Origin of the sequence: Pedobacter sp. AJM (assembly GCF_002197755.1) — a bacterium.
Lineage (GTDB): Bacteria > Bacteroidota > Bacteroidia > Sphingobacteriales > Sphingobacteriaceae > Pedobacter.
Genome location: NZ_NHOT01000006.1, coordinates 1 through 57,671, shown reverse-complemented (window position 1 = coordinate 57,671; position 57,671 = coordinate 1). Strand labels below are relative to the sequence as shown.

Below are 57,671 nucleotides of genomic sequence, written 5' to 3'. Positions count from 1 at the left end.
GACGTGCAGCGGCACTTTCTCATCAATAAAAAAATCACTGACCTTTTTAAACATCTTCATGCCTAGTGGAATAAATTTATCACCATTTTGCCAATTTCTAATCACCAAAGGGAAAATAAGTTGATCAGCATTTACGAATGCTTTCTCCGCATTGACCTCAAACTTTATTTCGGTGGAATAGTGTACAAAAATAGTAGCATCCCCAAAATCAATTTTAGCTGTAGCAGGATGAACAAACTGATTAAGAAGGTTACCGGCATGCTTTTCTACAATCACCAAATCGTTCCTGTTGATAATCGCCTGATGCGTGGAACTGAAAAAATGCGTTCCGCTCACTGCGTTTAAACTATCTAAAATCTCTTCAGCTACAGTGGCTGTAAAATGATAGGGTTTTAGCAACTCATACAACAGGAGCTTTTGCGGATTCAATCTGGCAATTTCATCTAAGGCAATATACAAGCCATCAACCTTTTTGTGGATTAATTTAGTTCGGAGTTTAGCCACCTCCAGTTCCAGAAAGTTTTCAAGTTCTGTAAAGCGGGCAATATTTTCGGCAAAAGTTTTTTCAAGGTTGGGATTAATATCCTGTAAATGCGGAATCACCTGTAGCCGCAGTTTATTCCGGGTATAGTGCGTACTTACGTTAGAGCTGTCTTCTACAAAAGAAATATTTTCTGCTGTTACAATTTCATCAATCTCTTCCCTGCTTAAAAACAAAAGCGGACGGATCAGATGTTGTTTTTTTGGTAGAATGCCATGCAAACCACTGATTCCGGTTCCGCGAATCAGATTAATCAATACCGTCTCAATGGCATCGTTCTGGTGCTGTGCTAAAGCAATATAATCATACTGATGTGCCAGCCTGATCTCTTCAAACCAGGAATAACGTAAATAACGGGCAGCCATCTGCGTAGAAATTTTATTTTCGGCTGCATATTTTTTAGTATCAAAATGCGTTATATGCAACGGAAGATCAAGGGTTTCAGCAAGTATTTTAACGAAATTTTCGTCGCGCTGCGCTTCATCACCCCTTAAATTAAAATTACAATGTGCCACACCAATATTAACGCCTATCGCCTTAAACAAATGCAACATCAATACAGAATCTTTTCCTCCGCTAACGGCTAAGAGAATCTTGTTACCACTGCTAAACAACTTGTGTTTTGTGATAAAATCCTGAAATGGAGATAAGGGTAACATCCACCAAAAATATTTAATTTTAACTGGTATTCCGAACGTTCGGAACAAAAAACTAACTTTGTAGGGTGCAAAAAATATTTGTTTTTATATTTCTTTTAATCAGTCCTATTTTACTATTCGGCCAAAAGCAGATTAAAATTGTTTCATACTCCAAAATTAACGGAGATATGAAAAACAGCATTACATATCTTAGAAATCCGGTTTTTCAGCAGGATAATGCCACGCTTACCTGTGATAGTGCGGTTTTTTACAACAAGCGGAATTATTTCGAGGCTTACAGAAATGTGCACATCAATCAGCTTACCACCGATATTTATTCTGAACAACTGCAATATGATGGAAACAAAAAGCAGGCCCATTTAACCGGAAATGTTCGGATGACTGATCCTACATCGGTTTTAACGACTGATATTTTAGATTACAATACTGTCAGCAAAATAGGAACTTATACCAGCGGCGGTAAAATTGTGAATCAACAAGTTACATTGACCAGTAAAAACGGCTACTATTTTAGCGGAAGTAATGATGCCTATTTCAGGTACAATGTGGTGGCGGTTACCCCTCAGGTAACCATTAAATCAGATACGCTTCGGTACAACACGCAAACCAAATGGACCTATTTTTATGGCCCGACAAATATCAAAGGGAAAGACGATAATCTTTACACCGAAAATGGCGCCTACAACACCACTACAGAAGATGCTTATTTCGGAAAAAAAAATCTTTACACACAGGGCACCAGATCACTTAAGGGGGATAGTTTATATTACTATGGTAAAATCGGCTATGGCAAGGCGGTAAAAAATATTGTGTTTTCTGATACCAAAGATAAAATGAAAATGTTTGGAGATCTTGGCTTTTACTACAAAGCGGATCAACGGACATTGGTTACCCGCAATGCTTACATGGGGATTGGCACAGAAGATTCTATCATGGTGAATGACAAAAAGCGCCCGGATAGTTTATGGATGGGTGCAGATACGCTTGAAACACAAATGGTTTTACAGAAAACCCTGAAACTGATTCCCAAAATTTCGATAAAATCTGACAATGAAGTGGGGGAAGATGATGAAGACGAAGGGAAAAAAGATGGTGCGGAGTCGCCTGAAGAAATGCCTGCAAAAAACACGGAAAGTAAGCTTGGCGACAGGAAAAATCAACTTTCCAAAAATGATAAGCGTGCTAAAAACAAACCTAAAGATGACACAAAAAACACCGCGCCAATCAGTGTACCAACAACTGTTCCTGTAGATTCACTGTCTAAAAAATTACCGCAGTTAAACACAGATAGTTTAAAGAAGGGAAATATATTAAAAGACAAGGCAGATAGTATTGTGAAGAGCTTACCCAAGATTAAGGCCGACACTACAGTAACTAAAGCCATTAAAACAGATAATATTAAAAAAGCTGCTGGTAAAGCAGATAGCCTGGCTCAAACAATTGATAAAAGCAATATTAAAACAGTCGGTAAAAATGTACTATCGGCCTTGAAGCCCGGCCAGGCTAAAAATGATACCACAAAATTTAATCCGGCAGATACTGTACAGGCGAGGATTATAAAGGCTTATCATGGTGTTAAAATCTTTAAAACAAATATCCAGGCCAAGACAGACAGCGTATTTTACACCAGTGCCGATTCTACCCTGCGCTGTTTTGTCAACCCCATTATCTGGTCAGAAGGTTCGCAGCAAATTGCAGATACCATTTATGTGCAGTTTAAGAATAAAAAACTGAATAACCTCCAGGCCATCAGAAATGCATTTTTAGTGAATACACCTAAAGATTCATTAAGATTTAATCAGATTAAGGGGCGTTTAATGACTGGCTTTTTTAGTAAGGGAAAACTAAAAACCATGTATGTGGATGGTAATGCAGAAAGTATTTATTATACGCAGGATGACAGCACAAAAGTATATAAAGAAATGAACCAGACACTCAGTAGCCGGATTAAGTTTATTTTTCAGGATAATGAGAACGACATTCAGGATATTGTATACATCAAGGGGGTTGAAGGTGCTTTAAATCCGGAGAGTAAGGTTTCTAAAGATAAGGTTCTGAAAGGTTTCTCATGGAAACCCAAGGAACGTCCAAAGACCAAAAAAGACGCTATAGGATCATCAGGGAAGGCAAAACCTAAAACCAAAGCAAAAGCAACCGCACCTGTAAAACCGAATGCTGCAGGTAAAACTATCGCACCTGGTAAAGCCGTTTCCTCGCCGGCTAAAACTGGTAAAGAAGTAAATTTAAACCTGAATAAAAACTTGCCTGCTGGAAAATTAGCTGATACGGCTAATTTTGGGATCAAACCTATTTTACCGAAAGCAGATTCTTTAAAGAAAGTAATTCAAAAATTATAAGTTTAAGATGTACCTGAGAAAAAGTACTACTAAACAAAATTTTCCATCTATCAGTTGGTGCCTCCAACTTAGGCAGATTGGTGAGACAATAACTTCTACGTTAGATTAAATGATCCATTATCCTTTCAAAAACTCCATCATCTTTTTCAGTGCAATGGCCCTATGGCTGATTTTGTTTTTCTCCTCCATCTCCATTTCAGCAAAGGTAATATCATAACCATTCGGCTGAAAAATAGGGTCATAGCCAAATCCTTTAATGCCGGATAAGCTTTCTCTGATGGTTCCTTCAATTACCCCTTCAAAAATATGGTTTTGCCCAGCGATCATGAGTGAGATCACCGTTTTAAATTTTGCCCTACGATTGGTCTGCCCTTTTAATTTCTGTAAAACCAGCTGCATGTTTTCTACCGTATCCCTGCTCCCACTGTAACGGGCAGAAAAAATACCAGGTTCATTGTTTAAGGCTTCGATTTCCAAACCACTGTCGTCGGCAAAACAGTCAAGTTTAAAATTTTCTACCACATAACTGCTTTTTAGTGTGGCATTGCCTTCAAAAGTATCGGCCGTTTCCGGAATGTCTTCAGTACAACCAATATCATTCAGGTTTAAAATTTCATACTGGCCAGCAAGTGCCAGGCGGATTTCATCTGTTTTATGTTGATTGTTGGTGGCGAAAACGAGTTTATGCATTAGGATTAAGTGCTTAGGTAGTTAGGTTTTTGAGAAAGTTGTGCAACTGATGTTATAAAATAACCTGATTAATTGACTTACACAATATTTTGATAATTGATACGAACAACTTGATACTATTTAATTTTCTGAAGATTTGCCCAAAGCAACTTCTTGGCACCTAAATCACCATCAAGATAGTGCAGATTCGGTGCAAAGATTATCCGAGTAGTTTCATGTTTAATAATTTCATTTTGCCATTCGTATTCCAATTGTAAATCAGCAATTTCAACACCGAAAGAAAGCATAATTACAGGTTTGAAAAACTGGTGAAAAGATGCAAAGGTAGTGCCTGGATAATTAGCATAATTTACCAAGGCAAAATCAGCAGTTCCTAAATCTATAGCTTTTACAATTTTCCGAAGTAATTCTTTACCCTGTTCAGTGCTCACATCATTCGTTCCATCATTCACTAAAATCAAAACTGATTTTTTATTTCCGCCCAAAAACTTAAATGATTTTTCAGTCACTGAGTCTGCTATATTAGGCAGAATTTCCCCGTTTTCAGTTTTGTTTTTGGGTATTTCGATATCCTCTGGCAAAGAAATTTCCGCATGAACCAAGGGTGCAGCAACATTAGTATCTACTTTACTTACAACAGAAGCCTCCTCTAAAACAGGCTCTGCAGCAACATGATGAGATATTTCCACACTTTCATCTTTCACTAAAAATACTTCTTCAGTAAAAAATAAACGTAAAGCGTTCGCATTGTTGGTAAGCTGGTTTTCCATTCGTATTTTTGCAGGATAATAATTTCTGTTAAAATTAGTTAAATATCTTATAATAGCGCCGCTTATTGTTACTTTTATCCTTTAAAATTTACAGAGTGCTCCATGTAAAAAAGGCTTATGGCTTATTCGTTTTCGGCTTTATTTGCAGTTATTCGTTTGCCCAAAACGTTGCTGTAATTGATGCTAAACCCATAAGTTCAAAGGAATTTCTCTGGGCTTATAAAAAAAGCCACAAGGGTAGCGTAAGTTCAGATTATGCTGAGTTAGCATCCTATCTGAACTTGTATATAAATTTTAAACTGAAGGTTTTGGATGCCCGCGAAATGGGGCTGGATAAAAATCAGGTATACCTGGAAGAAATTAAGGCTTATGAAACTGCGTTGGAAACCCATAAAAAAAATAACGGGGTCAATAAAAACTACGACTTTTTGCTCAACGAATACCGTGAAGGCGTTTTAATGTTTAATGTTTCTGAGCAGAAAATCTGGAGTAAGGCACAGGAGGATGAACAGGAGATCAGGGATTTTTACCAGGATCACAAAAAGAACTATCATGCACCTTTAAGTGAAATCAAAGGCGAAGTGATCGCAGATTACCAGCAAGACCTGGAAGAAAAATGGCTTAAAGGCCTGAAACAAAAATATCAGATTAAGGTGAATGAAAGCGAATTGAAAAAACTCACCAAACCTTAAAAACTGATACTGAATACGTATAATAATTGCAAAATATAAATAATAGAATGAAAAAAGTTTTTTTAGTAGCAACCGCATTAATTTGCTTATTTTTAAACAGTTATGCTCAAACAGGAAAACATAACATTGATAAAGTTGCTGCTGTTGTAGGAAATAATATTGTACTCCTTTCTGATTTAAATCAACAATACACACAATATCTTTACCAGGGCAATCCTGCAAATGAGGATGTTAAATGTAAGATTTTACAAAACACACTTACCCAGAAACTTTTAAAGCAACAGGCAGAAATCGATTCGGTTATGGTTGAGGATGGACAGGTTGATGATGAAGTGAATAAACGGATGCGTTACAGTATGCAGCGTGCAGGCGGTCAAGAGCGTTTAGAACAGTTCTTAAACAAATCTGTATTGCAGTATAAAGATGAGATCAGACCGTCAGTAAAAGATGAATTGATTGCTCAGAAAATGCAGGCAAAAATTACCGAAAACATTAATGTCACACCAATGGAGGTTGAAAAATACTTCAAAAGCCTTGGCGATAGTATTCCTGAATTTAACACTGAAGTGGAAGTTGGAGAAATTATCTTAGACCCGAAACTAACCAAAGCAGAGAAACAAAGATTTCATGATAAGATTGAAGCCCTTCGTTTAAGAATAAAAGGTGGTGATGATTTTGGTGTTCTGGCTAAAACCTATTCTGAAGATCCAGGCTCATCAGCTGATGGTGGTGATTTAGGCTTCTTTGACCGGAGTACCATGGCGAAAGAATTTACAGCCTGGGCTTTTAAACTTAAAGCCGGCGAAATGTCTCCTGTTTTTGAAACAGAATTTGGTTTTCACATTTTACAGGTGATTGAACGCCGTGGTGAACAGGTACATGCGCGTCATATATTGGTAAGACCAGCAACAACGCCTGAAAGTTTAACCCGTTTAAAACTTCATGCCGATAGTATTTACAATAATATTGCTTCAAAAAAGGTAAGTTTTGCCGCCGCAGCAAGTTTATATTCTGATAACAAGGAAACGAAATTTAATGGCGGAATGATGCTGAACGCAGAAAATGTACAGGCCAGAAGTACTTTCATTCCGATTGACAAGTTAGATCCATCTGTATTTTTAGTGATTGATACGATGAAAATCGGAGCCGTTTCAAAGCCCAATCTTTATACCGCTGCCGATGGCAAACAAGCCTATCGCATATTGTATTTAAAGTCGAAAATTCCACCTCATAAAGCTAATCTTGCTCAGGATTTTCCAAAAATCAGGGATGCTGCCCAAAGTGATAAAATTAATCGTACTTTAAGCGAATGGTTTGAAAAACGTCGTGAAAGCACTTATATTAAAATTGACGATGAATTCAACACTTGTAATGAGTTAAAAATCTGGACTAAAACCTCCACAGCCGCAAAATAAAACGAATGCAGTACAAAAATGAAGTAGAAGCTGTCAACGCACTTCACCTGGCTTTCAATAACATTAAAGCTGAAATTGGTAAAGTGGTTGTTGGGCAAGATGAAATCATCAAATCTGTTTTAATCGCCATCTTCAGTAACGGACACTGTCTGCTGGTTGGCGTTCCCGGATTGGCTAAAACCCTACTCGTTCAAACTGTAGCTGCAGTACTGGATCTGGACTTTAACCGGATTCAATTTACACCGGATTTAATGCCAAGTGATATTATTGGCGCAGAAATTTTAGGAGAAGACAGGCACTTTAAATTTATCAAAGGGCCTGTTTTCTCTAATATTATCCTGGCGGATGAGATTAACCGGACGCCTCCAAAAACACAGGCAGCCTTGCTGGAAGCCATGCAGGAAAAATCAGTTACCGCCGCCGGACAAACCCACGTTTTACCCAAACCCTTTTTTGTTTTAGCGACTCAAAATCCGATCGAACAGGAAGGTACCTATCCCCTGCCTGAGGCACAGCTGGATCGGTTTATGTTTAATATCCAGTTAAACTACCCGTCATTTGCAGATGAGTTGAATATTGTCCGGAACACCACCAGTAACAAAACCATTCAGTTACAAAAAATTATTCATGCAGATGATATTCAATACTTCCAACAACTGATCAGGGAAATTCCGGTAACCGATAATGTTTTGGAATACGCGGTAAAGCTGGCTTCTAAAACTCGTCCACATAGTGAATTTGCAACAGAGGCGGTAAATAAATACATCAGTTGGGGTGCTGGCCCAAGGGCTTCACAGTTTCTTGTTTTGGGTGCGAAATGCCATGCTGCCGTAACTGGCAAATACGCCCCAGATATCGAAGATGTTCAGGCGGTTGCAGAACCGATTCTTCGCCACCGAATTGTTCGCAATTACCGTGCGGAAGCAGAAGGCTTATCTATTGAGAAGATTATCAAAGATCTTTTCTAGCATCTTTGATTTAACATAATACCTTCTTAATTTTCATTTTCCAGGTAGTACTTTTTATCATTTGTTTATTTTGATATCTTTAAACATAAATTGTTTAATCCTAAAAACATTCAGATGAAAACCAAAGCATTCACCCTTTTTATCCTGTTTCAATTGTTATTAGCAACTGCTTTTGCTCAAAAAAATGCTGGCTTAAACACTTTACTAGATAAAAATGCTGAATTTATTCTCCCACAAACCACTGATAAAATTTCTGCAGCTTTACATGCAAAAACCATTATTACAGATGATGAGAATGATGGAGAGCGATATGCAGAATGGATTACCTCATCAGGTTTAGGCGTCTACACCAATATCGGAGATAAGAAGACAGTCAATGATATCTGGTTCAGTATTCCCGACGATCGGTATATCATCCTTTCAGGCTTGCCTTTTAATCTGGTACTGAATAAAACGACAATCGATGAGGCCATGGCTAAATTTAAGAAGTATAATGTAAAAAAGTCAAAACTTAGTGATGGCAGCTTCTATTCAAATGGTACAAAGCTGCTTTTTAAAAAAGGTCGTCATTATATAACCCTATCCTACAATGATCAAAACCTGTTAAAATCGCTATCTATTATGCGCTTCATTCCTGATCCGGCAGCCGGATAATTAATTTACATTTAAAACGAACAAGCATTAATTATCTGCACGACAAATCACATTGTAAATCTTTATTTTATATTTTTTGTTATTATCTTTACCACACTTATCACAGCATTCATTTAAAAATCAAAAATATTAAATATGTCAGCTCACGATTCACACGCTCCGGTTCAGGAAACAAAAGGGATTTGGACACTACCTTTAGCCGCATGGATTATTGTTTTAATTCTTCTTGTAGCATTCACCAGACCAATTTTTCATCATGCAGAAGAATCAACTTCTCATGAGAAAACGGAGAAGCCACATTCAAAAGCTGAAGAGGGCGAGGCATCTCACCACTAGAAAATTACAGGAATAAAAAAAGCGATGACATCATCGCTTTTTTTATGGATTTTATTTCACCTGATGCATCAGATTGGGAAAATCAGTAATGACACCGTCTACCCCCAGGCTCATAAAATACTTCAGATCCTTAACCGTATTCACCGTCCATGGAATGATTTTAATACCCATTTCATGGCAACGATCCACCAGGCCTTTGCCAACCAGAACCGAATATGGGCTATAGATGGTAGGTTTAAAACCTAATTTTTCAATATAATCCTCAAAAGGTTCTTTCTCATCAATGAGTAAGGAAGTTTTCACTTTAGGATATTTTTCATGTAGATATTGTAAGGTTCGCATATCAAAAGATTCGATGATTACCCTTTTAGCGATTTTTTTAGCATTCACTACATCCATAATCAATTCTATAAATTCTGCAGGTTCCGGATGGAATTCATTATCGCCATTTTTGATGGTTTTGGTTTCAATACTGTAAACCGGTTTGGCTAAGCGGTGTTCCTTTATATAGGCTTCTACAGCATCTATCGTTTCGGAGAGCAAAGGTTTATAAGCCTTGAATTTCATTTGCCCTGGAAAACGGGCATGAATCTTACTTCCTACATCAAATTTTTTCACCTGCTCATAATCCATCTGATAAATATTGTAGTTTTTCTGATCCTTAAAAGAAATGGGCTTGCCATTGGGCAATAATGAAATTTCATTGTTAAAATAAGGTTCCTGAGATAAAACAACCTGTTTATCCTTTGAAATTACCGCATCCATCTCTAATGTGGTTACGCCTAAATCCAGGGCTTTCAACATGCCTTCAATTGTATTTTCGGGCATAATGCCTCTCGCTCCTGCTTTGCCCTGAACATCAAACTTCCTTTTTTGTGCCGACGCCTGAAAGAACAACAGCATGATAGCAGATAGGATAAATAGTTTTTTATGCATAAATTTTGTTTTTAGGGTAAACGTAAAACCCGGATTTAAGTTGTAAAATAATTGGATAACAGGTTTGCATTCTTCGCCCGTTAGAAATAAAAAAAGCTTTCCTTTTACAGAAAGCTCGTTTAATTCACATTTTGGGTTACTATCTTTCAGCGGGAACAAATGCTTGTACAATCAGGTTCCAGCTCGCATCAGTGGCTTTTTCATATACGAAAACGTAATTAAAACTTTCACGTAAATCTGCTTTATAATCTATGGTGGCTACTCCGAAGGTATAGGCTAAATCACTGCCCAAGGCTTTATCTACGCCTGTGGTTTTCAGGTTGATTTTACTAATCATTCCGTTATAAAACGAAACAATTTTACCTTTCCCGGTGATCAGGTCATTCCCTGGGAATAACACTCTTGCATCATCTGTCAAGAAACCACCAAAAGCTGCAACACCATGCGTTTTTAAAAAGGTATTCAAGGTTTTCTCAGTGGTGAGAATAATATCCTTTCCGGCTTTAATTTCTTTTTCATTTAAAAACTTGGGTGCAACATGATCTTTCGGTTCAATAAATTTTGCTGCGGTTTGACCCAGCGGCTTATTGCTTGAGGTTTCCAAATCAATAGCCAGCTTCCATTTACCATTTTCTGATTTCCAGATGGATAAATATTGGCCATATTTTTTCTCTGCACCATCAACCATATACGGACCGGTAGTAAAACCTAAATCACCACTGTGTGAAACCTGCGCTAAGTTAGGCTCCCAGGTAACTGATTTTTCGCTATTGGTTTGGGCATTATAATATGTTTTCACATTAACCGGATTTGGACGAAACACCAAAGCACTCGCTAATGAATGTGCCAGATAGGCATCTTTATCGCCACTTTTTGCAACCGATTTTGCGAAATCTTTTTCTGCATTAACCAGAGATTTTGTAGTTCCATCATTTTTTTGCGCAAATGCACTCAGCGCTAAAAGTGATACGATTGCTGTTGAAAATATTGTTTTCATTATATGTGTTTAAGTATAGTTGTGCGAATATAAAATTTTATCAGTTCGCTGACTTTAAAAGTAATTAACAATTACACAATTTATTTTTCGCGAAAGATGGTTTCCAGTACGGTTTGTCCGGTAGCTTTAAGCGTATTCCGATCAATATTGGCCAGGTTATCCAATTGTGTATGCCAGTTGATATAAAAACCACTGTTATCGTTATAATGGATAATATCTATTGAAGGTATACCAGCCTTGTTCATCCAGAAATGATCATCAACCAGTTTTCCGCTGGGCAGATTTACAAAATAGGAACCATAGCCAATCTCATTACCGATAGCCCATACATTGTTTACCACCGCCGGTGCCGACTGCCGTGAAATTTCATCCTGCGTAAATTGTGCATTACCGCCGCCAACCATATCCAGATTGATACCATAACGGGCTTTATAGCCTTTTGCGATGGCATTTTTAGACCAATACTGAGAGCCTAAACACCAGGTTACCTCATCTGGTGTTTCATCATTTGCTTTACCGTAGTCTTCCAGATCCCACAGCACAAAATCGATACCTACATTGGGCTGTTTTTTCTCGATCTGGCGAGCCATTTCTAAAATTACGGCTACGCCACTGGCACCATCGTTCGCCGCATCAAATGGTTTATCATGATTCGATGGATCAGTATCCTGATCAGAAAACGGACGGGCATCCCAATGTGCGGTAATCAGCACCCTTTCTCTCTTCTCCGGATTAAAACTGGCCTCAATATTTTTCAATTGAAAAGTTTTCCCATCGTAAGTCCTGGTTTTTTCACCTGTTATTTCGACTGTCGCACCAAAAGATTTAAGCTTAGCCACCAGGTAATCTGCACATTTCTGATGCGCTGGCGTACCCGGAATACGCGGACCAAAATCAACCTGGGCCTTTGTATAAACGTAGGCACTATCAGCATTAAATGCTGGCGAAACCAATTTGACCTCCTCACCGGAAGAATTTTCAGTAGCTTCAGTTTTCGATTTGTTTTTACATCCCTGAAATGCCATAAATCCAATTAATGGGATGATTAAAAGTTTTTTATTCATTTGGTAAATTTTATAGCTGGCCATTTAATCAGGCAGACGCCAAACTCCCGACCTAAGACTCCCGACTTAAGACTCCGGACTTAATTATGCCTTACTCCAGGTTGTTCCTTCTTTACTATCTTTCAATTGAATGCCCAGTTCCTGCAAACCAATTCTGATTTTATCAGATGTAGCATAATCCTTATTGGCCTTAGCCTCTGTACGCAGATCAATCACCATATCCAACACACCGTTCAGGTCATTACTTCCGGCATCTTCATCTTTTAGTCCGAGGATATCAAAAACGAAGTCGTTAATCAATTGCTTTAACTGCTCCAGCTGATCTGCAGAAATTTTGGCTTTTCCATCATATACTGTGTTGATAATTCTAACGGCTTCAAATAATTCGGCAATTAAAATCGGGCTGTTAAAATCATCGTTCATTGCATTGATGCACTTCTCTTTGATTCCTTCTATATTAAAGTCACTTGTGTCGGATACGGTTAATTTATCCAGCAAACTAATCGCGGCCATTAGCCTTCTGAAACCTTTTTCAGAAGCATCCAAAGCATCATTTGAGAAATCCAGTGTACTGCGGTAGTGTGCCTGAAGCATAAAAAACTTAACCGTCATCGGGCTATAGCCTTTTTTCAGGAGCGGATGATCACCAGTGAATAATTCTAAAGGGAGAAAACCATTACCTGCAGATTTGGACATCCGCGTACCATTTACCGTAAGCATATTGGTGTGCATCCAGTAACGGGCAGGCTGTTTATGGCTGCAGGCTTCAGATTGCGCGATTTCATTGGTATGATGTGTAGCTGCAAGATCCATCCCACCGCCGTGAATATCAAATTCATCGCCCAGGTATTTAGCGCTCATGGCTGAACATTCGATGTGCCAGCCTGGAAAACCCAAACCCCAGGGCGATTGCCATTGCATTAAGGTTTCTGGTTTTGCTTTAATCCATAAGGCAAAATCTAAACGGCCGCGTTTTTCATCCTGGCCACCCAATTCACGGGTGTTATTGAGCATATCCTCCAGATTTCTGTTGGTGAGGATGGTGTAATTATATTCCTTGCTGTATTTTTCAACATCAAAATAAACATTGCCACCAATCTCGTAACCGTAACCATTGGCGATAATGACCTTAATCATTTCAATCTGCTCGATGATGTGACCGGTTGCTGTAGGTTCTATACTCGGAGGTAAAGTATTAAACATGCGTAACACATCATGAAAACCTAAAGTGTATTTCTGTACAATTTCCATAGGCTCCAACTGTTCCAGTTTAGCACGTTTGGCAAATTTATCATCTCCTTCATCGCGATCACCTTCCAGGTGGCCGGCATCGGTAATATTACGCACATAACGAACCTTAAAACCTAAATATTTAAGGTACCTGAAAATTAAATCGAAAGATATAAAGGTACGGCAATTGCCTAAATGCACATCGCTGTAAACTGTAGGGCCACATACATACATGCCCACATGGTTTGCATTAAGTGGTTGAAAAAGTTCTTTCTTACGTGAAAGCGTATTATAAAGCTGTAAGCCAGTATTCATATTGCAAATGTAATATTTACCAGCGTAAAGTTTGAGGAATGAAAAATTGTTTAACCAACTGAATGGTTAATTGACAATTCTTCAATGAAAAGGATAGGTGAAATTGACTATCAACTACGAAAAAAGTTCCTGAACTTGATTGCATAATGCCAATCACGGTCAGGAACTCTAGATTATTCGTTATTTCTTCAATTTCGATTTAAAGATTTTTTCCAGTTTTTCAATTTTAGGTTGAATAACTAATCTGCAATAGGCTTCATTGCCGTTTTTGTTAAAATAATTTTGATGATAGCTTTCCGCAACATAAAATGGCTTTGCTGCTTCTATGGCTGTTACTACTTTTTTACCATAGGCATTTGTTTTGTTTAATTCTGCCTTATACTTTTCAGCCAGGGCTTTTTGTTCTGGTGTATGGTAAAAAATCACTGAACGGTATTGTGTTCCGGAATCTGCACCCTGACGGTTTAAAGTAGTTGGATCATGGCTTTTCCAGAAAACTTCCAATAATTCATCGTAAGAAATTTCCATCGGGTTGTAAGTAACCTGTAAAACTTCAGCATGACCCGTATTACCTGTACAAACTTCTTCGTAAGTTGGATTAGCTAATTGCCCACCTTCATAACCTGATTTTACGGCAGTAACTCCTTTTAAACGCTGAAAGATGGCTTCAGTACACCAGAAACAACCCATTCCAAAGGTTGCCTTTTCTGTTTTTTTCCCTTGTGCATTGGCCTGATTTAAGGCTAAGACAGACAATAGAATTAAAATTATTTTTTTCATGTGCTTTGTGTGTTTATTTCAGGATACTAAATACTTTATCTGATACATTCGAAACTTTCAGCTAAAATATCCTTGTTATTAATATTACGAAATAAAACCCATCATGGTTTAAGATTAAACAATAATGGATTTTTCATGACAAACCCAACATTTTGTCTTTTCTTGTGTTTATGTTAATAACTTAAAAATCTGATCATTAATTTTTTAGCTCCATCTTATTTACCTTAAAGACACTTATTAACAATTCTTTTCTAAATTCGTAAACATTAAATTTAAAATCATGTCTACACCGTATATTCCCTGTTTGGATTTGGGTTCTTATATCAATGGAACTGAAGAAGAACGTAAAAAATTTTCTGATGAGTTGGGCAGGGCCTTCAACGATTCGGGTTTTGTAACCATTACCAACCATGGTCTAAGCCAGGAATTAATTGACAAGCTGTATGAAAACATCCGTGCTGCTTTTGCTTTGCCTTTAGATATTAAAAAGAAATATGAGAAACCAGAGCTTGCTGGTCAACGTGGATATACGAGCGCAGGCAAGGAAACAGCAAAGGGTGCCAAAACGCCGGATTTAAAAGAGTTCTGGCAGATTGGACAGGAAGTGACGGATGGCGATCCGGTAAAGGAGCAATATCCCGACAATGAAGTTTTAGAAGAGCTGCCAGAATTTAACCAGGTTACGGGCGATATTTACAAGAAACTGGAAGAAAATGGAACACATCTTTTACGTGCAATTGCAACCTATCTTGAATTGCCCGTAAACTATTTTGATCAACATGTTCACAATGGCAACTCCATTTTGAGAGGTATTCATTACTTCCCTATTGAAAACCCTGAAGTTATTCCTGATGATGCTGTTCGTGCAGGTGCACATGAAGACATTAATTTGATTACTTTATTGATTGGTGCAAGTGCCGATGGTTTAGAGGTTTTAACCCGAAGCAATGAGTGGTTACCGATTAAGGCGCACCATACCGATATTGTGGTAAATGTTGGCGATATGCTGCAGCGTTTAACCAATAATAAATTAAAATCTACTACCCACAGAGTGGTTAATCCACCTCGTGAATTAATGAAAACATCCCGTTTCTCGGTACCATTCTTCCTGCACCCACGTAGCGACATGGATTTAACCAGTTTATCATCTACCATTGATGCTGAACATCCAAAAGCTTACAGCGACATGACTGCCGGTGAGTACCTTGATGAAAGATTGAGAGAGATTGGTTTGAAGAAATAGTTTGGCGTTGGAAGTCCGGAGTCGGAAGTCCATAGTCCGGAGTTAAATAATATAAAAGCATCGGCTAAAATCGATGCTTTTTTGTTTACCTTAAAATATGTATTCCATTCAATTAGAAATTTTCAGACAGATAAAAGGTATTGGCTCTGCTTCCGGTATATTTTCAAATGCCGAACAGCTATATATTGTAGGTGATAATAGTGCCTTTTTAAATCAATACGACCTGAGCAGCAATAGATTGGAAAAGATTCAGATTTTATTCGATCAGACCCTTATCCGGAAAGAAAACATTCCGAAATCCCTGAAACCAGATTTTGAGGTGCTCTGTCATTCTGAAAACACACTTTATATTTTGGGTTCTGGCTCTACACTAAACCGGAACCGCCTAATTGTATACGATTTAAATACTAAGAAAATTAAGGCTCAAAATGTAAATAAAACCTATGAAAAGATGCGGCAAGTGGCCGGGATTGACCTTAAGAATTTTAATATTGAAGGTGCTATTTTTACCGGCAAGCAGTGGTTGCTATTTAACAGGGGAAATGGTCAGGAAGGAAAAAACGGAATATTTACCTTAATGGGGAATGATTTAACAGTTGTGAGCGAGATTAAATTTAGTCCGGTTCAATTGCCTCATATCAACCATGTAGAATCTTCCTTTACCGATGCGATACAGGTAGGAAAGAATATTTTTTTCATTGCTACTGCTGAAGATACTCAATCAACTTATCATGATGGTGAGATTCTGGGAAGCTTTATCGGAAGCATTGATTTACAAAACTTAAAACTCAGCTTTAGTTATAAAATTCCAGGTCAGCATAAGTTTGAAGGGATTGCCTTATTTAAACAGGAAAAAGACCGGCTTGAATTTTTGCTATGTGAAGACCGTGATACAGCGGAGCTAAATACAACTGTTTATAAGTTAAGCTTAACTTTATAAGGTAGATTTTAAGTGTAAAACACTTTATGATAAAACTTATTTAAAGTTGCCAACTTTCTAGCCAATTGACTATTTAGAGTTGACAACTTTTTAGCTTTATTTTTTCGAGTCGTCAATCGCCTTATTCACCACATCCTGTATTCTGCCTCTAATTTTAAGATTTGATAATTTATCCGTCACTGTTGGGTTCACCCGGTTTGATAAGAAAATATAGACTAAACCCCGAGATGGATCTACCCACACGCAGGTTCCGGTATAACCGGTATGACCATAAGTTTGCGGCGATGCTAAATTAGAAGGATAATGTTTGGTGCTATCCGGATCCCAGCGATCGAAACCTAAACCACGACGGCTTACATTAGATTGCTTTGCGGTAAACATATCTACCGTTTGGGGTTTAAAATATTCCGTTCCGCCATAAGTCCCGCGGTTTAAAAGCATTTGGTACATGATAGCCAGATCATTTGCGCTGGCAAATAAGCCTGCATGGCCTGAAACACCTCCCGCCAAGGCTGCACCCTGATCATGAACATAACCTACCAACAATGTTTTTCTGAAATAAGTATCTTGTTCTGTTGGGATGATCTGATCCTTACTGAATCTGTTTCTCGGTAAAAACCCTGCAGTTTGCATGCCAAGAGGTTTATAAAACTGCTCGTAAGCATACTGATTTAATGGTTCCTCACTGATGTGCTCTACAATATCTTTCATCACATACATGCTGATATCGCTGTATACATATTTACCACGTGTTCTGATGGGCGAATTGAGCATTTTTGGCCACATAAAATCTTTAAAGAAACCTTTCTTAATGTAATACTGATCCGCCACTTTAGTAGGAAAAGCGGCAGATGAATCTCTGCTGTAATCGCCGGTTTTTACATAATCATGAAAAGGAATATATGGAATAAAACCTGCCTGGTGCAGCATCACTTCCCTCACCTGAATATTGTTCATTGGAGAAGTACGGGCTTTGGCAATATAGGTACCAATAGTGGTATCTAGTTTCAGTTTTCCTTCTTCAACTAAACGCATTACAGCAGGGGTAGTAGCGGCAATTTTAGTCACTGAAGCTAAATCAAAAATATCAGTAACCTGATCAGGTACTGTGGTATCATAAGTATGTGTTCCATAGGCCTTATTGAAAATTACCTTACCATCTTTGGCGACTAAAACAACCAAACCTGGTGTAGCTTTCTGGCTGATGGCTTCAGCCGCAATGGCATCAATTTCACTTAAACCATTTGAATTTAGTCCGGCATCTTCTGGAACCGTGTATTTCAACCTTGTTTTAGCAGTTATAAAGCCAGAACCCAAGGTATAACGTGCTGAAAAAGTAGTGGTGAGTTTATTCTCTGCCGCAATGCCACCAAAAATATATTGCGGAACCAAAGCCGCAGCATCTGCATTATTTTGTGCAGTAAAAACAATTGGCGATTGCAAGGCATCAAAGGTTTTTAAACCCGGCCCGTTACCAAAAAAAGCTATAATTACTTTTTTTGTTTTGCTGATGCTATTGATAAAATTAATATACCTGGTATTAGTGAGGTGTTGATCATCAATAGAAACCAATACGGTGTTATAGTATTTCAGGTCATCTTCCAGATCATTCAGGTTAACACTATCTTGATAATTCGCTGCAGAAAAAGAAGTTACCTTATCATATTTATTAGACAGACTATCAAAAACCATACTGTAGGCAAAACCTAAGCTGACCGAAGCAATAGTCTTTTTTTCCAGCGATTTTAAGGGAATAACCAAATCCTGATTATTTAATACCACGATGGTTTTAGCAATACTATTAGCAATGGAAAGCTTCCTTTCGTTGTTGGTATGATCTTGTGCACAAGCCATTAAACAGAGAATATTAAAAAAACTTACAGCAGCCAGAACCACTAATTTATTTCGTTTCATACGGCTAAAGATAGAAAATTGTAGTGATTTGACTTTTAAAAATCTACTTTGTAGCGGAATAAAATAAGAGCCCCTATCCGTCTATAGGCACCTTTCGCCTTGGAAGAGAAAGGCCTATGAAAAAATATTTCTCCTACCAATAGCGTCGTCCTCTCGACCGCAGTGGAGAGATCTTTGTATCTCGCTAAAAGGTGAACTTACATTATACCAAAGTTCAGTTTATTCCACCTCTTATTTTCAAGGATGAGCAAAGGGACAGTTTTAATTTCATTTGCTCAGGTTAATAATGCTTTATAAAGAAATTACTAATTCACAACAATTATATTTTAATCCATTTTTACCACCCCAATATCCGTCATTTACATGTTGAGTTTTAAACAAATCCGTTTCATTAAGCTTATTTTCTATAATTTAGCCCATTCACATTGCCATATTACATGACTGATATTATTCACTTATTGCCCGATGCTGTTGCCAACCAGATTGCTGCCGGAGAAGTTGTTCAAAGGCCAGCTTCGGCGGTAAAAGAATTGCTTGAAAATGCTATTGATGCCGGTGCAGATAAAATACAACTGGTGATTAAGGATGCTGGTAAAGCACTGATACAGATCGTAGATAATGGTTGTGGGATGAGTGTAACGGATGCACGCATGTGCTTTGAACGCCATGCCACTTCGAAGGTAAAAAAGGCAGAAGATTTATTTGCCATTCGCACCATGGGTTTTCGTGGTGAAGCCATGGCCTCCATCGCCGCGATTGCACAGGTGGAAATGAAAACCCGCAGGCATGAAGATGAGATTGGCACCTGTATTTCCATTGAAGGCGCACAGGTCATTGCACAGGAACCGGTTGCTACAGCAGCGGGCACTCAAATTTCTATTAAAAATCTGTTTTTTAATACGCCTGCCCGGAGAAACTTTTTAAAAAGCAATCCGGTAGAAATGCGCCATATCATTGATGAATTTCAACGTGTGGCATTGGCACATCCTGCTGTATTTTTTAGTTTGCACCACGATGGAACAGAGATTTTCAACCTTCCTAAAGGTAATTTGAAGCAGCGGATTGTACATCTTTTTGGCAATAATTACAATGAACGACTGGTTCCTGTTGAAGAGGAAACAACCATCATAAATTTAAAAGGATATATCGGTAAACCTGCCTTCGCTAAGAAAACGAGGGGAGAGCAGTTCTTTTTCGTGAACAACCGTTTTATAAAAGATCCATACCTTAATCACGCCGTTAGTTCTGCCTTTGAAGATCTTTTACCTGATGACAGTTATCCGCTTTACGTGTTGTTTATCGAAATTGATCCTGCAAAAATTGATGTCAACGTTCACCCAACCAAAACGGAAATCAAATACCTGGATGAAAAATCCATTTATGCGATTTTAAAATCGGCTGTAAAACGTTCCATCGGTCGGTATAACATTGCACCCACGTTAGATTTTGACCAGGAAACAGGCTTCAGTAATATGATCACGCAAAAGGCCGTGGAAGATATTGTTCCACCAAGTATCAACTTTAACCCGGATTTTAATCCCTTTGCCAGTGATAGCAGTTCAACCTCCGGTTATTCCTCCTCGCCCAGAAATTACGATGCAAAACCCAGTGCCAAAAACTGGGGTTCCTTATATGAGATTACTGACCAACCTGTTGTTGAACAAACATCCATTTACGCAGAAGACAGTCACGAAATTGAAACATCAAAAAAGCAGTACATGCAATTGCATAACCGCTATATTGTGTCGCAGATTAAATCAGGCTTAATGGTGATTGATCAGCAGATGGCACATGAACGAATCCTGTATGAACGTTTTCTCATACATCTGGATGACCGCAAAGGTGCATCGCAGCAAAGTTTGTTTCCCCAAACCATTACTTTAAACGCCAATGATTTCGAACTGGCTAAAAGTTTACTGGATGATATAAAAAGTTTAGGCTTCGATGTACGGGAATTCGGTAAAAATACGTTGGTGGTAGAGGGTGTTCCCGTAGACCTGGGAAGCAGCAGCATTAATGAAACGCAACTTTTTGAACAATTAATTGAAGGTTTTAAAAACACCCAGCAAGAATTAAAGTTAAGTAAGCGCGATCGCCTGGCAAGGAGTCTGGCTAAAAACAGTGCCATAAAAGCAGGTACAGCTTTAGCGCAGGAGGAAATGAATACGCTGATTGATGAACTTTTTGCCTGTAAAACGCCTAACTTTAGCGTGAGCGGAAAACCAGTTATCCAAACGATTACATTAGCAGAACTGGATAAAAAATTTGAGAAGTGAGGAAAGTAAAAAGTTGAAAGCTAAAAGCTTGACAACCTAAACCCTAAACAATAGGCGATCAACAAAAAACGAAAAACGATAGAAGAAAACAATAAATGAACAACATACATATTCCACCAGTAGTTAAAAACCTGCTGATCATCAATATATTATTCTTTCTGGCTACCTTATATTTCGAAACCAAAGGAATCAGATTGGGCTTTAGTCTTGGTGCTTTTTACTTTGATTCACCAATGGCCAGGCCATGGCAACCCATTACCTACATGTTTATGCATGGTGGCTGGGCACATATTTTCTTTAACATGTTTGCGCTTTATTCCTTCGGTACGCTATTGGAAGCACGTTGGGGTGCTAAAAAATTCTTGATTTTTTATTTAATAACCGGACTTGGTGCGCTTGCTTTGCAGTTAGGCGTGCAGGCCTTCGAAACCTATCAGATAACTGGTGCTGTTGTTAACCCGGGTGCCGTTTCAGTTGATTTTGCCACCAGCATGGTTGAAGCCAATATAAAAGGTTTAAACAATCAGCAATTATCAAAATTAATTGATATTTACACCACACCAATGGTAGGCGCATCAGGTGCCATTTTCGGACTTTTAGTTGCCTTTGGTATGCTTTATCCGAATGCGGAACTCATGATTATGTTCATTCCGGTGCCCGTAAAAGCAAAGTATATTATTCCTTTTTATATTCTGGTGGAATTGTTTTTAGGCGTGGGTCAGTTTGAAGGTGATTCTGTGGCACATTATGCACATTTGGGCGGGGCCTTAATCGGCTTCATACTGGTGAAGATATGGAAAGATAAAAACACCAATTTTTACACTTATTATGAATAATACTTTTAGAGATTTAAAGTTTAAAATATTTCAGTCTGGCAACCCGCTGTTTTTATATATTGGTTTAAATACCATTATATTTCTGGTTACCGCTGTTCTTTCTGTATTCTTATTTCTGGCAAAAAGCGACTTCATGATCAGCGAATGGATCAGGGATTACTTTGGTGTTCCGGCAGCAATTTCTGCACTTCCTACCAGATTTTATACAGTAATTACCTATATGTTTTTCCATGATGGTTTCCTGCACCTTTTATTCAATATGCTTGGGCTATTCTGGTTTGGGAATATCTTTATGAATTTCTTAAAAAGCAGGCAATTCCATTTTGTTTACCTGGCTGGTGGAATTACAGGTGCCCTCCTTTATATTGCCGGGTTAAATATTTTTCCGGCCTTCGCCGGAGGCATTATCGGGCAAACGGTTATTGGTTCATCGGCAGCAGTAATGGCCATCATTGTGGCTACCGCTACGCTTGTTCCCAATTATGCCATTATGATGATGTTCATCGGTGAAGTAAAAATTAAATGGGTTGCCATCGTTTATTTCTTTATCTCATTTATTGGATTATCATCTGCAAATGCTGGTGGAAATTTAGCCCATATCGGCGGTGCGATTTTAGGCTTTGCCTTTATAAAAAGTTTACAGCGTGGCCGTGACTGGAGTAAATTATTTGAGCGTAAACCAAAATTACGCGTGGTAAAAAATGAAAAACCTCCCGTTAAAAAACCTGCCTTTAAAGATGTATCACAACAAGAAATCGATGCAATTTTAGATAAAATATCTTCATCAGGCTATGATAAATTAACTGCAACAGAGAGAGAGAAATTATTCAAAGCAAGCAAAGATTAATGTCGACTAAAAAGTATAATTTACTGGATAAACTATTATTTCCGATAGCGATCATTTTAGCTATAGGGTTAATATTGGGAACAGTTGCGGGCAATATGGATCCGCGTCAACATCCTATTATTGCTTTTTTCGGTTTAGCCTATCCATATTTTTTATTTCTTCACATCATCTTTATCGCCTGGTGGTGCATGAGTAAAAAATGGATTTTCGCATTGGCCAGTGTGGTTGTCATCGCCTATGGCTATAAAACTTTAAGGGCAACATTTTCCATTAGCGGAGATAAAGGCCCTATTGAAAAAGCGGATAACAGCATTAGAATGATGACCTATAATGTTCATAATTTTAAACTATATGGTGGTGAAAATGATGAATCAGTAAAAGAAAAAATACTCCAGGTGGTGAAAGAGCAAAATCCTGATATCATTTGTTTCCAGGAATTTTATACCCGTTATAAAGGAGATTTCGATACGATTGACAGCCTGAAAAAGATTTTAAAAACAAACCATTTCTTTTTTGTTCCGACCAATAAAAACGATTATGAAGCCATTGGTTTAGCCATTTTTTCAAAATTCCCGATTAAAGCCTCCGGTAAAATCCCATTTGTGGAGGGCTTCCCCGGCAATATGAGCATCTACACTGATTTAGATGTTAAAGGCCAAAACTTAAGGGTATACAATGTGCATTTCCAATCCATTTCTTTCGAAAAGCAGGATTATGAATACCTTGATAAGGTGAAAGAAATGAATACACAAATTCAGCCATCAAAACGCATTTTAAGGATGTTAAAAAGTGCTTTTCTTAAAAGGAGCAGTCAGGTAGACGTAATGAAGAAAGAAATGGCAAACTGTAAAACCCCTTACCTGATTGCCGGAGATTTTAACGATACGCCTGCATCATATGTAGTGACCCAGATTACTCAAAACCTTAACAATGCTTTTATTAAAAAAGGTTCGGGCTTCGGCACCACTTACAATGGCAAATTTCCAAATTTTCAGATCGATTATATCGCCACCTCCAAAAACTTGGAAGTGCTGAACTATAAAATAGAAAAAGCAAAATTATCAGATCATTTCCCAGTAAGAAGTGATTTAAGACTAAACGCTCAACCACTAGAGAAGAAATAGTTATTTGCCCTGCATGAATTTATTTTCTTATCATACATCAACATACCAGGTAACTGTTTTGCAGATATTTGGATAAAATTTATAACCCATGAGCTTAATCGATGCACTAAACTGGCGTTATGCCGTTAAAAAAATGAATGGTCAGCCTGTAGAACAAGATAAGGTAGATCAAATTATAAAAGCTGCGCAGTTGGCCCCAACATCTTCAGGCTTACAGCCTTTCAAGGTTATTGTCATCACAAACCAGGAATTAAAAGAACAAATCTTGCCAATAGCTTATAACCAATCGCAAGTGGTAGCTGCTTCTCACCTTTTGGTTTTTGCTGCCCAGGAAAATTATACCGAAGAAGGAATTGATGAAGTGTTCGATAGAATGAATACCGAACGCGGTTTGCCCTTAGATACTACAGATGCTTATAAAGCACAGTTAAAAGGCATGGTATTATCCCGATCTGCAGAAGAAAACTTTCACCATGCAGCCAAACAGGCCTACCTGGCTTTTGGTGTTGCCATTGCCCAGGCCGCTTTATTAAAAGTTGACCATACGCCTATGGAAGGTTTTGATGCCTCAAAACTGGATGAATTATTAGGCTTAAATGAAAAACATTTAAAAAGCGTAACCTTATTACCATTAGGGAACAGAGATGAAAATGGCGACTGGCTGGCGAATCTTAAAAAAGTGCGTACGCCTTTAAATGAGTTTGTAATAGCATACAAATAAAAAATCCATATCCAACAGTATAATGAACAAGCTGGCTTTGGCCGGCTTGTTTTTTTTACATTGAAATTCCGGTAAATTTTCTGAATACATAATGTAAAAAAGTGTTAAAGATGCATACAATTTAGGTGCTCTATTTTTAATTGGATATATTTACAACCTAAGTATTTAATTTCCAATTCATGAAAATTTTTAGACTATCCTTTTTAATCCTCACCCTTCTATTTACCATACATTTTTCCTCATCAGCACAAACGGATACAGTTAGCATCAATACCCTCATTGCCAAAACCAACAAAGCATTAAATGATTATCCGTCAGAGAAAATCTATCTTCATTTTGATAAGCCTTATTATGCCATTGCAGATACGGTTTGGTTTAAAGCTTACGTAACCGAGAATCAAAACTTGCTATCCGGAATCAGTAAGATTATTTATGTTGATGTGATTAACCAGAAAGATTCATTGATCCAAACGATAAAACTGCCTGTTACCGGCGGTGTGGCGAATGGAAATTTCCCTCTGGATCAGGTGAATTATAAACAAGGCAATTATCATATCAGGGCTTATACCATGTGGATGCTCAACTTTGATAACCCAGCTTATTTTAATAAAACTTTCTATGTAGGTGAGGCGATTGATAAAGAAGTTAAAACCCACATTACCTATAAAAACACTTCTACTGATAAACAGGAAAAGATTGATGCCCGTGTGCAGTTTAAAGATGCCAATAATAAGCCTTATGCCAACAGAAACGTAAGCTGGCAGGTAGTAACCAGTTATACGGTGATTGCCAAAGGCAGGGGTACAACTGATGCCAATGGTTACCTGACAATTGCCATGAGTGCCAACCAAAAGGCCGAATATCAATTAAAAAAAGGTGAATTAATCACCAGCCTGAATACCACGGATAAAGATGTAGTAAGCAATAGCTTTACCCTGGCCAATGCCATTTTAAGTAAGGATTTTCAATTCTTTCCCGAAGGCGGAAACCTCATTGCCGGACTGGTAAATAAAATCGCCTTCAAGGCCATTAAAAGTGATGGATTAGGCATTAATGCTAAAGGAACTGTTACCGATAGCGATGGCAAGCAAATCGCGACTTTTAATGCCCAGCACCTGGGGATGGGCAGTTTTGATTTACTGGCCGAAAATGGAAAAACGTACAAAGCCACGGTAACTTATACGGATGGCACTACAGCGACTTATCCCCTTCCGGCCGTTAATGAAAAGGGTATCAAAGTAACCGTTGATAATACGGACGCTGAAAACGTTCAGGTTAAAATTGTTTCTAATGATGCTTTCTTCGATGAAAATCAGGGCAAAAAGCTATATCTGGTAGCACAAAGTAAAGGTGTAATCTGTTATGGTGCGCAAACGGCATTATCAAATAAAGAATATAGTACGAGTATTTTGAAATCTAAGTTTCCATCTGGCATTGCACAGTTCACCTTATTTACAGATGCAGGCAAGCCACTAAGTGAGCGATTGGTATTTGTTCAGCATAAAAATAACATGGCTGTCACTTTAACCACTGCAACCCCAGCTTATGGCGTAAAGAAAAAAGTAAAGGTTAATGTATCTGCTAAAAAAGATGGTGCTCCTGTTGAAGGAAATTTCTCTGTGGCAGTGGTAGACGAAACAAAAGTACCGGCAAATGATGATGCTGCCAGTACCATTTTAACCGGACTATTACTCAGCAGTGATATTAAGGGGTATGTAGAAAAACCTAATTATTACTTTAACGCACCCGATGCTAAAAAGAATGCTGACCTGGATGTACTCTTGCTTACGCAAGGTTACCGCAGTTTTAAGTACACGGATGTGTTGGCAGGCAACTTACCAAAAATCAGCTTTATGCCAGAACAGGGCATAGAAGTTTCTGGAATATTAAGAATGAATAATGGTATTCCGGTGAGGAAAGGACAGTTATTGCTTACCATTCCTGATAAACGTTTTAACCTGGAAGGCATAACAGATCCGGTTGGAAATTTCAGGTTTAAGAATTTAGTGCTGAATGATTCTTCAAAAGTAACCATCACGGCTAAATATAATCCCAATTATAAAGCCATGGCCATCAGCCTGAACGGATCTCCTGTACCAACCCTAACCCGAAATTTCAGTGCCGCAGAGGAGGTTTTAAACATTGATAGTGCCCTGACCACTTATTTAGATAACAGCAAAAAGCAGTATTCTTATTTACACACGCTAAAAGATGTAACCATTAAAGGTGCTGTTACCCCGAAAGTGAGCCATAAAGATTACCCCAACCTAACCGGACTTCCGCAAATGGCTGATCATGAAATAACAGGTGATCGTTTACAAGGTTGTGCTTTATTAATTAATTGTTTGCAGGGTATGCTTGCCGGTGTAACCTATCAGGATAATAACTTTTATGTAACCCGCGACTTTAATGCCGGTAAAAAGATTCCGATGGGAATTTTTATCAATGGAATGAGTGTTGATGTGAACCAGATTAACACTTTAAATCCAAATGAAATCGAATCTATTGAAGTATTTTTAAGGGATGAGCTGGGTTTAGTAAACCGTGCAAATAACGTAAATGGAGTAATTGTATTTAACCAGAAGAAAGCACCGAAGGGAACGAAAATCTCAAAAGCGCAATTGCTGGATTTGCTTCCTAAAAACTACGAAGTGACGTTTTCACCTCAAGGTTATAATAAAGAGAAACAATTCTATTCGCCTAAATATGATGTTCCGGCTAATATGAACAAAACCGATTTAAGAACCACCATTTACTGGAATCCAAAAATCATTACAGACGCTACCGGAAATTCCTCTTTTGAATTTTATAATGCAGATGGAAAGGGGCAATATAAAGTGATTATTGAAGGAATTGACGCCAATGGAAACTTAGGCAGATCGGTATTACGATATACGGTTAAATAGTAGTAATATGGTTTTATAATGGCTCGGATACTGATGGTATCTGAGTCTTAATTGATTTATATAGTTTAGTAGTTCCCGCTGATTTCGCAGATCCACGCAGCTTCATTATTCTGCGCTTATCATTTTAAATCTGCGGGAGTTAATAGCATGTCATTCAGAGTTTCCCGCGGATTTCGCAGATCCACGCAGATTCTTACACCTCACTTAAAAAAAATAAGTAAGTATCAGCTTCATTATTCTGCGCTCATCATTTTAAATCTGCGGGAGTTAATGGCGTGTGATTCAAAGTTTCCCGCTGATTTCGCAGATCAACGCAGATTCATACACCTCGTTTAAAGAAAATAAGTAGACATCAACTTCATTATTCTGCGCTTATCAATTTAAATCTACGGGAGTTAATAGCATGTCATTCAGAGTTTCCCGCGGATTTCGCAGATCCACGCAGATTCTTACACCTCACTTAAAAAAAATAAGTAAGTATCAGCTTCATTATTCTGCGCTTATCATCTTAAATCTGCGGGAGGTAATGGCATGTCATTCAAAGTTTCCAACAGATTTTTATACTGATCCGGAGTAACTACTGATAAAAGTAAACGTATTTTATACACTGGAAACTTAAATCACTTACCAAACAGGATACGGCAATTTCTCACCATTCAATCCGGCAATAACATTTTCAGCAATGAGTTTCGCCATGGCATCACGTGTTTCTTCCGTTGCGGAGCCGATATGAGGCAAAACAGCCGCATTATCCATATTTAATAAGGGGTTATCTTTATCCATGGGTTCAGGATTGGTTACATCTAAACCCGCACCCCAGATGATTTTTTCTTCCAATGCCTTGATTAAATCTTTTTCATTGTGAATGCCACCTCTCGCTGTGTTGATAAATATGGAGCTTGGTTTCATTTTTTTGAAAACATCCATCGAAAATTTATCTTTGGTTTCATCCGTCAGCGCAGTATGAACGCTAATGACATCACTTTTTGCCAGCAATTCTTCGAAGGAAACATATTTTGCATCGATTTCTTTTTCTGCAGCTTCGTTACGAGACCGATTGTGGTAAATAACAGGCATCTGAAAAGCACCTGCACATTTTTTAGCCATTTCCAGTCCGATTTTCCCCAATCCAAAAATGCCCAGTGTCTTTCCGTTTAACTCTATACCTAATTCTGGCGTAGGCTCGTAATTCTGCCACTTACCATTTATAATTTTCTTATGCAGGTAAAATGCTTTTCTGGAAACGGCCAGCATTAATAAAAAAGCAGCAGAAGCCGTAGCACCGCTTAAAACACCAGGTGTATTGCCAACGTGAATATTTAACTTTTTTGCCTCCGCTACATCTACCTGATCAAATCCTACGGAGTGAAGCGCAATAACCTTTAAATGTTTAACAGCATTCAAAAATTTAGCATCAATTTTATTCGGGCCCACACTCACTAACGCATCCTGATCTTTACAGGCCTCGATTAATTCTTCAGGAGTAATCTGCCGATCCTCCTTCCATTGGGTAATTTCTATGTTTTTTTCTTCCAGTTGTTTTATACCAATCTGTGCAATGTTACCGCTTATAAATACTTTCATACAGTCAAAACAATGAAAATTTGAAGGTGTTTTAATATTCCAAAATCGGCATCTTTATTTTACCGTGGTACTTAACCTTTGAAAAGTATGGGCACTAAAATAACCTAAAGCTCCGTTAGAAATATTAGATGTTGGATTAGCAGGTGTTGTCCCCTGATTCGGACCTCCACCAGATTGCTCGCTTAATGCGTACCAGTAATTAAAAATATTGGCGTCAATACCTTCCATTTCTACACTAATATTATCGCCGCTTTTTAAACCCTCATCGTCATCATCATTTGCCTCATAAAACAATTGAATCCGCAGGTTATTGCCATTGGTTAAGCGATCGTTGTTCACATAAATCCGATCAGAAAAAAAGCCATTTACATACAGGTTAAAGTGGTAAAAATTGGTTTCATTTACAGGATCTACCAGAAAAGCAGCAGCCGTTTTACGCTCATTTCCAAAAAAGTTATTGGTTATCACACCAATAGAATCCAGCTTCACAAGGTTAGGCATTTTTGAACTGGCCTGGTAATTTTTACCCTCAGCAGTGACATCCATTTTATAGGTAATACCAGCAACACCTCTCATACGGTTTACATAAATACCGGGCGCCTTCTCTGTAAAAACATAGGTGTTGCCATTGTTATCACTCACTTTAACTGTAGCGCCTGATACTTTGGGATAAACCCCTTTCTCATCATAGCCCACAGTTTTACTGATCAAAATCTGCTGTTCGATTAACCTGTTTGAAATTTTCCCTTCAATAACCAACTGTGGTGCTGCATTGTTGGTATCAATCTGGATAATCTTTTTACAGGATGCCAGACCAATAGTGGTCATCAGCAAGTATATTAAATATTTTTTCATGGGTTAAAATTTAAAATTCCAGGTTACAGAAGGAATAATTCCAAAAAGAGAGGTTTGTTCTGCCGCGGTTTTACCTGGCTCATTCGGATCATTGATAAACTCAATTGAATATGGATTTTTTCTGTTCAGGGCATTATATACACCAAAGTTCCAGCTGGATTGAAATCTGCCTCTGCGTTTGCCTTCCAGCGTGGCACTTAAGTCCAGGCGCATATTATAGGGCATTCTTCCAGCATTTCTTTCTGTATAATAATATACTGTTTGTCCGCCAACGATATACTTCCCTGCCGGAAAAGTAACGGCATTTCCGGTGCTGTAGATAAAGCTGGAAGAGAAAGTCCAGCGTTGATTCATGTTATAGATACCAACTACCGATAGATCATGCGTGCGATCCTGTCGGGCCGGGAAGTAGTTCCCGTTATTCAGTTCCGCAAACTTCCGTTCTGTTTTTGATAAGGTATAACCAATCCAGCCATTGATCTTTCCGAATTTCTTTTTAAAGAACAATTCCAAACCATATGCCCGGCCCGTTCCATAAAGCAATTCTGACTCTACATTTGAATTGGCCAGCAGTTGCGCCGCATTCTTGTAATCGATCTGATTCTGCATCCATTTGTAATACACTTCACCAGACAGTTCATAATTATTTTCATCGAGGTTTTTAAAATAACCCAGGGCTACCTGATCTGCGATTTCGGGTTTGATGTTATTGCTGCTTAACACGTACTGATCAGTGGGTGAACTCGATGTGGCATTGGTTAAAATATGGATATTTTGTGTATTTCGGTTATAAGATGCTTTTACAGAGTTTCGTTCGTTGAACAAATAACTCATGGAAAAACGAGGTTCCAGATTGAGGTAATTTTTATAAAACTTCCCACTACCGACCTGATCTGTCTGGTTGATATTTCCTTCCTTATCATACTGGCTAAAATTACCCGGACCTAACAATGAAAAAGCAGCCAGGCGTACTCCATACAAAAAGTTAAGCTTATCGTTTACCGCCCATTCATCTGATACATAGACGACACTTTCCAATCCATAACGTTTTTCTTGTACCAGTGGATTCACCTGCGATTCCTGACTGCTTGTCGTGATATCAATGGGCGAAATGCGGTGATGCGTAGCGTTTAAGCCAAACCTGAAAGTGTGCTGATTACTGAAATATTGAAAATCTTCCTTGAAATTAAAATCCCTCACCAATGAAGTAGCCTTAAAATTGGTGACATCATTCAGCAGCCTTACGGTGTAGTTATAATTGTTGTAAATGAGGGAAGTATTGGAAAATAAGCGATCGTTAAAAATATGATTTAAACGAATAGTGGTGGTTACATTTCCCCAGTTGTTTTCAAACAAATCTTTAACACCAATATTATCCTTACCAAAATAGCCAGAAATATAAATGGTGTTTTTATCGTTGATTTTATAATTCGCCTTGGCATTGATGTCATAAAAGTTCAGGGTACTTCCATTGATGGATGAATCAGGTGAAGCACGTAAAAAAAGATCGATATACGTCCGCCTGAAACTGACCATGAATGAGCCTTTATCTTTTACAATAGGTCCTTCGGCTTTTAGTCGGGAGGCGATTAAACCTATTCCACCCTGAAATCTAAATTCCTTATTATTGCCATCATCCATTTTAACGTCTAAAACGGATGATAATCGGCCGCCATATTGTGCGGGCATTCCACCTTTGTATAAACTTACATCCTTGATGGCATCGGCATTAAAGGTAGAAAAGAAACCCAAAAGATGCGAGGAGTTGTAAACCACTGCCTCATCCAGGATAATCAGATTTTGATCGGCCGCACCACCACGTACATAAAAACCTGTATTTCCCTCGCCTCCTGATTTCACACCTGGCAGCAATTGAATGGTTTTTAAAACATCCTTTTCCCCCAACAAAACCGGAATAGTGTTTAAGGATTTCATATCGATCCGCTCCAGACCCATCTGCGCACTTTTGACGTTCTCATTTTTGCGGTTATTGGCATTTACCGTTACTTCGGCCAGATCATTGGTACTCTTCAATTCCTCATTCAGTTTCGTATCCTTATTGAGGGTAATGCTTTTTGTTACGGGAATGAAACCAGTATAACTCACCGTAACGGTGTACGTTCCTTCGGTTTGTGTTAAGGCAAAATAACCATAGTTGTTGGTTAGTGTAGCCGCATTGGCTGGCCCTGATATTTTAATGGTAGCACCAATTAAGGTTTCGCCAGAACTTGCATCACGGATGGTACCGCTTAAAGTAAATTTGTTTTGAGCGGAAACCGATGAACTGAATAATAACAAAAGGAAAATAGGCAGGTAGAATTTTATCGACATATATACGGGAATCTTTTGAAATAAAGTTTCAAATGTACGAAATACGTAATGATGTCCATGTGATGAATGTATTAATGCAGACACATTTAATCAAAATGGCGCACTGCATTGTGCTGACGTAAGGCCATCACTCAACTAATGTCATTCGATCAAAAAGCCAACGTCATATTAATTTAATTCTTCAATAAATGTGGTTCAACTGCTTTTTTCCAGATGGCATATCCCGCAGCATTCATGTGCAACATATCTTCCACAAAAAGTTCCGGACGTAGATCGCCCTTTTTTGTTAACATTAAGCTGTACACATCAATAAATTTGGTATTGGATTCTTTGGAAAGAAAAGCTTTGATTAATGCATTAGCGGCGATTGCTTTTTCTTTGAATGCCGCTCTGCTAGGGCTGGGTTTAATGGAGATGTACAATATGGGTGTATTGGGCAATGTAGCCCTTATCGATTTATATAGGGTGATGGTTCTGTTCAAAACCGAATCGGGTGTAGTCTTTTCATTTGACAGATCGTTCTCCCCTACATAAAGTACAATTTGACGGGGATGATATGGAAAAACAACATCCTTTAAATAGAAAGTAATGTCGTTGGTTACCGCCCCGCCAATGCCACGGTTAAGTACATTGTATTTGGCAAAAACCTGGGTGAGATCATCCCATTTACGAATGGATGAACTCCCTACAAATAGTATGGGTTTCACCGGAGGTTTATACATCTGGTCATATTTTTTTATCGTTTGTACATCATCCCAGAAAGCAGGTTTATTTTGGGCAAAAGCAGCTATAAATAAAAACGGAGAAAGAATCAGTGTAAAGATTATTTTTTTCATGATGTTGAGATTTTGAAAGGGCACAAGATAACAATCGTACATATAAATTTAAGAAATTTGATGTAACAGATTTAGTGACCGCGGTTTTTATACTATAGATATGACCTTTATTTAAGGCTCTTTAAAAACTAGTTTGAGCAAAATGAGTAAAGTAAGAACACTGCGCAAAAAAGCCGCTTTAACGATTGCTAAAGCGGCTTCAAAATTTTGCATGAAGATTATTTCACATCAAACCATAATCTCGTGGTTAACAAATCTGCTCCCTGACTGGCTACCGCATTCCTGTAACTCTGCCCATTGAGCGATTGCTCCGTTCCGGGATAGATAAAGCGTACCGGAATTTGTCCGTTTAACACTGTATTAACTGATGGCGTAAGTTGAGGATAATCCAGCCTGCGTCTTTCTGCCCAGGCTTCCAGACCTTGTCCGAAGAGTGCAATCCACTTTTGTTCGCCGATTGATTTCTTATAATTTGTCGCATCATATTGCACTGCGGCCTGTGTTACATAACTGGCGACTAAAGCATCAGCTACGCCAAATTGTTTTAAAGAAGCGACAATCCCTTGCTGGTATAAATCAGCCGCGTTCTCTGCGGTAAAACCTCTTGCTGCTGCCTCTGCCCGATCGAACAATAATTCTGCATAACTAAAAATTACTGCCGGTGATTGTGGCGCCAGAAAATAAGTGCCTGGTTTGGAGGTTTTCGCAAAACCAATACCACTGGCTTCTGAATTGGTTAAACCATTAGGTAACCCTACATATTCTTCAGCTGTAGCTGTTTGCGTTTTACTGGCATAAACAGGTAAACGGGGATCATTCAGACTGAATAATTTATCTACAATGGTTTTGCTGATCCGGTAATCATCCCTGGTATCAAACAATGCACTCACCGGGTTTTGTTGTGGTGAACTCTGATAAATTAATTGTGCAATATCTGCATTTTCACTCATGTAAGCATCACCGTCATTTTTAATATCGTCTAAAACCTGCTTCGCCTTCGCTGGTTCCTGGTCTGCTATCCGGAGTGCAATCCGTAACCTGAGTGAGTTGGCCAGTTTTTTCCACCTGGTAATATTGCCATTGTAAATTACATCTCCGGCAATCGCTTTTCCGGCAGGATCTAAGGTATTTTTTGCTGTTTTCAAATCTTTTAGCAGGCCGTCATAAACATCCTTTTGTTTATCATAAACTGGCGTGATAAATTCTTTTATTTGTCCTGCCTGACTGTATGGGATATCGCCATAAGCATCAGTAAGCAACAAAAATGACCAGGATCTTAAAGTTAATGCCACACCCGTATAATTTGGATTACTGGTTGCATTTCCAATCTCTATAATTTTATTTAAACCATTAATACTGGTTGAATATAAAGTAGACCATAGCGTAGTAAAGCTACTGTTGGTATAAATAAACCTATCTTCTTCCGTATACTGTACTTTTGCCCAATGCTGAACAAACAGGAGACTGGAGTTCATGTTATTGGTGGTGCCCCAATAGGCGTCAGCTGTATTTTTGATGGCGGCAGTTAACAAATAATCAGGCTGTGCATTTTCAGTTACATTGGGGTTGATGTTGGTCTCATCCAGTTCTTTCTTGCAGGACGTAGCGCAAACAGAAAGAGAAATCAGGCTATATAATAATATTTTTTTCATGATGGAAAGATTAAAATTTGATGTTCAGGTTAATTCCGTAAGTACGTGTGGTTGGGTTAGAGAGGCTCTCCAAACCCTGTCCGTTACCGGTATTAAAAGCAACTTCCGGATCAATATCTTCAACATTGCGGTGAAGGATTGCCAGATTTCTACCCACTAATGCAACCGATACACCTTGCAAATTCAGTGATTTGATCCATTTTGCAGGCAAATTGTAGCTCAGTTTAATTTCACGAAGTTTCACATAAGAGGCATCAAAAATATTGGCCTCATCTATCGTTCTGAACGATTTGTAATAAGTTTGTGCGGAGAGAATTTTTTCATTCGGTTTGCCATCCGCGGTTACCCCATCAAAGATCATCCCGTCATCATAAACGGTTGCTCCTGCCGGCGCATTTGCTCCACTAGCTAACCTAACCGCGCCGTTTGCCTTTAAATTTTCTGGGTAGTAATAAGAAATACCGCCGAATTCTGCACCTCTCCCAGGCAATGTAGATGCTAAAACACCGGTATAAGTACCTGTAGAATAAGTACCGTTATAAATAGAACCACCGAAACTGGCGTCGATCAACACGCCTAAACTAAAGCTTTTGTAGCTAAAAGTATTTGAAATTCCGCCAATCCAATCCGGTGTATATTTCCCTAAAACTCTTTTGGTCGGGTCGGTTTGTGGTGCACCTGTAGCATTTACCAAAATATTACCATTCCCATCTCTTAAAAAAGCATTGCCAAAAAGTGTTCCGTAAGGTTGACCAACAGTCGCAATTACCTGTGCAGAATTGGTTGCCACCACATAATTTTGCAGTAAACCTTCCTGATCCAATTCCACCACCTTACTTCTGTTTGCCGCATAGTTGATATCAATATCCCAGGTAAATTGTTTTTTCACCGGCGTAATACCCAGCTGAACTTCAATACCCTTGTTATTTATTTTTCCGGCATTTATATTTTTCGATCTGAAACCTGTACTCGGACTCACATCTACATTTAAAATCTGATTGTAACTGTTCGTATTATATACACTGATATCAAAACGAAGTCGCTTGTTAAACAAAACAGCTTCGGCACCTAGCTCTGATGAAGTGGTGGTTTCAGATTTTAGATTCGGATCGAAATCTGTTCCGGACGGACTAAGCTGCGGACTTGCTCCAAACGGTGCAGAGAAACTGTAAGTATTGGTTAAACGATAAGGTGAGGTGTCCTTACCTACCTTAGACCAGCCACCACGTACTTTTGCGTAATCCAGCACCTCGCTTTTGATATCAAAAGCTTCAGTGAGCACTAAACTACCGTTGAAAGACGGATAAAAGTAGGAGCGGTTTTGAGCGGGCAAGGTGGATGACCAATCATTACGGGCCGTAATATTGGCAAAAAGGTAATTCCTAAAACCAATCTGACCGGATGCATAACCACTGTAAGACTTTAACTTACTGTAATTATTAGATGAGGTTAAGGGATCTCTGGAATTGTTTAACGTATACAATCCGGCAACAGCCAAACGGGGTGCACTTTGATCATTTTGTTCGATATAACTGGTCCGGATATTACCACCAAGCAACACATCTAAGCTAAAATCATCATTTAATTGCTTGGTATAATTTAATGTCGCATCCGTATTGTTTTCATTTACCGTAAAGGCACTTTCGGTATATGATCCAAATGGCGTTCCGTTAGTACCGTAGGCAATTTTAATTTTTCGGCGATCATTGTAATAATCTGTTCCTGTACGGAAATTGAAGTTCAATCCGTCAATAATTTCGTAGTTTAAACCTATACTTCCAATTAAACGGTTCCTGTTTTGAGACACCGTATTCTCATAAGCCACCCAATAAGGATTGCTGTAATAACTGTTGTTCCAATTGAAAGTATTGCCATTCTCATCCAGGTAATTTTTCAATTGATTGATATCAACCTGTCTGCCAAACCACGCAAACTGCAACATGGTACTGGTTGATCTTGATCCGCCCGTTCCAGGCAGGTTATCGGCACTAAGTTTACTATAATTGGCATTTGCCGTGATGGTGAGTTTAGGTGTTAAACGCAAAGTAGTATTCAAGGTGAATGAGTTTTTACCCTGACCTGAATTGGGTACGATACCGACCTGCTTAAGGTTGTTATAAGATAACCGGTAATCGAATTTCTCTCCTGCATCCTCAATTGAAATACCATTTGTTAAGGAGTAACCTGTTTGGAAGAAATCCCTTACGTTATCCGGATGGGCCACAAAGGGCACTGCTACACCTTTCGAAAAGAACTGCGGAATCAACCTGCCATCCATTCTGGGCCCCCAGCTTTCATCAACCCCATCATTTACGCCGGCACCTTTTCCATCCACATAGCTGAATTTACCTTCCGATCCCTGTCCGAATACATCCTGATATTTTGGTAAGGTTAATATACTTTCGATCACGCCATTCGAGTTTAAAGAAATACCCAAACCTTTTTTAGATTTTCCTGATTTTGTTTTAATGATAATCACACCTGCTGCTGCCCTTGAACCATATAAAGCGGCCGCATTGGGACCTTTTAACACACTGATGGATTCGATATCATTAGGGTTAATATCTGAAATGGCATTGGCGTAATCTCTCGCCCCCGCCGAATTAAGCTGTGAATTATCTACCGGAATCCCATCTACAACAAAAAGAGGCTGATTATTTCCGGCAATAGAAGTTTCCCCTCTAATCACCACACGGGAAGATCCCATATCACCCTGGCTATTGGTTACCCTTACCCCGGCTACTTTACCGGCAAGTGCATTTACCAGATTGGTTTCCCGCGCTTCAGTTAAACTTTCCCCTTTTAATTCCTGAACGGCATAACCTAACGATTTTTTCTGTTTAGTGATACCTAAAGCCGTTACCACCACTTCATCTAATGCATTTTCCCCATCACTTAAGGTTACATTTAATGCATTCGAACTTTCGGTAACCACCACTTCCTTAGTTGTAAAACCAATATAAGAGAAAACCAATGTACCTTTTCCATTAATTGTAATGCTGAATGCGCCACTATTATTGGTGGTTACGGCTTGTTTGGTTTCCTTAACAAATACTGAAACTCCGGGCAATGTTTCTCCTGAAGCACTTTTAACCGTACCGGAAATACTGATGTTTTGGGCATGCACGAGTGACGAAAGCAAGAGCAAGCATACGATTGCCAACAGCTTAATTTTTTTGAACATAATCAATTTATTAATAATGAGATGAATGAAGGATGTAAAAATCAGGGCAAAGCAATTCCACTTCGCTTACCGGCGAATTTTTTACAAACGTGAATACTTAATGATTTAAATTACTGGGTTTGGTATTTATAGCCTCATACAGCAACAAATACCCTCACGCATTCGAAGACTTAAAAAGGTTTTTAAATGCCCTGATTGAGTAGATTGTTTTTTGTTAGTTTTTTCCATCAAATTGTTTTTAACGATATACCTTATACTTAGCATTTCCGGTGAAGCTGATTTACAAAAAAAGCACGCCCGTAAAATCAGGAGTGCTCTCATATAATATTAATACTTTGCATTCAACTGACTTAACTTACCCAAATTACTTCGGGATGGAATTAGCACCATATCCAATTCAGGCTGGTTGCTAAGGTTTCACAGGGCCATTCCCTCCACCTTTCTTGATAAGCATTTTAAAATAACTGCGGCAAAGATAATATAAAAATCATAATGACTACAAATTCTATAGATTTTATTGAAAATATTTTTTCCATGCTTTTATGATGCTTACATTTGTCTCGTTATCAATAGATCTCAAATATCACATGAATATAAAATCATTACTATTTCTGCTACCGGCTTTTATGTTGTCGCAGACTTTACAAGCACAGACACAGAAAAAACAATCAGCTACTGCCCATAAATTAACCACATCCTTTGTTCCGAACGGCAAATGGCGGGGTGTGTTTGAAATTAAACCTGGGGTTGAAGTTCCCTTTAATTTTGAAATTACCAAAAGCGATGCTAAGCCTCATTTGATCTTTTTGAATGGTGAAGAACGCTTTGATGGTGGCGTGGTTAAACAAACTGCAGATTCCATTCTGGTTGCGTTGGATCAGTTTGACAATGAACTTGCCTTCAAAATTACAGGTGATTCTCTGGTTGGAACGCTTAGGAAACAAGGTGGCTCCGGTAAACCTTTGGCCGTAAATGCCAGCAGGGGGAATCCATATCGTTTCAAACCTAATGGTAAAAATGCTGCAGCTGATTTCTCTGGCAAATATGATATCACTTTTAAATCGCCTACCGGAAAAGATGAAAATGCAGTCGGACTATTTAAACAAACTGGTAATAAAATTACCGGCACTTTTTTAAGGGTAACGGGCGATTCACGTTACCTGGAAGGAATAGTGGAAGGCAATGATTTTTATTTATCCAGCTTTATTGGCTCTAGTCCATCCTATTACAAAGGAAGTTTTTCAAAAGACGGAACCATAACAGGAGAAACGGTGAGCGCCAGGGGAAATACACCCTTCACAGGCAAACAAAATCAAAACGCGGCCTTACCTGATGCCTATAAATTAACCTTTTTAAAGGATGGATACAAAACACTTGATTTCTCCTTTCCGGATGTAAACAGGAAAAAGGTATCGCTCAGCGATGAGAAATTTAAAAATAAGGTGGTCATTCTTACCATTACAGGTACCTGGTGCCCAAATTGTGTAGATGAGGCTTCTTTTATTGCACCCTGGTACAAGGAAAACCGTCATCGTGGCGTTGAAGTTATCGGCATTCATTATGAAAGACAACTGGATTCAGCCTACGTGCGGAAGGCCTTAACCCGGTTCAGGGATAAGTTTGATATCCAATATGATCAGGTAATTGCTGGCACACCCGATAAAAAAATAGTATCTGAATCTTTACCAGCCCTGAATAATTTCATCTCTTTCCCAACCACCATCATCATTAATAAAAAAGGAGAAGTGGCTCAGATTCATACGGGTTACAGCGGACCAGCAACCGGCCAATATTATACCGATTTTGTAAAGGAGTTTAATGCTGAAATAGATGGATTGCTGAAAGAATAGTTTGAATAATTACATCGTAATTAAATAAATACAAAATAATAATCGTTAAACCAACGATTATTATTTATTTTGGTCTTCGCATTTCCAACCAAATAGCTGCAGACCCATGAAGTTTTATCTTAGATTCTACGTTTTATTTGCTATACTTTTTACTGCCACAGCCAGTTTAATGGCCAAAGAAAATAAGTTAACGGATGAGCCGGATTCTGCCTATCTGTTTGCTTACAATGTCAATGGCTTGCGCTTTGCCTGGAGTCGTGATCAGACCAACTGGACACCAATCGGCAAGGATTACCTGTTTTTGAAAAGCGATTATGGCAGGTGGGGAAGTGAAAAAAAAATGATTTCCCCCTATGTCATCAGGGGAAGAAATGATGAATGGGTTTGTGCGTGGGAATTAAATGATCAGACCAATCAGTTTGCCATAGCCACTTCCAAAAACTTAATCAACTGGGGGCCCCAGCATTATCCATATGTTGCCATGGGGAAAAATGTATTAAAGCCTGTTGTTGATTATAACCAGCTGAAAGATGAATATTCCATCACTTATGCTGATGTGGAAGGCAAGCATTTCCAAACCAGAACGAAGGATTTTATTACTTATGAAAAAGCTGTTGAAGTCCCGTTATCCGCATTTAATGCTGAGGATAAAACAGCAAATATTTCTGGTCATACCATTGGGCAATCTCATTATGTGGCCTGGTCAGTAATCAAGGACCTTCAAAAAGCCTATGATTTGCAGCAATATAAAGCCCGCCAAAACAGTGAAACAACCAAAGATGATACACAAAGATTTGCTGGATTAAAACCGGTTGATGCTAAAATTACCATTGATTCAAAAGGTGCAAAAGCCATCAGTAATATGCTTACCGGTATATTTTTTGAAGATATTAATTATGCTGCAGACGGAGGCCTTTATGCAGAATTGATTCAGAACAGGGGATTTGAATATCAACCCAGCGATAAATCTTTCCATGATAAAAACTGGAACAGCACTTTTGCATGGAAGTTAAAAGGAGATCAAAGCACTTTCACCGTTGATTCAATTGCACCCGTTCATCAAAATAATCCACACTATGCGGTGCTGGATGTTAAAGTTGCCGGTGCTGCATTAAGCAATACGGGTTTTGACGGAATAGCGGTAAAAAAAGGAGATGCTTATCTTTTCTCTGCTTTCAGTAAGCAATTGGCTGGTCGTATTTCTGGTTTTGAAGTGCGTTTAGTTAGTGATACAAAGGGTATTCTAGCTAAAATTACTTTAAAAAATACCACTTCATGGAAAAAGGTGAGTGGTACCTTCTATCCATCAGCAGATGCGACAGATGCCAGACTGGAAATCATGCCGCTTACTGCCGGAAAATTTGCTTTTGATATGGTTTCTTTATTTCCGCAGAAAACTTTCAAGGGGCATCAAAATGGCTTAAGGGCTGATCTTGCCACATTAATTGCCGATATTCATCCTAAATTTGTTCGCTTTCCTGGCGGATGTTTAGCACACGGGGATGGTATTCAGAACATTTACAAATGGAAAAACACCATTGGTGCTTTAGAAACCAGAAAACCAGACCGCAACCTTTGGGGCTATCACCAAACCATGGGATTAGGCTATTTCGAATACTTCCAGTTTTGCGAAGATATTGGTGCAGCACCTGTTCCGGTGATTGCCGCAGCAGTACCTTGCCAGAATTCGGGCACTGGCGGTGGTGGCCAGCAGGGCGGTATCCCGATGGAAGAGATGGATCAGTACATTCAGGATATTGTAGATTTAGTGGAATATGCCAATGGCGATGTACATACCACATGGGGTAAAAAAAGAGCTGAAGCAGGTCACCCGAAACCCTTTAATTTAAAGTACATCGGGATTGGAAATGAAGACCAGATTACCCAGGTGTTCAAAGAACGCTTTACCATGATTTATCAGGCACTGCGAAAAAAGCATCCTGAAATTACGATTATTGGTACGGCAGGCCCATTTTTTGAAGGTACCGATTATGAAGAAGGCTGGAAAATTGCCGCCGACTTAAAGGTGCCAATTATTGATGAACATTATTATCAGTCGCCCGGATGGTTTATTAATAACCAAAACTTTTATGACCAGTACGATCGGTCAAAATCAAAAGTTTATTTAGGTGAATATGCGGCAAGTTTGCCCGGAGGAAATAAAACCAATCTGGAAACGGCGTTGGCTGAAGCCTTATATTTAACATCGCTGGAAAGAAACGGAGATGTGGTGAGCATGGCTTCTTACGCACCGCTGATTGCAAAAGAAGGACATACCCAATGGAATCCTGATTTAATTTATTTTAACAATAGCGAAGTAAAGCCAACAACGGGTTATTTCGTGCAGCAACTTTATGGAAATCATGCGGGCGATCAATATCTTCCCGGAGAAATAAAATTATCAAATGATCAGGATCAGGTGAGTAAAAGAATTGCCTTTTCGATAGTGAAGAACACACAAACTAACGAAATTTTCATAAAATTAGTTAACCTGTTACCTGTTGAAGTGAATACTACGCTGGATTTGGGTGGCCAGATTAAAAGTGATTATATGACTACGAAAACGGAAATTTCCGGTAATCCATCAGAGCGACTAATCAAGCCGATCACCTCAACGGTAAACTTAAAAGATGCACTAAAGCTTCCCGCTTATTCTTTTACCGTGCTGAAGATTAAATTGAATAAATAAAACTTAACAACATAATTCCCTGGGTGTCGCCCTCCTGAACTTGATTCAGGATCTTATCAAAATAGTTGCTGTTCAGAAATGAATCCGATAACTATCGGATCAGAATGACGCCAAATTCAGCATGACGATTCGTTTAACAGATCCCCCTTTTTAATGACTAACGATCTGAACTTACGACTTAAGACTCACGACTTAAGACTCCCAACTCAAAACTCAAACCTACCCCCCTGCCCGGTTTTTAATATCATCCGTAGCGGTATTTCTGGATCTTGCTGATTTCACATTTTGGTTACCGAAATTATAGCTGATGTTAAAAGATGCTCTTCTACTGATGTAATTATTCTGAACCCTTAAATTCACATTCTGATAATTCAAAGTGCCTTTCCAGTAATTGGTGGCGAAAATATCATCGATATTCAATTTTAATTTCAGGGCTTTATTCAGGAAGCTCTTTTGTACACCGGCGTTCAGTGCATACTGATAAATAATGGTTTTTTCCAATCCCCGTACTTTTGGCGAATTTAGCCAGAAATTGGTTTCGATGGTCCAGTTATGGGCCAGTGAAATGGAACTGGTGATGTTAAAATTATAAGATACCTTGCTCAATGCGAAAGGGGCTCCTTCTAAGTTGTTATCATTAAATTGATTATAAAAGAGGTTAAAATTATGTTGCAAATTCCACCATTTGGTAATGGCTAAAGGAAAATATAAGCCTGCAGAATAATACTGACCGCTACCAATATTCCCCTGACCAACAGTAACAATCCTGGTGCTATCATTTTGTGCCGTTTTACTATCTAGTATTAAATCTCTGATTTTTGAATACCCCAGAGAAAAAGATAGCCCGCTTTTATAACCATAGCTTATTTCAAAATTATTGGTAAACTGTGGTTTTAAATATGGATTTCCCTGTTCTATAGTGTAAGGATCCATATAAAAATTAAAAGGATTCAATTGCTGGTAATTGGGCCTGTCGATCCGTCTGCCATAGGTATAACGCAGGTTACTGCTTTCTGAGATTTTCTGATTAACAAAAATGGTTGGAAACAAAGACAAATATTTTTGATCTGATACCGTATTATTGGTAATTAAAGCACCATTTGCGTTTGTATATTCAGCCCTTAACCCAGCCTGGATTTGAAATTTCCCCAGATCTTTAGAAAGATTGGCATAAGCTGCATTAACCTTTTCTTTATAAATAAAATGATTGCTCTGGCCTACAATATTCTGCCAGTTATTATTTAAGAAAGCAGCAGATAAAAAATTGTTATCAGTTTTAACAAAACTGGTTTTTAAACCCGTCTCTAATTTGGTCGTTTTTGAAATCGGCCATGCAAAATCAGCTTTAGCGGCAAAAATATCGATATTGGTTTTGCTATCGTTTTTGATAATGGTTTGATTGTAAACGGTTCCGGCTTCATTAAAAAAATTGGTATTAAAATTTTCAAGTCCGGTATAATCAAACCCTGAATAATCGGCATCGAAATTTAAACTTGCCCCTTCTTTTTTAAATTCATGCTTGATGTTAAAATTTGCGCTATAGTTTTTATTGGGTGTATTGGCATCCGAATTTAAAATAAGCGAATTATTGCTCGCTACGCCAGACTGAACTTCATTAATAAAAGTCTGAGAAAAATTATCCAGTTTGCGGGTACTGGTATTGCCATCCAGCATGATGCCGATGGTTGTTTTTTCACTGGCATAATAATCTACGCCCAATTTAGCCGCTAACCTGGAACCTGTATATATTTTTTGAAAATTCTGGTTGAAAGCACTTTGTAAACCGCCAGAGTTTGTGGTTCTTTCTAAAAATAACTTTGAAAAGTTGTTACTTTTAGAAGCATTGGCATTGCTGTAAAAATTCCATTTTTCATTCCGGTTGTTGATGTTAAAATTCAGATCAGAACCATAAATATTTCTTGGTAAGTTTGCAATGAGGGCATTACGATAAGTTGATGAAATACTTCCATTGGTACCAAAGGCTTTATTCTTTTTCAATTTGATATTGATAATGCCTGCATTTCCTGCAGCATCATATTTAGATGAAGGATTTGTAATAATTTCTATGGTAGCAATTTGACTGCTGTTCAAGCTGTTTAAATAAACAGCTAAATCTGCACCTGATAAAAAGTTATTCTTTCCATCAATCATCACCATTACACCCGATTTATTATTTAACAAAATCTGGTCGTTTTGCTTATCCACCTGTACACCTGGTGCTTTCTCCAGAAGTTCTAATGCTGTACTTCCTGATGAAACAATACTATTTTCTATATTCAGCACTGTTTTATCGATCTGATGTTCAATAAAGGGTTTCTTACCGGATACACTCACTTCATTTAACTGCTTAGTTAAACTTTGAAGGGTTATAACGGGTATATTTAGATTATCATTCAACAAAAATTTATCGGTTCTCTTGGTTTTATATCCAACAATAGAAACTGATAAAATGTATATTCCTTCCTTTAGCTGATTCATTTCATAAGCACCATCTAAATTTGTTGCCACCGTTTTCACCACACTGGTATCCGGAAAATTCAAAAGTCTAACGATTGCAAACGGCACTGCAACAGCCTTTTCATCTATCACTTTACCTGTTATTTGAGGTGAATTTTGGGCAAAGGAAACCCCGCACACCATCAGGCATGTCATTAACGTAAATAATATTTTCATGGCTTTTTTAGCTTTTATTAAACTGTAGTGTAGCGGAGGTAAGTTTTAACGATATTTTTGATCTTCAGGTTTAATGCCCAGTTCTTCTTTCAATTCCCTGATTCTGTTTAGGATAGAATCCTGCTTGAGTGTATCAATAGGTTTATTTTTTTGCGAAAATTCTAAATCATGCAGTTCATCTTTAAGTTTTTGCTTATTTAGTGCCTCTTCTTTTAACTGAGCGATGCATTTCAGGCCATCCTCCGTCATGATCCAGGAAGTATAATCGTTTTTGTCGCCTTCCTTTTCGCCGCAATCCCAGGTTCCATAATTATTGACATACCTGTATGAATCTTCTTTTAAGATCACTTTTGTACCAACCGGAATTTCAAGCTGTAAGCGAACTTCCTGGTTTCTCCAAATGGTTCCCTTTCGGAGCTGAAAACGTGGATTAAAAACTATTGTCGAATCTTTTAGGCTGTATTTATAATCTATATTTTGAGCATTTTGTAAGGCACTTTGAAAAGTTTTACCCTGAGATTCGTATTTTTGTATCAGGCGTGTAGCATTTGTAGCACCTTTTTCAATGTCAATACGGATATTATTTGGCATCACGAAAGGTCCGTTTTCAAAATCATCAGTCACAATCTGGTTCTTGCTATTTGTGTTGATATGATAAGCAATACTATCTTCCTTACTGAAATATTTACTTTTATCAATGTCGATGATATAAGTTTTAGCGGATTTTAAATCAACCGTTTGCGTTAATTCTGCATGTTGCTTAAACTCAGAAGATATTTTTGCAGCCTGGTAACCAGCAATGGCCACACCACCTAACCAAATGATCAGTAGGGCAAAAGAAAGGGTTTTGTTGATGGCCTGTTTATTAAAAGCAACACGGATCGAAAATAACACAAGTGCTAAAACCGGAATAAACAATACAATAAAAGCACTGAACAAAATCATGCCCCTGTTTCCGTCGTTGATGATTGAAAATGGAAAAGTATCATAAATGCTGGAGTCCCAATAACCCTGAAAAGCTGCAGTAGTAATAATCAGCATGAGTAATATAAATGCACCGAATACAATGATAAAGCCGGCAATAACTTTAAATATAACTTTTCCTGTTCCTGATAAAAACCTGCCGATCCATTCAAAAAATTCGCCGATAACCATTCCGAAACGGGCTAATATGGGTTGAGCATGCCTGTTCACATCTCCTAAACGTTCTTTAACGGCCTGTAATTCTTCATCCAAATTCTTTTGAAAACCCTGTAAGTTTGCTGGTTCGCCTTTCATTTCCATTTTTTCCAAACGGGATGTTGCTTTAGGCATGATGATCCAGAGTATGGCATACACCAGAAATCCGAATCCGCCCAGAAAGGCCATGAGCAATACGGCAATCCTGATCCATTTCGCATCAGTATTTAGAAAATGGGCAATTCCTGAGCAAACACCAGCCACTACCCTGTCGTCCATATCCCGGTATAATTTCTTTTCGGCATATTGGTGCTGGTAAGCAGATTGTAAAACGGGTTCCTCTTCATTTTCCTCAACGTTATCAAAATCTTTAACGCGGCCCATTTGGCTTACTACATGTTGAACATCTGCAATGTCAACGACCTGTTTCTTCTGCTCCTGTAACTGCTCGGTTAATAATTCTGCAATACGGTTTTCGATGTCGGTTACAATCTCCAGATCGTCTGCATGATTGGCAAAATGTTGCTTAACTTCATTGAGATAAGCCTTTAAAATATCGTAGGCACTTTCTTCGATGTGAATAATCGTATTGCCTATATTGATGATGATGGTTTTTTCCATTTCCTTGTTTGCGTTATGAGGTTGTTGAATTGGCGCCGCTTTGCGATATGCCTACGGCATAGGCAAGTTCCTGCCAGGTTTGATCTAATTTTGATAAAATTTCCCGACCAACATCAGTTAAGGTATAATATTTTCGGGGCGGACCTGAGGTAGACTCTACCCAGTTGTAGCTTAATAAACCATTGTTTTTAAGCCGGGTTAATAATGGATAAAGTGTGCCCTCCACCACCAGCAATTTTGCCGAGCGCAATTCAGCAATAATATCAGAAGCATATATTTCGCCCCTTGAGATGATTGATAAAACACAGTACTCCAGAATTCCCTTCCGCATTTGCGTTTGCGTATTTTCTGCTATCATAATACAAAGATATATGTTTTATATTGTACTATGCAATACATAGTACTAAAATTAAGCAAAATTATTGCTTAAAATACTGACAATGAGATTATTATTTTTTTTATTAAAAAATTAGAGATAGCTTAATGGGTCGTTTATTAGTTGGATTTTTGGTGACTAAACGATTGGCTTAGTCTAATCGTGCAGTCTCAAAGCCGGAATTGCAACAGCACTTTGCGAGTATTTATACATCACTGAATTTATAATTTACAGACGATTGATCCCTTATATAGTCATCTAAACTTCGTTTATGGTTGAATTCAAAAACAAATTACTACAAATACGATAGAATTAATATTATTTGATAATTTTGCAACCTTAACTTGTTTCATGAAAAAATCGATTGCCAGCATTGTTGCTGAAGCAAACCAAAGTGGCGAAGGTACGCTTAAAAGAACTTTAGGCCCGGTTAACCTGATTTTAATCGGTGTGGGTTTAACACTTGGTGCAGGCCTGTTCTCTATTACAGGATTGGCTGCAGCCAATCATTCGGGTCCGGCAGTGACCCTTTCTTTTGTCATTGCCGCTTTGGGCTGCGGTTTTGCCGCACTTTGTTATGCAGAATTTGCATCTATGATTCCGGTTGCGGGAAGTGCTTACACCTACTCTTATGCCACCATGGGCGAACTTTTTGCCTGGATTATTGGCTGGGATCTGGTATTGGAATATTCCGTAGGTTGTGCTACGGTAGCCATTAGCTGGTCTCAATATTTAACGAAGTTTTTAGGAAGCCTGGGGCTTTTTCTTCCTCCACAACTTACCCTCTCTCCTTTCGAAACCGCAAAACTGGCAGATGGCTCAACAGTAAACGGAATCATTAATATTCCTGCAGCACTGGTTGTTGTTTTAATGACAGCGATTCTGATTCGTGGAACAAAAGGATCAGCCATTGTGAATGGCATTATTGTATTTTTAAAAGTTGGTGTGGTGCTGGTTTTCATTGCCCTGGGCTGGCAATATATTGATCCGGCCAATTATCATCCTTATATTCCTGAAAATACGGGTACTTTCGGGCAGTTTGGCTGGAGTGGTGTACTGCGTGGTGCAGGCCTTGTTTTCTTTGTATTTATTGGTTTTGATGCCGTTGCCGCATCTGCACAGGAAACTAAAAATCCAGGACGGGATTTGCCAATTGGAATTATTGGCTCGCTGGTGGTTTGTACCATACTTTTTGGCTTATTTGGTCATGTAATGACCGGTTTAGCCAATTATAAAGAATTTGCCAATAGTGGTGCACCAGTAGCAATTGCAATCGAAAAAACGCCTTACGGCTGGTTAAGTCAGGCCATCATTTTAGCGATTCTGATTGGTTATACTTCCGTAATCTTAATTGATTTAATGGCACAATCCAGAATGTTTTACTCCATTAGTAAAGATGGCTTATTGCCTAAAATGTTTTCTGATGTACATACGAAATTCAAAACACCCTGGAAATCAAACATCATCCTTTGTATGTTTATTGGGCTTTTTGCTGCATTCGTACCCATGAATGTAGTTGGAGAAATGACCAGCATCGGAACTTTGCTGGCATTTTTAATGGTTTGCGTTGGTATACTGATTTTACGTAAAACCAATCCGGAAGCCAAACGCCCGTTCCGGGTTCCTTTTGTTCCATTAATTCCTATCCTGGGCATTTTAACCTGTGTGGCCATGATGGTATTTCTTCCCTGGGAAACCTGGCTACGTTTAGCGGTTTGGTTGGTCATCGGACTTGTGATCTATTTCTGGTATGGCAAAAAGAACAGTAAACTGAATATCAATCCTGAAGAAAAAATTTAAAACGACGAAATACATCAACAATAAATACAGATTTACAATTCATTAAAATACAATTATACCTCTGATATTAACACAACAGAATAACACTTATTAGACATCATTTACGGGAACGATTGCACAGTTTTGAGTCGTATTATAGTTACGAATTGAATTTGGTTGGCTAAATTGTAAGCCATATAACCAAATATAATAGTCATACCAAAATGGCTATTTCAATTCTTAACCAAATAATCATGAAAAAAAAATTACTTTTTTTCGTCATTTCTTTCTTGTTCAGTACCGTTTTGATGGCACAAAGTCAAAAAATTTCTGGTAAGGTAGTAGATGAAAAGGGCGAAACATTAATCGGTGTATCCGTCAAAGTCAAAGGTGCTGCTATTGGCAGTTCAACAGATGTGAACGGGAACTTTTCATTTGATGCACCACCTAATGCTACATTGGTGTTCTCCTTTGTAGGTTATAACAATAAAGAAGTTGTTCTTGCGGGGCAGAAAACAATATCCGTTACTTTAACTGAAGCAGCTGGTCAGTTAAATGAATTGGTAGTGGTGGGTTATGGCACACAAAAGAAATCGCAGGTAGCCACTGCAGTGGGTAGCGTTCAGGGCGATGCGATTGCCGAAAGAGGAACAGTTAGTGCCTTACAGGCTGTTCAAGGTCAGGTTGCCGGAGTAGATATTTCTGCGGGTTCAGGCCGTGCAGGCGCAAATTTCAATGTTCAGATCAGGGGGCAGAACTCACTGGCGGGCGGACAGCCCCTTTTTGTTGTGGATGGTGTAATTGTTTCAGACATCAATTTCCTTAATCCACAAGATATTGCCAAAATGGACGTATTGAAAGATGCGGCCTCAACAGCCATTTACGGATCAAGAGGATCAAATGGTGTTGTACTGGTAACCACAAAAAATGGTGCAACCAATAAAAGCAGCGGAGCAACCATTTCTTATGATGGTTACGTAGGCATCAGAAAAGTTGCCCGAATGCCTGATTTTATGTCCGGAGAAGAATGGTGGGAATACCGCCAAAATACTTTCATCTCACCAGAACTCATCGCCGGCAGAACTTTTACCAATACCATTGGAAGTTTAGATAATCCAACGGTATTGCAAACGGTAGCCAATCATGATTATACCGACTGGAAAAGTTTGGTATTACAGGATGGTATTCAGGCTAACCACTGGATAACCGCTTCAGGCCGGAGCAGTAACAGTGATATTCAATATTTAATTGGTGCAGGCTATCAGAATGAAAAAGGGAATTTTTTACAGGACAATTTAAGTCGCTATAATTTTAAAGTAAATGTAGACGGAAAGATCAATAAAAGTTTTTCTGCCGGAATGAGCATTAACTTTTCATTTACCGAAACCGAACGTGGAAGTGATGATGCGGTAAGAAATGGCTTCAATATGGCTCCAATTTTCAAACCTTATGATGCCAATGGAAACCTGGTATTCAGACCAGGTCAAATTCCGGTTCCGGGATCGTCAGTTGTTTCCAGTTTTACCAGCGTGGTGAATCCACTTCTCGAAATTACCAATTCACAAAATAATACCAGAAGACATTTTGGAGTAGGTAATGTTTACCTTCAGTATGCCCCTGCAAGCTGGATTGATGTCCGGTCAACCTTTTCTCCGAGTGTAAACTTTGTCAGAAATGGCAGATATTGGGGTTCTTTAACGGGGGTTGGCGATGGATTACTACCGGATGCACAAAGGGTAAACCAGCAAACTCAATCTTATATTTTTGATAACGTGGTAAACATCCGTAAAAAAATCAAAGAGCACAATTTTGCTTTTACCGGTTTGTACAGCATGCAAAAAGACAGATTTGAAAGTGATACCACGAAGGTTAACGATCTGCCTTACAATTCTTCTTTTTACAACTTGGGCGCGTCTAACAACAGACAGTTATCTTCCAGTAATTTTAACCAGTTCTCCATTCTTTCCTTTTTAGCAAGAATAAACTATTCCTTTAGAGACAAATATTTTGTAACCCTCGCCAACCGATGGGATGGCTCATCCAAACTGGCTGAAGGCAATAAATGGTCGTCATTTCCATCAGCAGCCATTGCCTGGCAAATTTCAAGGGAATCTTTCATGCAAAACGCCTCGTTTGTATCTGATTTAAAACTGCGTTTTAGTGCCGGGGTGGCTGGCAACAACAATAACATCAGGCCGTACGAAACACAGATGAACCTGAGTGCACCCACCTATTACGATTTCGGCGGAACACCTGCCCTCGGTTATTCACCAAGCAGACTGCCCAATTCATCATTAACCTGGGAAAGAACACGTGAATTTGATTTAGGTATTGATTTTGGCTTCCTGAAAAATAGAATTTCCGGCTCCATTGATCTCTATGATAAATTATCGGAAGGTTTATTGCTTAACCGGGATTTACCACTCGAAACCGGCTATTCATCCATTAAAGACAATGTGGGTTCTGTAAGTAATAAAGGAATTGAGGTATCTTTAAGAACCATCAATATTTCTGCAAAGGATTTTACCTGGTCAACCTCATTCACCTTTGCCAGAAACAAAAATGCCATTATTGACCTCTTGAATAAAAAGCAGGATTTAGTCGGTAATTCCTGGTTTATCGGACAGCCGATCAATGTTAATTACCTCTATGTTTTTGACGGGATCTGGCAGGAAAGCGAACGTGCACTGGCCCTGACTTATGGCCAGCTGCCTGGCCAGGCCCGGGTAAAGGATTTAAATAACGACGGTAAAATCAGCAGCACAAACGACAGGCAGATTATTGGCCAGAAAGATCCAAAATGGACGGGCGGCTTTTCTACACAGTTCACCTATAAAGCTTTTGATTTATCTGCTTCACTTTTCGCCAGGCAAGGCATGCAGGTTTACAGTGCTTTCCACAGTGTTTTTACCCGCTACAACGACCGTGGAACCAATAAAATTTACAACGATTATTACATGCCTGCCAACGCTGTCACGCAGGGAAGAAGTTCCAATACTTACCCTCAGCCAAACAACATTGGTCCTTATTGGGATGGCATTACCGGTGTAGGCTATTATAAAGATATTTCATTTGTTAAAATACAGAACATCTCTCTAGGGTATACCCTTCCGGCCAAAATAATTGAAAAATTAAAAATCAAGAGTTTACGTGTATATGCCAATGTATTAAATCCATTTGTGTGGACCAATTACGATGGATTTGATCCGGAAAGTGCAAGTGGAATTGACCCTTCCATCACCACTGAACAAACCAACACAACCGTAGGAAACATTAACAATACCGGCCCAAGCACAATCACCTATCAATTTGGTGTTAACCTGAAATTTTAAACCGAGGTATCATGAAAAAACAGATCATACTATCCCTTTTAATTCTTGCCAGCTCATTTACGGGTTGTAAAAAATTTTTAGAAGAAGAAAACAAATCGAATATCACATCCAATGAATACTATGCCACTGCAGAAGGATATGAAAAATTAATTAACGCTACCTATGCTACACTTCGCAAAGTATACAGTTCGCCATATGTATTTTGTGCCGGAACTGACATGTATGTGGAAGGCAGAGATGCACAACCCGTGGGCATTAGTGAATATCAAAACCTGAATCCCGATAATGCGGAGGTAACGGCATTTTATACCAACACCTATTCTTCCATTCAGCTGTGTAATACTGCACTTTATTTCAATAGCAATACCGCATCCAGTGCAAATTTGTCCATTAGAAAAGGAGAAGTAAAATTTATACGGGCATACTATTATTTCCTGCTGGTACAATCTTTTGGCGGAGTGAGTTTGGTAACAGATCGCTTTGATACACCCATTGAGCAGTTTAAAAGAAACACTGCACAAGAGACATATGATTTTATTATCAGGGAAATGAATGAAGCACTTTCTTTGGTACCGGAAACAACTTCGGATTTTGGTCGTGTGACTAAAAAAGCTGTTCGCCATTACCTGGCAAAAGTATATTTAACCCGGGGCTATGAAGCATTTGGATCTGCGCAGGATTTTAGTACAGCAGCTACTTTCGCTGATGCTGCCATAGCTGGAAAAACCTTAACCACTTCCTTTGAAAATTTATTTTTCCCAGGTAATGAAAAAGATCCGGAAGTATTGTTTTCGATCCAATTTGATGCGGCTTCCTTGCCCACTGCTACCACCGGGGGAAATACACAGGCGGCATTTTTCGGGCCCTATCAGGGAGGCTCAGGAGGCGCACAAGGCTACCCTTACCGGGCATTTGTACTGGTACCTACGTTATACACTTTTAATACTTTCACCGAAAATGATGCACGTTTCGATGCCACATTTATGATTAAACTCTATCAGCGTTATTATGATTATTATGATAAAAGCACCGAAAGAGCCAACCTGAATATCCGGTTCTATTATAAACCAAAATGGGACACGACAACAGATGCAGATTGGCGTGCTGCAGATCCTACACGCCGGGCAACCACCACCATCATCCCTTATTCAAATGCCTGGCAGGCCGGCAGGAGCACCGTACTGGATAATGCCACACCATCGGTTAAGAAATTTGATGATCCAAAATCACAGTTTGGAGCGGCCACCAGTACACGTGATCTGTTTTTAGCCAGGTTAGGCGAAACTTATCTTGTTGCTGCCGAAGCTTATTTTAAAGCTGGAAATCTGGCATTGGCCACTGACCGGATAAATGAGGTAAGAAGAAGAGCTGCTAAAACAGGGAAAACCGCTGAAATGGCCATCACCCCAGCAAGTGTGAATATAGATTTCATTTTGGATGAACGCGCCAGAGAAATGGTGGGAGAATATGAAAGGTGGTTCGATTTAAAAAGAACAGGAACACTGGTAGAAAGGACCAGACTATACAACCGGGATATCAAAACCAACTGGTTTGATAAAGGCATTAATCCATTTGCCGGTGCTGGTGGTCAGTTGAAATTATTACGACCAATTCCGAGCAGGGCTATTGATCTCAATGGCGGACCTTTTGCGCAAAATCCAGGCTATTAATCCTACAAATTAACAATAACCTGAAATAAAAGCAGGTTATTGTTAATTATAAAAAAAGCAGGCGCAACTAATTATCCTACAACCTGATACAAAAACAGATGTGCATCTTATGCTATACACTACAATAAACCAGAAAATCACAAAAATGATACAATAACCTTTAAACAAGCAAGTTAGTTAACAAAAAATTGAAGTTATCCACATTTACACATATTCGGCGGTTTTTGGCTTAGGGTTTGTCTTAAAAGATATACCTATTAAAAACATTTCCCATGATTATTAAATTAGACACTTCCCTTTTCAGGATAGCCAGGCCAAAAGCAGAAACAGTTAGAAAAGTAGCAAATCCTATAACCAGAGCACAATGGATAACAGCCGATCGAATTGTTATGGCCGCTATGTTAGCAGTAGTAATTATCGGTGCCATTTTATTCTAGTTACCGATGGCATCTCAAAAATCTTCCGAAATCATTTCTTTATTGATCATGATTCCTGCTGATGTTCCGGCGGCAGTAATTATGGATAGCGACCGCATCAATGTGGTACAATCTCCTGCTGCATAAATTCCATTTGCGGTAGTCTGCTGCTGCTCATTCACTTTTATGGTATTGAATTCCGTAAGCTCAAAGCCCAGCTGGAGATCCAAATCCGTATGCTGCGAAACTTCTGCCCTTGCATAGAGCGCATTAAAGCTCAGTTTATTTCCTTCGGAAAATACAACATTTTTTAAAACACCATTTTCATGTTCAAGGGCTATAATTTCATCTTCAATAACTGCAATTGATTTAGACCGGAATTTTTCAGTTTGTGCTGCTGTAAGCTGAGATTTACCGTTGGTTAAAATAGTTAAATCCTTATTCCACAAATTAATGTTTTTGGCCATCTCGAAAGCATGATCACCATTCATCATTAAGCCAACCTTTTCATTTTTCACTTCATACCCATGGCAATAAGGGCAATGAATCACCGTAATTCCCCAGCATTCTGCAAATCCGCTGATATTAGGAAAAGAATCTTTCAATCCTGTTGCAATCAGTAATTTCCTGGCCGAGAATTCTTCTCCATTTTGAAGCGAGATCCTGAATTCACCGCATGATTTCCGAGCCGAAAAGACTTCTCCATTCTTAAACTGAACTGTAGGGTATTTTAACACCTCAGCCTTTGCCTGGGCAGCAATATCAGCCGGTCGATCGCCATCGTGAGTGAGAAAATTATGTGAATGCGGCGTTTGCCTGTTGCAGGGCTTACCTGCATCAACAATAAGCACTTTTCGGGTTGCCCTTCCTAAAGCCAGGGCCGCTGACAGGCCGGCATAACTTCCGCCAATAATGATTACATCAAAATCCATATCTAATTTTTTTACAAAAATCGAGATACCCATCATCAAAAGCAACTTTATTGCATTAAATAAATGTCATGATTTCTGATATACAGTTGCCATAATGAAGCTGCCATAATAAAATCGCCGCTCCCTGATCTTATACTTTTCCTTGATGAAGTATGGATGCATCTCTATTAAATGACTGGCCTCTACGATACGGATCAGTTTAAAAAATGAATACATCGCTTTCAGCAAGATGAATTTCCACCATTTGCCGTTTTGATTGTTTACTGAAAAATCTACAAAAAGCCACAGTCCATTGATCTTCAGGTGATGATGCAGGTCTTTAAAAATAGCAGATGCCTTTTCCACAGGAAAGTTATCAAACAAAAATGGGGTTAGCACGAGATCAAATTGCACATTGGTTTTGAAATCCTCAATGCCGGAATGAATAAATTTTACCTGGTTGTTTTTAATATCCCGCGTTTCTGAAAGCTTAATCATTTGTTCCGATATCTCTACATAAGTGATGCTTAAACCGGATGGATGAACCTTGGCAATTTCCTCTAAAATCCACCCGGTACCACCACCCACAATCAGCAGGGAAGCATTTGCCGGGATATAAGACAGTTGATTAACCTGTGCCTTCACCTGCGATTTCCAAAAAACCAGGCGACTTAAAACATCGTATTGACTGGCTATTTTATCGTAATTATTTGTCAATTGAGATCTGAATTAAAAAATTTATATTTTCCTGATCGAGAAGCCTTTCTTAGCTTTCCTCATTCGCTATTGAACAAACTGCATTCCCATCATACCACACAGGGCTTTGAACAGGATTAATCCATCAATGACCATCAGGTAATACAGGATATTTTTCCTCCTGTGCATAGAATAGGCAATATAAATGGTCAGCACAAAAGGCAATATATTACACAATACCTGTGGCAGACCAAATCCTTTATAGCTGGCAAAAATACTAAGAGAAATGAGTCCGATAATGAGCAGGGGAATTAAAATACTAAAGATCGTTTTGCGCAGGCCATAACGTACCACGAAGGTACGCAGGTGCCTGTTGGCATCTGTAGGATAATCTTTAATATCAAATATGATGGCATTTACGGTACAAAACATCCAGTTTTTGATAAAAAGCCATGTCCATAAAACAGAATCATGATAACCAACTCCCGTTTCAATTTTAAGCATAATCAGCGGCAACACATTGGCACAACATGCCCAAACGAAACCAATCACGAATGCTTTTAACCAACCTGTATTTCTAAGGTTAAATTTCAGGAATGACCGGGGTAGTAATCCATAATACAAAACTCCGGCAATAATGATAATGATAATGGCGAGCCAATAAATGGCCGGAAGATTTAAAATATGCTGATAATTTTGATTAAGCAGCTTTAGTGCAAGAAATATACAAAGCATGAAAAGTAACATCTGGCTCCATCCGATAATCTTTTTATGCTCGAAATACCACTGCGTTCTGGGATTCGTTGCAGAGGGCTGATTGGACACTTTATTGTATGCGTAGGTATAATAAATTGTCGGTGCTAAAAAAAGCAATAAATAATAATTTAAAGAATTAAAGGGAAGCCGCAACTGATAGGTAGCCTCAAGAGTTAAGGCCACAGCTAAAATGCCGACAAAGTAATTACCAAAAAAAATAAACCGGACTATTTTATTTAACATGAAATTGCATCATTTTCAGAGGCCAATTTCGGATATAAAACTGAATATATAACTGGAAAGTGGAAGATTCAGAAAATAAAATATTTTGGTCTAAAAAGTAAAATCAAGCCCGGATGGAATGCAAACCTAAAAAACAAAAAAGCCCCTCAGTTTCCTGAAAGGCTTAGTGTGGGAAATGAGGGGTTCGAACCCCCGACCCTCCCGACTGATAAAGTCGGGATGCACTGAACCAACTGAACTAATTTCCCTTTGATTATTTTGAAAGTCATCCTATCTTATCACCAATAGTATCAGGATTTGACAATACAGTTGTGTTAATTAAATTTATGATCATCCTTCTACTCTTCCAGCTTTTGATTTGTTTTTCTCTTTTAGCAGCATCAGATTTTTCAGTAAAAGATTGTACCCAAACAATTTGCCAGTCCCCTGTATGTCCGGTAAAGCCCGGATGATTTGTATTATGCTTTATAATTCTTGCTTTCAGATTAAATGTTGAACCTACGTAATATTTATTACGGGTTTGGGAATATAAAATGTATGCACAAAACATACATGAAGATATGGAAATTTAATAAAAAAAGCCGCTCAGTTTCCTGAAAGGCTTAGTGTGGGAAATGAGGGGTTCGAACCCCCGACCCTCCCGACTGATAAAGTCGGGATGCGCTGAACCAGCTGAGCTAATTTCCCTTTGATTATTTTGAAAGTTATCCTATCTTATCACCAATAATATCAGGATTTGACAATACAGTTGTGTTAATTAAATTTATGATCATCCTTCTACTCTTCCAGCTTTTGATTTGTTTTTCTCTTTTAGCAGCATCAGATTT

42 protein-coding genes and 1 riboswitch (1 of these 43 running past the window's edge) are annotated in these 57,671 nt (G+C 38.6%); of the genes, 20 read left to right on the top strand and 22 right to left on the bottom strand.

The window, feature by feature from the left end:
- On the bottom strand, positions 1-1,200 hold the 5' portion of the coding sequence (gene tilS / locus CBW18_RS13535; RefSeq protein ID WP_088301880.1) for a tRNA lysidine(34) synthetase TilS. The gene continues 132 nt to the left of window position 1, outside the view; the window shows 1,200 of its 1,332 coding nt (coding positions 1-1,200); its start codon is at positions 1,198-1,200; its stop codon lies beyond the left edge, outside the window.
- Positions 1,201-1,367: 167 nt separating this feature from the next.
- Here tilS and CBW18_RS13530 point away from each other — a divergent pair, with 167 nt between their 5' ends.
- Entirely contained in the window at positions 1,368-3,557 is a 2,190-nt protein-coding gene (locus CBW18_RS13530; RefSeq protein WP_253249035.1) for an OstA-like protein, read from the top strand.
- A gap of 117 nt (positions 3,558-3,674) precedes the next feature.
- Here CBW18_RS13530 and CBW18_RS13525 read toward each other — a convergent pair whose 3' ends face one another.
- A complete protein-coding gene (locus CBW18_RS13525; RefSeq protein WP_088301878.1) occupies positions 3,675-4,247 on the bottom strand; it encodes a non-canonical purine NTP diphosphatase in 573 nt (190 codons plus the stop codon).
- Positions 4,248-4,363: 116 nt separating this feature from the next.
- Complete coding sequence (locus CBW18_RS13520) at positions 4,364-5,017, bottom strand: hypothetical protein (protein WP_088301877.1); 654 nt, start codon at positions 5,015-5,017, stop codon at positions 4,364-4,366.
- A gap of 95 nt (positions 5,018-5,112) precedes the next feature.
- Between CBW18_RS13520 and CBW18_RS13515 the strand changes: the two genes are divergently transcribed.
- The 5 genes from CBW18_RS13515 to CBW18_RS13495 all read left to right on the top strand — a co-directional run bounded on the left by CBW18_RS13515 (position 5,113) and on the right by CBW18_RS13495 (position 9,082).
- Positions 5,113-5,709 (top strand): hypothetical protein, encoded by a 597-nt coding sequence (locus CBW18_RS13515; RefSeq protein WP_088301876.1) that lies wholly within the window; start codon positions 5,113-5,115, stop codon positions 5,707-5,709.
- Between the two features lie 47 nt (positions 5,710-5,756).
- Positions 5,757-7,124 (top strand): peptidylprolyl isomerase, encoded by a 1,368-nt coding sequence (locus tag CBW18_RS13510; protein ID WP_088301875.1) that lies wholly within the window; start codon positions 5,757-5,759, stop codon positions 7,122-7,124.
- A gap of 5 nt (positions 7,125-7,129) precedes the next feature.
- Positions 7,130-8,092, top strand: a complete 963-nt coding sequence (locus CBW18_RS13505) for a MoxR family ATPase (RefSeq protein ID WP_088301874.1) — start codon at positions 7,130-7,132, stop codon at positions 8,090-8,092.
- Between the two features lie 114 nt (positions 8,093-8,206).
- A complete protein-coding gene (locus CBW18_RS13500; protein ID WP_140418681.1) occupies positions 8,207-8,746 on the top strand; it encodes a hypothetical protein in 540 nt (179 codons plus the stop codon).
- A gap of 135 nt (positions 8,747-8,881) precedes the next feature.
- Positions 8,882-9,082 carry a hypothetical protein gene (locus CBW18_RS13495; RefSeq protein WP_088301872.1) on the top strand — a complete coding sequence of 67 codons (201 nt, stop codon included), beginning with the start codon at positions 8,882-8,884 and terminating at the stop codon, positions 9,080-9,082.
- A gap of 51 nt (positions 9,083-9,133) precedes the next feature.
- Here the strand turns inward: CBW18_RS13495 and CBW18_RS13490 are convergent, their stop codons facing one another.
- The 5 genes from CBW18_RS13490 to msrA form a co-directional block, all read right to left on the bottom strand.
- Complete coding sequence (locus CBW18_RS13490) at positions 9,134-10,018, bottom strand: glycerophosphodiester phosphodiesterase family protein (RefSeq protein ID WP_088302010.1); 885 nt, start codon at positions 10,016-10,018, stop codon at positions 9,134-9,136.
- A 139-nt stretch (positions 10,019-10,157) separates the two neighbouring features.
- Entirely contained in the window at positions 10,158-11,015 is an 858-nt protein-coding gene (locus CBW18_RS13485; protein ID WP_088301871.1) for a DUF4440 domain-containing protein, read from the bottom strand.
- 80 nt (positions 11,016-11,095) lie between these two features.
- Positions 11,096-12,079, bottom strand: a complete 984-nt coding sequence (locus CBW18_RS13480) for a M28 family peptidase (RefSeq protein ID WP_172406531.1) — start codon at positions 12,077-12,079, stop codon at positions 11,096-11,098.
- An 84-nt stretch (positions 12,080-12,163) separates the two neighbouring features.
- Positions 12,164-13,624, bottom strand: coding sequence for a cysteine--tRNA ligase (cysS, locus tag CBW18_RS13475; RefSeq protein ID WP_088301869.1), 1,461 nt, complete (start codon positions 13,622-13,624; stop codon positions 12,164-12,166).
- 180 nt (positions 13,625-13,804) lie between these two features.
- Positions 13,805-14,404 (bottom strand): peptide-methionine (S)-S-oxide reductase MsrA, encoded by a 600-nt coding sequence (gene msrA / locus CBW18_RS13470; protein WP_088301868.1) that lies wholly within the window; start codon positions 14,402-14,404, stop codon positions 13,805-13,807.
- A gap of 280 nt (positions 14,405-14,684) precedes the next feature.
- Between msrA and CBW18_RS13465 the strand changes: the two genes are divergently transcribed.
- Together CBW18_RS13465 and CBW18_RS13460 are read left to right on the top strand one after the other, a co-directional pair.
- Positions 14,685-15,647: an isopenicillin N synthase family oxygenase gene (locus CBW18_RS13465; RefSeq protein ID WP_088301867.1), complete on the top strand. Its 963-nt coding sequence runs from the start codon at positions 14,685-14,687 to the stop codon at positions 15,645-15,647.
- A gap of 97 nt (positions 15,648-15,744) precedes the next feature.
- A complete protein-coding gene (locus CBW18_RS13460) occupies positions 15,745-16,587 on the top strand; it encodes a hypothetical protein (protein ID WP_088301866.1) in 843 nt (280 codons plus the stop codon).
- Between the two features lie 96 nt (positions 16,588-16,683).
- Here the strand turns inward: CBW18_RS13460 and CBW18_RS13455 are convergent, their stop codons facing one another.
- On the bottom strand, positions 16,684-18,501 hold the full coding sequence (locus CBW18_RS13455; RefSeq protein ID WP_088301865.1) for a serine hydrolase: 1,818 nt from the start codon (positions 18,499-18,501) through the stop codon (positions 16,684-16,686).
- Between the two features lie 437 nt (positions 18,502-18,938).
- Between CBW18_RS13455 and mutL the strand changes: the two genes are divergently transcribed.
- From mutL to CBW18_RS13425, 6 genes are all read left to right on the top strand, one after another.
- On the top strand, positions 18,939-20,777 hold the full coding sequence (gene mutL / locus CBW18_RS13450; protein ID WP_088301864.1) for a DNA mismatch repair endonuclease MutL: 1,839 nt from the start codon (positions 18,939-18,941) through the stop codon (positions 20,775-20,777).
- Positions 20,778-20,872: 95 nt separating this feature from the next.
- Positions 20,873-21,613 (top strand): rhomboid family intramembrane serine protease, encoded by a 741-nt coding sequence (locus tag CBW18_RS13445; RefSeq protein ID WP_088301863.1) that lies wholly within the window; start codon positions 20,873-20,875, stop codon positions 21,611-21,613.
- A complete protein-coding gene (locus CBW18_RS13440) occupies positions 21,606-22,460 on the top strand; it encodes a rhomboid family intramembrane serine protease (protein WP_088301862.1) in 855 nt (284 codons plus the stop codon). Before CBW18_RS13445 ends, CBW18_RS13440 begins: the two co-directional genes overlap by 8 nt.
- Positions 22,460-23,584: an endonuclease/exonuclease/phosphatase family protein gene (locus tag CBW18_RS13435; RefSeq protein WP_088301861.1), complete on the top strand. Its 1,125-nt coding sequence runs from the start codon at positions 22,460-22,462 to the stop codon at positions 23,582-23,584. The genes CBW18_RS13440 and CBW18_RS13435 overlap by 1 nt, the downstream gene beginning before the upstream one ends.
- 88 nt (positions 23,585-23,672) lie before the next feature.
- Positions 23,673-24,305, top strand: a complete 633-nt coding sequence (locus tag CBW18_RS13430; RefSeq protein WP_088301860.1) for a nitroreductase family protein — start codon at positions 23,673-23,675, stop codon at positions 24,303-24,305.
- A gap of 179 nt (positions 24,306-24,484) precedes the next feature.
- On the top strand, positions 24,485-27,211 hold the full coding sequence (locus tag CBW18_RS13425; protein WP_253249034.1) for a carboxypeptidase regulatory-like domain-containing protein: 2,727 nt from the start codon (positions 24,485-24,487) through the stop codon (positions 27,209-27,211).
- 624 nt (positions 27,212-27,835) lie between these two features.
- On the opposite strand, the gene CBW18_RS13420 is transcribed toward CBW18_RS13425, so the two are convergent.
- From CBW18_RS13420 to CBW18_RS13395, 6 genes are all read right to left on the bottom strand, one after another.
- Positions 27,836-28,795 (bottom strand): D-glycerate dehydrogenase, encoded by a 960-nt coding sequence (locus CBW18_RS13420; protein ID WP_088301859.1) that lies wholly within the window; start codon positions 28,793-28,795, stop codon positions 27,836-27,838.
- Positions 28,796-28,849: 54 nt separating this feature from the next.
- Entirely contained in the window at positions 28,850-29,650 is an 801-nt protein-coding gene (locus tag CBW18_RS13415) for a DUF4249 domain-containing protein (RefSeq protein ID WP_088301858.1), read from the bottom strand.
- 3 nt (positions 29,651-29,653) lie between these two features.
- Positions 29,654-31,981 (bottom strand): TonB-dependent receptor, encoded by a 2,328-nt coding sequence (locus CBW18_RS13410; RefSeq protein ID WP_088301857.1) that lies wholly within the window; start codon positions 31,979-31,981, stop codon positions 29,654-29,656.
- Positions 31,982-32,154: 173 nt separating this feature from the next.
- The gene (locus CBW18_RS13405) at positions 32,155-32,817 is read right to left on the bottom strand and encodes a GDSL-type esterase/lipase family protein (RefSeq protein ID WP_088301856.1); all 663 of its coding nucleotides are present in this window, start codon (positions 32,815-32,817) and stop codon (positions 32,155-32,157) included.
- A 218-nt stretch (positions 32,818-33,035) separates the two neighbouring features.
- Entirely contained in the window at positions 33,036-34,469 is a 1,434-nt protein-coding gene (locus CBW18_RS13400; RefSeq protein WP_088301855.1) for a SusD/RagB family nutrient-binding outer membrane lipoprotein, read from the bottom strand.
- Positions 34,470-34,479: 10 nt separating this feature from the next.
- On the bottom strand, positions 34,480-37,653 hold the full coding sequence (locus CBW18_RS13395) for a SusC/RagA family TonB-linked outer membrane protein (protein WP_088301854.1): 3,174 nt from the start codon (positions 37,651-37,653) through the stop codon (positions 34,480-34,482).
- A 347-nt stretch (positions 37,654-38,000) separates the two neighbouring features.
- Positions 38,001-38,106, bottom strand: a riboswitch (SAM riboswitch).
- A 134-nt stretch (positions 38,107-38,240) separates the two neighbouring features.
- Between CBW18_RS13395 and CBW18_RS13390 the strand changes: the two genes are divergently transcribed.
- Together CBW18_RS13390 and CBW18_RS13385 are read left to right on the top strand one after the other, a co-directional pair.
- Positions 38,241-39,503 (top strand): peroxiredoxin, encoded by a 1,263-nt coding sequence (locus CBW18_RS13390; RefSeq protein WP_172406530.1) that lies wholly within the window; start codon positions 38,241-38,243, stop codon positions 39,501-39,503.
- Positions 39,504-39,609: 106 nt separating this feature from the next.
- The gene (locus tag CBW18_RS13385) at positions 39,610-42,192 is read left to right on the top strand and encodes an alpha-L-arabinofuranosidase C-terminal domain-containing protein (protein ID WP_088301852.1); all 2,583 of its coding nucleotides are present in this window, start codon (positions 39,610-39,612) and stop codon (positions 42,190-42,192) included.
- 219 nt (positions 42,193-42,411) lie between these two features.
- Here the strand turns inward: CBW18_RS13385 and CBW18_RS13380 are convergent, their stop codons facing one another.
- The 3 genes from CBW18_RS13380 to CBW18_RS13370 are packed head-to-tail and all read right to left on the bottom strand — an operon-like array spanning position 42,412 to position 47,023.
- Positions 42,412-44,865: an outer membrane beta-barrel family protein gene (locus tag CBW18_RS13380; RefSeq protein WP_088301851.1), complete on the bottom strand. Its 2,454-nt coding sequence runs from the start codon at positions 44,863-44,865 to the stop codon at positions 42,412-42,414.
- 45 nt (positions 44,866-44,910) lie between these two features.
- The gene (locus CBW18_RS13375; RefSeq protein ID WP_088301850.1) at positions 44,911-46,665 is read right to left on the bottom strand and encodes a PspC domain-containing protein; all 1,755 of its coding nucleotides are present in this window, start codon (positions 46,663-46,665) and stop codon (positions 44,911-44,913) included.
- Between the two features lie 13 nt (positions 46,666-46,678).
- Positions 46,679-47,023, bottom strand: coding sequence for a PadR family transcriptional regulator (locus CBW18_RS13370; protein ID WP_029282550.1), 345 nt, complete (start codon positions 47,021-47,023; stop codon positions 46,679-46,681).
- 369 nt (positions 47,024-47,392) lie between these two features.
- Between CBW18_RS13370 and CBW18_RS13365 the strand changes: the two genes are divergently transcribed.
- The 4 genes from CBW18_RS13365 to CBW18_RS21420 all read left to right on the top strand — a co-directional run bounded on the left by CBW18_RS13365 (position 47,393) and on the right by CBW18_RS21420 (position 54,259).
- Positions 47,393-48,841, top strand: a complete 1,449-nt coding sequence (locus tag CBW18_RS13365; RefSeq protein WP_088301849.1) for an amino acid permease — start codon at positions 47,393-47,395, stop codon at positions 48,839-48,841.
- A 233-nt stretch (positions 48,842-49,074) separates the two neighbouring features.
- On the top strand, positions 49,075-52,152 hold the full coding sequence (locus tag CBW18_RS13360) for a TonB-dependent receptor (protein WP_172406529.1): 3,078 nt from the start codon (positions 49,075-49,077) through the stop codon (positions 52,150-52,152).
- A gap of 11 nt (positions 52,153-52,163) precedes the next feature.
- Positions 52,164-53,822, top strand: a complete 1,659-nt coding sequence (locus tag CBW18_RS13355; RefSeq protein ID WP_088301847.1) for a RagB/SusD family nutrient uptake outer membrane protein — start codon at positions 52,164-52,166, stop codon at positions 53,820-53,822.
- Positions 53,823-54,094: 272 nt separating this feature from the next.
- A complete protein-coding gene (locus CBW18_RS21420; RefSeq protein WP_172406528.1) occupies positions 54,095-54,259 on the top strand; it encodes a hypothetical protein in 165 nt (54 codons plus the stop codon).
- A gap of 14 nt (positions 54,260-54,273) precedes the next feature.
- On the opposite strand, the gene CBW18_RS13350 is transcribed toward CBW18_RS21420, so the two are convergent.
- From CBW18_RS13350 to CBW18_RS13330, 4 genes are all read right to left on the bottom strand, one after another.
- Positions 54,274-55,170, bottom strand: a complete 897-nt coding sequence (locus CBW18_RS13350; RefSeq protein ID WP_088302008.1) for an NAD(P)/FAD-dependent oxidoreductase — start codon at positions 55,168-55,170, stop codon at positions 54,274-54,276.
- Positions 55,171-55,236: 66 nt separating this feature from the next.
- Positions 55,237-55,866, bottom strand: coding sequence for a class I SAM-dependent methyltransferase (locus CBW18_RS13345; RefSeq protein ID WP_088301846.1), 630 nt, complete (start codon positions 55,864-55,866; stop codon positions 55,237-55,239).
- A 66-nt stretch (positions 55,867-55,932) separates the two neighbouring features.
- The gene (locus CBW18_RS13340; RefSeq protein ID WP_088301845.1) at positions 55,933-56,844 is read right to left on the bottom strand and encodes a UbiA family prenyltransferase; all 912 of its coding nucleotides are present in this window, start codon (positions 56,842-56,844) and stop codon (positions 55,933-55,935) included.
- Between the two features lie 265 nt (positions 56,845-57,109).
- Positions 57,110-57,394 (bottom strand): GIY-YIG nuclease family protein, encoded by a 285-nt coding sequence (locus tag CBW18_RS13330; protein ID WP_088301844.1) that lies wholly within the window; start codon positions 57,392-57,394, stop codon positions 57,110-57,112.
- Positions 57,395-57,671 lie beyond the last annotated feature (277 nt).

What these genes read in the sequence shown, in the direction of transcription:
- CBW18_RS13430 (WP_088301860.1), top strand. Translation starts at nt 23,673, where the DNA reads ATGAGCTTAATCGATGCACTAAACTGGCGTTATGCCGTTAAAAAAATG.
- CBW18_RS13350 (WP_088302008.1), bottom strand. Translation starts at nt 55,170, where the DNA reads ATGGATTTTGATGTAATCATTATTGGCGGAAGTTATGCCGGCCTGTCA.
- CBW18_RS21420 (WP_172406528.1), top strand. Translation starts at nt 54,095, where the DNA reads ATGATTATTAAATTAGACACTTCCCTTTTCAGGATAGCCAGGCCAAAA.
- CBW18_RS13425 (WP_253249034.1), top strand. Translation starts at nt 24,485, where the DNA reads ATGAAAATTTTTAGACTATCCTTTTTAATCCTCACCCTTCTATTTACC.
- CBW18_RS13340 (WP_088301845.1), bottom strand. Translation starts at nt 56,844, where the DNA reads ATGTTAAATAAAATAGTCCGGTTTATTTTTTTTGGTAATTACTTTGTC.
- CBW18_RS13395 (WP_088301854.1), bottom strand. Translation starts at nt 37,653, where the DNA reads ATGTTCAAAAAAATTAAGCTGTTGGCAATCGTATGCTTGCTCTTGCTT.
- cysS (WP_088301869.1), bottom strand. Translation starts at nt 13,624, where the DNA reads ATGAATACTGGCTTACAGCTTTATAATACGCTTTCACGTAAGAAAGAA.
- CBW18_RS13330 (WP_088301844.1), bottom strand. Translation starts at nt 57,394, where the DNA reads ATGTTTTGTGCATACATTTTATATTCCCAAACCCGTAATAAATATTAC.
- CBW18_RS13415 (WP_088301858.1), bottom strand. Translation starts at nt 29,650, where the DNA reads ATGAAAAAATATTTAATATACTTGCTGATGACCACTATTGGTCTGGCA.
- CBW18_RS13440 (WP_088301862.1), top strand. Translation starts at nt 21,606, where the DNA reads ATGAATAATACTTTTAGAGATTTAAAGTTTAAAATATTTCAGTCTGGC.
- CBW18_RS13525 (WP_088301878.1), bottom strand. Translation starts at nt 4,247, where the DNA reads ATGCATAAACTCGTTTTCGCCACCAACAATCAACATAAAACAGATGAA.
- CBW18_RS13485 (WP_088301871.1), bottom strand. Translation starts at nt 11,015, where the DNA reads ATGAAAACAATATTTTCAACAGCAATCGTATCACTTTTAGCGCTGAGT.
- CBW18_RS13455 (WP_088301865.1), bottom strand. Translation starts at nt 18,501, where the DNA reads ATGAAACGAAATAAATTAGTGGTTCTGGCTGCTGTAAGTTTTTTTAAT.
- CBW18_RS13530 (WP_253249035.1), top strand. Translation starts at nt 1,368, where the DNA reads ATGAAAAACAGCATTACATATCTTAGAAATCCGGTTTTTCAGCAGGAT.
- mutL (WP_088301864.1), top strand. Translation starts at nt 18,939, where the DNA reads ATGACTGATATTATTCACTTATTGCCCGATGCTGTTGCCAACCAGATT.
- CBW18_RS13465 (WP_088301867.1), top strand. Translation starts at nt 14,685, where the DNA reads ATGTCTACACCGTATATTCCCTGTTTGGATTTGGGTTCTTATATCAAT.
- CBW18_RS13355 (WP_088301847.1), top strand. Translation starts at nt 52,164, where the DNA reads ATGAAAAAACAGATCATACTATCCCTTTTAATTCTTGCCAGCTCATTT.
- CBW18_RS13500 (WP_140418681.1), top strand. Translation starts at nt 8,207, where the DNA reads ATGAAAACCAAAGCATTCACCCTTTTTATCCTGTTTCAATTGTTATTA.
- CBW18_RS13490 (WP_088302010.1), bottom strand. Translation starts at nt 10,018, where the DNA reads ATGCATAAAAAACTATTTATCCTATCTGCTATCATGCTGTTGTTCTTT.
- CBW18_RS13495 (WP_088301872.1), top strand. Translation starts at nt 8,882, where the DNA reads ATGTCAGCTCACGATTCACACGCTCCGGTTCAGGAAACAAAAGGGATT.
- CBW18_RS13365 (WP_088301849.1), top strand. Translation starts at nt 47,393, where the DNA reads ATGAAAAAATCGATTGCCAGCATTGTTGCTGAAGCAAACCAAAGTGGC.
- CBW18_RS13390 (WP_172406530.1), top strand. Translation starts at nt 38,241, where the DNA reads ATGAATATAAAATCATTACTATTTCTGCTACCGGCTTTTATGTTGTCG.
- CBW18_RS13510 (WP_088301875.1), top strand. Translation starts at nt 5,757, where the DNA reads ATGAAAAAAGTTTTTTTAGTAGCAACCGCATTAATTTGCTTATTTTTA.
- CBW18_RS13370 (WP_029282550.1), bottom strand. Translation starts at nt 47,023, where the DNA reads ATGATAGCAGAAAATACGCAAACGCAAATGCGGAAGGGAATTCTGGAG.
- CBW18_RS13420 (WP_088301859.1), bottom strand. Translation starts at nt 28,795, where the DNA reads ATGAAAGTATTTATAAGCGGTAACATTGCACAGATTGGTATAAAACAA.
- CBW18_RS13520 (WP_088301877.1), bottom strand. Translation starts at nt 5,017, where the DNA reads ATGGAAAACCAGCTTACCAACAATGCGAACGCTTTACGTTTATTTTTT.
- CBW18_RS13435 (WP_088301861.1), top strand. Translation starts at nt 22,460, where the DNA reads ATGTCGACTAAAAAGTATAATTTACTGGATAAACTATTATTTCCGATA.
- msrA (WP_088301868.1), bottom strand. Translation starts at nt 14,404, where the DNA reads ATGAAAAAAATAATTTTAATTCTATTGTCTGTCTTAGCCTTAAATCAG.
- CBW18_RS13405 (WP_088301856.1), bottom strand. Translation starts at nt 32,817, where the DNA reads ATGAAAAAAATAATCTTTACACTGATTCTTTCTCCGTTTTTATTTATA.
- CBW18_RS13400 (WP_088301855.1), bottom strand. Translation starts at nt 34,469, where the DNA reads ATGAAAAAAATATTATTATATAGCCTGATTTCTCTTTCTGTTTGCGCT.
- CBW18_RS13385 (WP_088301852.1), top strand. Translation starts at nt 39,610, where the DNA reads ATGAAGTTTTATCTTAGATTCTACGTTTTATTTGCTATACTTTTTACT.
- CBW18_RS13360 (WP_172406529.1), top strand. Translation starts at nt 49,075, where the DNA reads ATGAAAAAAAAATTACTTTTTTTCGTCATTTCTTTCTTGTTCAGTACC.
- CBW18_RS13380 (WP_088301851.1), bottom strand. Translation starts at nt 44,865, where the DNA reads ATGAAAATATTATTTACGTTAATGACATGCCTGATGGTGTGCGGGGTT.
- CBW18_RS13505 (WP_088301874.1), top strand. Translation starts at nt 7,130, where the DNA reads ATGCAGTACAAAAATGAAGTAGAAGCTGTCAACGCACTTCACCTGGCT.
- CBW18_RS13375 (WP_088301850.1), bottom strand. Translation starts at nt 46,665, where the DNA reads ATGGAAAAAACCATCATCATCAATATAGGCAATACGATTATTCACATC.
- CBW18_RS13460 (WP_088301866.1), top strand. Translation starts at nt 15,745, where the DNA reads ATGTATTCCATTCAATTAGAAATTTTCAGACAGATAAAAGGTATTGGC.
- CBW18_RS13445 (WP_088301863.1), top strand. Translation starts at nt 20,873, where the DNA reads ATGAACAACATACATATTCCACCAGTAGTTAAAAACCTGCTGATCATC.
- CBW18_RS13410 (WP_088301857.1), bottom strand. Translation starts at nt 31,981, where the DNA reads ATGTCGATAAAATTCTACCTGCCTATTTTCCTTTTGTTATTATTCAGT.
- CBW18_RS13480 (WP_172406531.1), bottom strand. Translation starts at nt 12,079, where the DNA reads ATGAATAAAAAACTTTTAATCATCCCATTAATTGGATTTATGGCATTT.